Consider the following 57671-nt stretch of genomic DNA (forward strand, 5'->3'; position numbering starts at 1 on the left):
TTACCATTGCTTTAATGCTTTTTGCTATGTATTTTGGTGCTGGAAACTTCATTTTTCCGCCGATTGTGGGCAAAAACGCAGGCGATAACTTTTTCGTGGGAATTATGTTTTTTTGCTGTGCCGCGATTTTAATCCCAGTCCTTGGCGTCGCAGCTGTGGCTAAATCAAAGGGCTTGGCAAATTTAGTCGAGCGCGTAGATCCTGTGTTTGCGCTGATTTTTACAGTCGCATTGTATCTGACTATCGGACCGCTTTTTGCGATACCGCGTGCTGCAAATATGCCATTTGATATCGTCGTGCGCGAAAATGTCGCCGAAACATCGGTGCAAATGTGGCTTTTGATATATTCGGCTGCGTATTTTGCGCTAAATTTTGTTTTATGCTTAAATCCATCAAAACTCGTCGATTTGCTCGGACGCTACCTTACGCCTGTGCTTTTGATTTTGATTTTGGGACTTTTTGTATCGTCGTTTTTCACCCCTATGGGCGAATTTGTCGCTCCAAACGAAGCTTATAGAGATCACGCAGTCGCAAGTGGTTTCGTCGATGGATACCAGACTATGGACGCTTTGGCTTCACTAGCCTTTGGTATCATTATCGCAAATGCGATGAGAGCGCGCGGTGTTAGTGATGAGGGACATATCGTCGTATCTATGATAAAAGCGGGTATGTTTGCGGGTGCGCTTTTAGCCGTGATTTATCTGATGATTTCATATCTTGGTGCGAGTGCGGCTAGCCTTTTTCCTGATGTAACAAACGGCGCACAATACCTTAGCAAAATCAGCCACTATCTTTTTGGCAGTGTCGGCACAGCCTTGCTAGGGCTTGCATTTTTCCTAGCCTGCCTTACTACGACTTTGGGTTTGATTAGCTCATGTAGCCAGTATTTTGAAAACCTAGTAAAAGGTAAAATTCCATACAAAGCGTGGGTTGTGATACTTTGCTTTGTATCATTTGGTGTGGCAAATTTTGGACTTACAACGATTATTAGCGCGAGTATCCCCGTGCTAATCGCGATTTATCCAGCTGCGATTATGCTTATAATTTTATCGCTAATCGATCCGCTAATCGATACAAGCAAGTTAGTTTATAGGGCTTGCGTGTATGCGAGCTTCGCTGTGGGTATCGTAAATGGACTAGATGTCTTAAAAATCAAAATTCCAGGTATCACTAACTGGGTTAGTAGCTTTCCATTTTATGATGCTATGCTTGGCTGGATTGTGCCTAGCGTAGTGGCTTTTGTGATTAGTTTTTTGATACATATCCTTACGAAAAAATCATTTTAACCAAATTTAGGCTTGCGCGCGTTCGCAAGCCTTTTAAATTTTGCCTTAAATTTAACCAAATTCTTACAAAAATATAAAATTTAATCAAATTCTTTAAAAAATTCTTAGAATTTAATCTAAAAAATAATAAAATACCCAGTCATTTCATAATTAGGATTGAACATGGAGAAATTAAACGGTTCGCAGATGATTATCGAGGCGCTTCATCAAGAGGGCGTTGAGGTAGTATTTGGATATCCTGGTGGCGCTGCGCTAAACATATATGATGAAACATACAAACAGACATATTTTAAACATATTTTGGTGCGCCACGAGCAGGCTGCGACTATGGCGGCTGATGGATACGCGCGTGCTAGCGGAAAGGTCGGCGTAGCTATCGTAACAAGCGGTCCTGGTTTTACAAATGCAATCACAGGCCTTGCCACTGCGTATGCAGATTCTATCCCAATCGTGCTAATTAGCGGACAGGTTGCTGGTTCGCTTATCGGAACTGACGCATTTCAAGAGATTGATGCGGTTGGAATTTCAAGACCATGTGTCAAACACAATTTCCTAGTAAAAACCGTTGAAGAGCTTCCAATGGTGCTAAAACAAGCGTTTTATATCGCGCGCTCTGGCAGACCGGGTCCTGTGCATATCGATGTGCCAAAAGATGTTACGGCTAAACTTGGCGAGTTTATCTATCCAGATGAGATAAAAATGCAAACATATCGCCCGACTTACAAAGGCAACGCAAAACAGATAAAAAAAGTAGCTGAGCTAATAATGGCGGCCAAACGCCCGATAATTTATATCGGCGGTGGCGTGATTTTAAGCGAGGCTAGCGAGGAAGTAAGACAGCTAGCACATATCACGCAAATCCCAGTAGTAGAAACTCTAATGGCACTTGGTGCGATGAGAAGCGATGATGAGTTAAATTTGGGCTTAGTGGGAATGCATGGAAGCTACGCAGCCAATATGGCGCTTAGCGAAACTGACCTTATAATCTGCCTTGGAGCGAGATTTGATGATAGAGTAACTGGAAAACTCGAAGAATTCGCTAAAAACGCAAAAATAATCCATGTCGATATCGACCCAAGCTCGATTTCAAAAATCGTAAATGCGCATTTCCCAATCGTAGGCGATGTAAAATCGGTCTTAGCAGAGCTAAATCCTAGATTAAAGGACGAAGCAGAGCCTGCAAACTACGCCAAATGGCGCGAACAAATCAAAATTTATAAAGAAATTCACCCGCTAAAATACACAGATAGCGATGAGGTTTTAAAACCACAATGGGTAGTGCAAAAAACTGGCGAGATCGCAAGCGATGACGCTATCATCGTCACAGATGTCGGACAGCACCAAATGTGGGTAGCGCAGTTTTATCCATTTAACCGCCCTCGCACGCTTCTTACAAGTGGTGGGCTTGGCACTATGGGATATGGCTTGCCTGCTGCAATGGGAGCGAAAGCTTACGCTGGCGAGAAAAGACAGGTTATAAATTTCACAGGCGATGGCTCAATTTTAATGAATATCCAAGAGCTAATGACGCTTAGCGAAAATAATCTTGGTGTCGTAAATATCATACTTAATAACAACTTTTTGGGTATGGTTAGACAGTGGCAAAGTATGTTTTATGGTGCGAGATTTTCATCGACGGATCTTAGCAAACAGCCAGATTTCGTAAAACTCGTAGAGAGCTTTGGCGGGCTTGGATTTAGCGTTAGCACAAAAGCTGAGTTTGAAAGCGCGCTAAAAACTGCGCTTGAAAGCAATAAGGTTTGCTTTATCGAGGTTAAGGTCGATCGCTTCGAAAATGTTTTCCCAATGGTGCCAGCAGGTGGCGCGCTATATAATATGATATTTGAATAGGATTTGATTATGAATAGTATAAAAAGAATTATTTCAGTCATAGTTTTGGACGAACACGGCGTGCTTTCTCGTATTTCTGGGCTTTTTGCAGGGCGCGGATATAATATCAACTCCCTAACCGTCGCACCTATCCCAAATACAAATTTATCGCGTCTTACGATTGTAACCTTGGGTGATGAGCGCATTATCGAGCAGATAACCAAGCAACTTCACAAACTAATCCCGATTTATAAAGTAATCGAGGAGGCAAATTTTGTCGAAAAAGAGATGGTTTTAATAAAAATCGCATTAAACGAAAATTTAGCCGGACTTGACGCTTTGCTAAAAGCGTATAACGGCTCTATCGCAAACAGCGACGAAAACCATATCGTGCTTATGGCGTGCGATGACGCTGATAGAATCGAGAGTTTTTTAAAGACCGTGAAAAAATACAACCCAATCGATATCGTCAGAAGCGGTAGCGTCGCACTTGATATGTAGGAGAATATATGAAACTTTCTGAAATTGTTAAAATTTTAAGAATGGATTTTGCTAGTTTGGGAATCGAAGATGCCGAAATCGCAGCGATAAATTCATTGCAAAATGCAAGTGGGAGCGAGCTTAGCTACTGCGATAGCGAAAAAAATGAAAAATTTATCGCCGATAGTAAGGCGTGCGCGATTTTGGTAAAAAAGGGCGTAGAGGTTCCAAAAAACATAATCAAAGTCGAGTGTGTCAATCCGCACCTAGCCTTTGCTATACTGAGCAAATATTTCGCAAAACCGCTTATTAGGGAGCCTCGCCCAAGCGCGATTGCTAAAAGTGCGCAAATCGCAAAGGGCATTTATATCGGCTCAAATACCCAAATCGGCGAGAGAGTTGTAATCTGCGCTGGTGCGTATATCGGCGATGATGTCGTTATCGGCGATGATTGTGTGATACACCCAGGGGTCGTGATTTACAACGACACGATTATAGGGGCTCGTTGCCATATCCTAGCAAACGCAGTTATCGGCTCGGACGGCTTTGGCTACGCGCACAGAAGCGACGGCACGCATGTTAAAATTTATCACAATGGAAATGTCGTGCTCGAAGATGAGGTCGAAATCGGCGCAAATACCACGATAGATAGGGCGGTTTTTGGCTCTACGATAATTTCATCTTGCACCAAAATCGACAATCTAGTCCAAATCGGACACAACTGCGAGCTAGGTCAAAACTGCCTAATCGTCTCACAAGTGGGACTTGCAGGATCGACTATACTTGGTAGAAATGTCGTCCTTGGCGGTCAAGCAGGCAGTGGCGGACATGTCAGGGTAGGGGATTTCGTCCAAGTCGCAGCCAGAGGCGGAATTAGCAAAGACCTGCCAGCTGGTAAAAATTTCGCCGGCCACCCGATAATGGAGCTAAAAGAGTGGTTTAAACTCCAAGCCAAGATCGCGCGATTTTTCAAAGATAAATAAGGATTAAAAATGACGCTAGAAGAGTTAAATGATACAATCGCTAGAATTTTGCTAGAAAGCCCCGAGCTTAGGGGTTGTGAAGTGGAAGTCGTGGGCGAGAAAAAACACGAAATTTTTGCAATCTATGTCGATGAAAACGCCAGAAAAATAGTCGTAGAAATCTAAATTTAGCCCAAAAATGGGCTAAATTTCACTTCAAATTTTTTATTAATTCCTCAATTTCTCTGCTTTGTCCTAGTCTATACAGCGCAAAATCGTATTTTATCGGATCGTGCGGGTCGAACTCACGCAGTTTCGCGCTAAGAGCGCTAACAGCGCGAAAATCATAAATCTTCCTATCAATCAAACCCAAGGCTAGCGAGACCTTATGCGTGTGAGTATCGAGCGGTATGAGCAGTTTGGACGAACTTATGCGCGAAAACAACCCCAAATCTATATCGCTTTTGCGCACCATCCAGCGCAAAAACAGATTGTAGCGTTTGTATGGCGAGGTCGGTTTAGCGGTGAAATTTTTGCCGAAAAAAAACTCATATCCAGCCGAGCGATACTCTGAAAGCTCGTAAATTTGGGCTATGAGCGCATTTATGCCGTTTATGATTTCGCCATTTTTCATACCATTTAAAATGATTTTTTCTATATCGCACTCGTAAAGCCTGCGAAGCGCGAGAAAAATCTCCGCCACATCGCGCTCGCTTTGAAAGCGGTATTTTTTGCCTTGCAAAGCTGATTTTATCGTCTTTTCATCGCTTCCAAGCAAATCAAAATTTAGCGAATTTAAAAATTTCACTATCTGCCCTGCGTTTCCATAGGCAAAAAGTGCGCAAATTAGTGCGATTACGGGCGCGTGCGGGGTGCGGGCGAGAGGTTTTAGCACTTGCAAGGGATCTGGGGCGCTAAAAAGATTTTCATCAGTATTGCTACGCGCCGAATAATACTCCAAAAGTGCCTTCATTTCGACACCACTAAGGTTTTTTGAAATTTTATTTTGCATAGCAAGATAGCGTCGTGGCGCCAAATTTTTTGGATTTTAAAAGGCTAAATTTGGCGATATTTGCCTCAAATTTCACCTCACTTGCGTGCTCGATTATCACAAATTTCACCCTCTCACACTCGCAAATTTCGCAGATTAGGCCCACTACGCGCTCGTAAATTCCAGCAAAACCATCTCTGATATCAAATGGCGGGTCAAGGTAGATGAAAATTTTTTCGTTGTCTAAATTCGCCAAAATTTGTGGCAAAAGCGCGAAACAATCGCCATTTAGGGCATTTTTTTCCACGCCAAAAAGGGCGAAATTGCGCCTTGTGATTTCGTAAGCTTTGCGATCTTTTTCGATAGCAAAAACCTCTTTTGCGCCGTTGCTAAGGGCTTCGAGTGCCATGCCGCCGCTTCCGCCAAAGCCCTCGATGAAGCAGCTGCCCTCTAATTCATACCTAAATGAGTCGAAAAATGAGCCCTTTACGATCGATTTCGTGCTGCGCGTAGTCCCTAGGCTTGGGAGTTCCAAGCTTTTTCCTTTGTAAATTCCGCTTGAAATTTTGCCTCTAAATTTCGCCACTTTGTTTCCTTAAAATTTCTAAAATTCGCGCCTTAAATTCATCAAATACTGCGCCGATTTGCGCTTCTAAATCCAAATTTTGTGAAAACTCAAATTTATTATAGCTAGCTTGCACGATCTCGCTTGCGCTAAAATTTTTAAGCGCTAAAACAAGCTGTTCTTTGCTAAACGGCAGTTCTAAATCGCCGTTTTTGGCGATGATAAAGAGCGGTTTGGCACTTGCTCTGGCAGTGTCTGTCACGACAAAATCGGCCTCGCCTAAATTTTGCACGGCAAAATTTGCCAAAAACATTTCGAGGCTTTTTTGCATAATCTCGCATTCGCAATCGATAAAAACTCTCATTAAAATCCTTTTAAAAACTCGATAAATTTGAACTTTTCGCCAAATTCGTGGCGCAGGTGGTTAAACTGGGCTAGGGCGTTTTGATAGCCGTTTTGACCCAAATTTTGCGCAAATTGCTCCAAAATTTGTGTCGCGCCAAATTCGATTAAGGCCTTTTCAAAACTCATAAATCTGCCAATTTTCGCGCCAGTATTCTCAAAAGCTCGCGCTAAAATTTCAAAATCTACATTGTAAGTAATGTCGCTTACCCCGTAAAATTCGGCTAAATTTTGAATTTCAAAAAAATTATAGACTTGGTGATTTTTGTAAATTCTAAGCGAAATTTCCCCACTCGCGCCCATTTTGCCATAATCAAATGTCAAAAAGGCGAATTTTTGCGCATTAATGCTACTAGCAAATTCCTCGTATCCAAGCGGAATTTCTGCGCCCCCAGCGCTAAATTTTAAAATTTCATTATCGCAAATTTCGCGCCAAATTTGTTTAAAATCCTCGATATAAAGCATTTTGCCATCTTGGACGACCTCGCATTTGAAGGTGTCAAAAAGCTCGTTTGCGATAAAAATCGCCTCGCAAAATTTCGCCTCTTTTAGCGAAGCGAAGTGTTTTAGCGTGATTTCATCGCCAAATTTTTTAGCGAAATTTTCGCTTTGGATTTGGCGCAGCCTCTGGTGTGGCTCGATGATGACAAACTCAAATTTCGCCAAAGAATTTGGGTCGAAAGTAAAAAGCGCTTGCGCTATATCAGCGAGCAAAAATCCCTCATTTGCGCCGATTTCGACGAGTGAAATTTTGCCAGCAAAATTCGCACTAAGGCGCAAAATTTCGCGCCCCAAGCAAATCCCAAAAAAGCTTCCCACGCTAACAGCGGTGTAAAAATCGCCCTCTTTGCCGATTTTAACGCCACTTGCGTAGTAGCTATCATTTAGCCATGCTTCGAAAAAATCGCTAAATTTCAATCTTGAAGCTCTTCAAGAGTCTTGCGCAAAATTTCAAATCCTGCTTTTATCTCTTTTTTCTTTATGTTTAATGGCGGTAAAAATCTTAGCGTTTTGCTACCTGATTTTAGCACCAAAAGTCCGTTTCTTAGGCACTCGGCAAAGAGTATGCTTAGATATGTGCTGTCTTTTAAAACCAAGCCTTGCATTAGCCCAAGCCCTGTGCGAGATTCGAAGAAATTTGGGAAATCTTTTAGAATTTTGTCTAAATTTTCTTCAAATTCAGCGATAGTTTTTTTAAGCTCGCCACTTTCGTAGAGGTATTCTAGCTCGCGCAAAACGGCGTTTGCGGTCGATGTGGCTAGGTGGTTGCCGCCAAATGTGCTTCCATGCTCGCCAGGGGCAAAGATATTTTCCCTAGCCACGCACGCTCCGATTGGCACGCCACCTGCTAGCCCTTTGGCAAAGGTAATAATATCTGGTTTTATCTCATAAAATTTGCTCGTGACAAACTCGCCCGAGCGATAGACGCCACATTGGACTTCGTCGGTGATTAGAAGTAGGTTTTTTTCTTTCAAAACTTTGGCTAGTTTTTGGACTGATTTTTTATCCAGCGGGCAAATTCCACCCTCGCCCTGGATTAGTTCTATCATCACAGCGACCGTTTTATCGCTGATATTTGCGATGATTTCATCGATTCCGTCGTAAAATTTAAATCCCTCAATGTATGGAGCGAAAATTTCAGGGTGAAATTTATCCTGTCCTGTGGCACTCAAAGTAGCCATTGTGCGTCCGTGGAAGGAATTTTTCAAAGTCAAAATTTCATATTTTTTGCTCTCAAATTTGGTTGTGCCGTATTTGCGCGCCATTTTTATGGCTGCTTCGTTCGCCTCTGCCCCAGAGTTGCAAAACACAGCGTATGTTTGATAGCCCAAAAGATTGCTGATTTTTTTGGCTAGCACCTCTTGTGGCAGGACTCTATAAATGTTCGAGCTATGGATTATCATCGCGCTTTGCGTGTTTATGGCCTCTATCACCACAGGGCTTGCATGCCCTAAGCTACACACTCCGATACCTGCGGCGAAATCAATGTATTTCTCGCCGTTGCTATCCCATAGTTTCGCGCCTTTACCCCTCGTAAAAGCGACATCGACCCTAGAAAAATTACTCATTAAATACTTCATTTGTTATACTCCACTTTTGGCAAATGCCAACCCCTATAATACGCAAACATCCTAACCACAATCCCAGCGAAAAATAGTGCCAAAATCGTGTAAATATTCGCCAAGTCAAGCCAGTCTAAGATAAAATAAACCAGCCCGACACCCATACTTATCGTTCCATAAAGCCCCGTGCGCAAAAACCACGGCACCTCGTTTAATAGCACATCGCGCAAAATTCCGCCCCCAACGCCATTAAAAAAGGCGATAAGTATCGCCCCAAAAACATTTAATCCATACTCGATTGAAACCATAGCCCCGACAATCGAGAAGCAAATCACATCGATTGCGTCGGAGAAAATAAATATAAATCTGCCTTGCAGTTTTTTGGTCTGGGCTGCGAAAATATGCGAGGCGATAAGCACCGCAATGACGATGATTACTGGCATATAGTGCGTGAAGGAATACAGCGGTCTGCCCACCGTGATATCGCGCACAATCCCGCCACCAAGGGCGGTTAAAAACGCAGCCAAAAAAATCCCCAGCCAGTCGCAATCCCTTTTAACCGCGAATAAAAATCCGCTCAAAGAAGCCGAGGCAATGCCGATGTATTCGATATATAAAATGATATTATGCTGTGTCATCGGCGTGAATAAATTCTAAAATTTAGTGAAATTTGGGCTAAAATTTGCATTAAATTTCGCCCTTGTTTTGGAAAAACCACAAAAACGCCGCCACTAACCCAGAGGCTCGCACGATTTTTTCATCATACATAAATTTTTTAGCTTCATCTAGCGGCAAAAAATACAGCTCGATATTCTCGCCATCGACCCCGCCACCTGCGCCTTTTTTCATACTCTCATCAATCTCGCCGTAAAATAAAATTTGGCGATTTGCGCCAAAACCAAGCGCGCTGTAAAAGCTCGTGATAAACTCTAAATTTTTAAGCTCATATCCGGTTTCTTCGTAAATTTCCTCGATTGCGGTTTGTTCCTCGCTAATGCCTTTGTCTAAAATCCCAGCGCACAGCTCGTAGGTAAAGCCCTTTTCATCGCAGTTTATTAAATTTTCGTCTTGGTAAAACCACACACTTGGGCGAAACTGTTTAACGAGCAAAAACGCCTTTTTTTCGCTGTGATACAGCAGTATTGAGACGCTATCATGCACCTTGACGCAGTCCCATGCGCGCATCTCGCCGTTTAATTCAAAATTTAGCCTAAATGGCTTAATGAAATTCGAGTGTTCGAGTTTTGAAATTTTAAAATTTTTTATATCAATATCCATGTCGCAAGTCCTAAAAAGCTAAAAAATCCCACTATATCAGTAACCGTGGTCAGCAAAACCGAGCTTCCCACAGCTGGATCAATTCCAAAACGGCGCAATGCAATCGGAATAATCGCGCCAAAAAATCCAGCCAAGGTCAAATTTATCACCATTGACATCGCAATCACGACGCCAAGAAGCTTCATACCAAACCACACCCACGCCACAACTCCCATTGCTACGGCAAAAATCGAGCCATTTACCAGCGAAATGGTAACTTCGCGCGTGATTACCGAGCGGATATCGCGCGCCTCGATTTCGCCAAGGGCTAGGCGACGAACCGTAACGGTGAGAGCCTGTGTGCCTGTGTTGCCACCCATGGAGGCCACGATTGGCATAAGCACGGCAAGGGCGACGAGCTGCTCGATTGTAGCGTCAAAAAGTCCGATGATAATCGAGCTGATAATCGCCGTGCATAAATTCACGCCCAGCCACGATGCACGCGCCTTTCCAGCTGAAAATGCAGTATCTTCCTCCTCAGCCTCATCATTGACACCAGCAAGGTTATAAATTTGCTCTGTGGCGCGCTCTTGAATCAAATCATGCACATCATCGGCTGTGATTCGCCCAATCAGCACGCCGTTTGCGTCCAAAACAGGGATTACATTTAGGTCAAATTCCTCGAAGTCTTTGATGACATCTTCGATTTTATCGGTATCAGTGGCGAAATGCACCTTTGCGTCTGCGTTAAATTTTTGCGAAATTTCTTTTAGCGTGAGCGAAAAATCGTATAAAATCAAATCCGAGGTCGAAAACGCGCTTAGCATGTGGCCTTTATCATCTAAAACAAAGAGCTGAAAGACATTTTCGATATCGCCGTTTTGGCGCATTACCCTTAGCATATCGACAGCTTCGCCTAGGGTTTGGTTTTCGCGTGCGCTAAAAACCTCGGTTTGCATATACGCGCCAGCTTCGTCATCGTCGTATTTGTTAATCGTCAAAATATCGTGGCGATCGTCCTCATCAAGCCCGTAAAAAAGCTCCTTTGCCTTATCTTCGTCGATTTCTTCGATACTTTGGAGTAGTTCTGCTTGATCGTCACTTTCTAGCTCCTCGATAGCTTCGACGATTTTCTCGCTAGGAAGGGTTTCGATGATATCTTCGAGCATGTGATCTGGCATTTCAAGCGCAGCGTCAGCGAGGTCTTCGGGGTCGAGTTTTTCTAAGAATTCGACATATTTTTCCTCGTCGTGTTTTTTAAGCGCCTTTAAGTGATCTGCAAGGTCCGCTGGGCTTAGCTCTTCTTCTATCGTATCGCCGATATGCGCCTCTAAAAGAGCTTCGGCTTCTTCGTAATCTGTCAAAAATTCTTTATCTTTTGCTTCCATTTTTGCCTCTAATTTATGCTGACTAAATTTTCATAAGGTTCAAATTTCGCTGGGTTTTTCGAGCCGTCTTTAACCGCGTCAAATTTAGCGTTCATATCCTTTACCAACGCCTTAAATTTGCGCTCTTCCTCGCTTACGAAATTTGATTTTGTGATTTTTATGGTTTTTAGGGGATCGACTGGCTGGTTGTTGCGATACAGACCCAAATGCAAATGCGGCCCCGAGCTTAGGCCTGTGGAGCCTACATAGGCGATTAGTTGCCCTTGTTTTACGCTCATGCCGACTTTTAACCCTTTGGCAAATCCGCTTAAATGCGCATACAGCGTAACCAAACCTCCGCCGTGGTTGATTTCGACGGTGTTTCCATAGCCGTTTTTGCGCCCTACGAAGGTTACTTTTCCATTGCCTGCGGCATTTACTTTCGTGCCTTTTGGTGCAGCATAATCCACGCCTAGGTGCGCGCGGTATCGTTTAAGCACCGGGTGGAAGCGTTTAGGCGTGAAACGAGATGAAATTCTAGTATAAACAAGTGGCGTGGTAAGGACGAAATGCTCGACCTTTTTGCCGGTTTCGTTGTAGTATTTGTCCTCGAAATAATAAAGCGATTTTGGTTTTTTTGCTTCCTCGATTGTGCCAGCTAGTATTTTAACCCCGCCAAATGGGCGTCCAAGGCGAGTTTTTTGCTCGTATAAAATCGTAAGGCGATCGCCTTTTTGCAGTTTTTTGAAATTTACCTCGTTTTTAAAAACGCTCGAAAATTCGTTTGCTAGCGCGATACTTCCAGTAGCTTTTAAAATATCGTTTGATGGCGATGAAGTAATCTCAATGCTTAAAGCGTAAGAGTGCTGCTCATAAACGATTGGCGTGTAGATAAATTTGTAAATCCCCTTTTTATCGCGGTAAATTTGGATTTGAAGTTCGTCGTTTATGGGGATTAGGACTTGGACGATTTTGCCAAGCGGGTCTTTTAGCATCATACACTCGACATCTGCGCGCACTTCGGCGGCTAATTCTTGGTCCTCTTTGTCTAAATCATAATATGTCGAGAGCGGAATAGAGAAATTTTCCATAAATTGTAGCAAGCTCACGCCTGAGGGCCATTTAAATTTTTCCACACTCGAAGAACTGGCAAATGAAAGGCTAAAAAGTAAAAAAATCAGTGCAAAAATTCTCATCATAAACCGCTTTAAAATTGAAATTAAAACCTCAATTCTAGCCAAATTTGGTTTATATTTGGCAAATATCCCTTGCCGTTTGTTGTAAATTCTTATGTATAATTGGCGAAAATTTTATTTTAGGAGTTAAATTTGAAACGAATTTTACTTGCTTTGGGGCTATTTTTATCATCTGTTTTTGGGGCTGAGTTTTACATGCCACCTTATGAAACACTGATTTTTGATGTGCAAAATGGCGAAGCCGTAATCGCTGATAATCCCGCTATCATGGTAGGAAGCGCTGGGATTGTAATGCATGATTTCGGCAACGGCGAAAACGCTATCATCGCGCGCGCAGTAGTCAGCGAAAAATCCGGCGCAAAGGCAAAAATCAGATTTGAAGTCTTTGGTATGTTGGAGCAAAAAGCCCTGCCACTACCAAAAATTTTGCCAGCTAATGGTGATAAGGTGATTTTAAACTACCTTTATGACCGCGCCCTAATCGTGGCTCCAAATGCCGAAATTTACGCACAAATCGTGCAGGCTTTCCCAAATATCGAGTTTATTCACCCTGACCTTGGCGGAGCGTATTTGAGGCTAAATTCTAAACCAAATCCAAGTCGTGATGATTTCCGCAAAATTTGCGCGAAAAACAGCACTGGGCTGATTTTTGTCGCAATGAACGAAAAGAGCGTATTCGCAGACTGCGGCAGCTTCAAACCACTTCGCACTTATGAAAGTGGCAAGGTCGCTTACTACACGCTTCCGTTTTATTCGCGCGTAGGCGATATCAAAACCGTGTTTTGGGATTTCACAAATGGTCCGATTAGCGACTATGACAGACACTACTCATATCTTTTGGGCTTAGATGATGAATAATTCTGATATAGAATTTTTTACAAATTTACTAGGCGAGCAAAACGCCTATTTCGACGAAGCGCATAAAATCGCCTACTGCTACGACGCGACTAGAAGGCGCTTTAAGCCAGACGCTGTGCTTTTCCCGCGAGATGAGAGCGATGTAAGCGAGATTTTAAAATACTGCAATGCTCACAATCTGCCAATTATCCCGCGCGGGGCTGGAAGTGGCTTTACAGGCGGTTCTTTGGCGCATGAGGGCGGGATAATTCTAGGCTTTGAAAAGCACATGAATAAAATTTTAGAGATTGATTTGCAAAATTTAGTCGCCGTCGTCCAACCCGGCGTGATAAACAAAGATTTGCAAAATGCAGTCGCCAAAATGGGGCTGTTTTACCCACCAGATCCTGCGAGTGAGGCATACAGCACGCTTGGTGGCAATGTCGCTGAAAACTCAGGCGGTATGAGAGCGGCGAAATACGGCATAACCAAAGACTATGTTATGGCTCTACGCGCTGTGCTTCCTAGTGGCGAAATCATACGCGCTGGCAAACGCACGATAAAAGATGTCGCTGGGTATAATATCGCTGGAATTTTAATTGCTAGTGAGGGCTCTCTTGCCGTGATTACCGAAATCACGCTAAAACTCATCGCAATGCCTAAATTTAAAAAGACCGCAATGGGAATTTTCCCAAGTGTGAAAAACGCAATGGACGCTGTGTATAAGACAATGGCGAGTGGCGTAACGCCCGTGGCAATGGAGTTTTTGGACAATCTGTGTATAAAGGCTGTCGAGCAGAAATTTCACAAAGGTCTGCCAACTAGCGCTGGGGCGATACTAATCTGCGATGTAGATGGCAATATCGAAGATAGCCTAGAAGCCGATTTGCGCGTGATAAAAGATAGTTTTATGGCAAATGGAGCTAGCGAATTTCGTGTGGCAAAGGACGAGCGCGAGAGTGCGGATATTTGGTTTGCGCGCAGAAACTGCTCGCAATCAATCACCTGCTACGGCTCTTTGAAGTTAAATGAAGATATCACCGTGCCACGCTCGAATTTACCTGCGCTTTTGGATAAAATCGCTGAAATTTCGGCTAAATACGGGCTTGTTACGCCTTGTTTCGGACACACAGGCGATGGCAATGTCCATACAAATGTCATGGCTGATAAAAGCAATGTCGAAGAGGTCAAAAAGGCTCACCTAGCTATCGAGGAAATTTTCGCAGCGACCGTGGAGCTTGGTGGCACGCTAAGTGGGGAGCATGGGATTGGTATTTCGAAGGCTCCGTATATGAAAATGGCGTTTAACGAGGCTGAAATGGAGCTTTTCCGCGCGATTAAAAAGGCCTTTGATCCAAACAATATCCTAAATCCAAACAAAATGGGATTATGAAATTTAGCTCATTTTTATGGGCTAAATTGATTAATAAAATTTTTAAAATCAATAAATTTAATATTTAAATTCAAATTTTATAATTTCTTAAATTTTAAATTTCTGGATTTTTATGAAGGATGTATTATCTGTATTATTTTTTGTATTAATACTTGGGCTTATTATTTGGATTGAAGGGATTAAATTTGTGCTAGTGGTTGGTTTGCCTGGTGCTCTTTATGGTATTTTTGAATTTATTTTTGAAATATATGATATAAATTTTACAAAATTTTTTAAATTAACCACACCTAGATATACTAAAATTTACAGCGATTTTCAAAAATTAACAAGTATGCATGTTTCAGACATCAATAAAGACAATTGTCACAAAGCTATTTTTTATATGTTGAAAGACAAGGAAAAACCAGAAAATATTTTAAAAATCATTGCAAAATTAAGATTAGAGGTTATTTTGGAACAGAAAGGTTATGCTATCCCAATATTAAAAATTGCGAAACAATATGGTCTTATAAATGAAATTTATGACATAAAATTAAGTTATAGAGATACGCTTGCTGTATTATTTTTTTCAAAACATACAATTCCATTGATTATTATGTGTTTAAGTTCAACAATACTTACATATTTCGTTAAAGGTAGCGAAAAGGCATTATGGGTATTTTCTATTTTTGTGGGTTTGTTTGTTTTGGTTATTCCAAGTATTATTATAATAGTAGATAGAATTTTGGAATATAAAGCCAGAATTTAATTTCCTAGCACCGTAGGGTGGGTATCCTTGCCCACCGAATTTTATATTTTTATCAAATTTTATCATTTTTCATCCTTTAAAATTAATTTTTCTATTAATATTTTTGTAACTACATATAATAAAATTGCTATCGTTATATCAATAATTTCTGCTATACCCAAATCTTCTGGTATATTGAAATAATCAATTATTTTGTTTTTCGTTATTTTCATCGTAAAAAATACAAATATAGGGACAATAAGCATAAACACATAAATACTTTTTTTATGTGAAAAACAAGAAATAAACATAAGAACACACAAAAAAACTTATAATGGGTCCGAAGAATATTGCAAAAAAACCAAAAATCTTTTGCTTTATTTCTCCATAATAAATAATATTATCAACCAACCAAAGTAGAAAAACCATACTTACAGAATGTATGATAAATAATATAACGCAAATAAATAATCCTATAAATCCTCTAATAATGGTATTTGAATTTATATTTATCAAGTCAATTCCTTAAATACTGTTTCAAAAAACTCCGAAACTATACAAAATTTTCGAAAATTTCTCTATGCAAAATTTCCTCCAAAATCACCGTCGCATACGAGCCTTTTGGCAGATAAAAGCTAAATCCAAACTGCGCCTTTTCCTCGTCGTAGCTGTGCGAGATATCCTCTATATAGCTCCACGCATAGCGATATGAGCCGTTTGTTTGCGCCAAATACGCCTCAGCCTCGGCGAAAATCTCGCTCTCAAATCCCCTTGCCACGCCACTTGCGCGCAGTTTTTGCGCCCCAGCGATGAGCCCAGCACTCGTGATATCGCGGCGCACAAATCGCTCTACCTCCGCGCCTAAATCCTCGCAGGTAAAAAACGCCCCGTGCGGGAAATGCCCTAAAATCTCGCCCGGAAGTAGCTTGTAAAATTGCGCCTGAGTGGCGATAGATTTGGCAAGGTCTTTGTCAAATCCGTAAATTTTGGCAAACTCGCTCACGCTAAATTCGCTAGCAAATTTTGAAATTTCAACCCTTTTGGCTAGCCAAGCGTTAAATAGCTCGCTTTGATACGCGCTGATTAGGAAGTCGCGCATTTTAGGGTTTTTAATGCGCTTTTCGCCACGCAGTATCGCAAGACCCGCCTCGGCATTGTCGCCAAATTTGCCAAAGCGCTGGAAGCCAAAATAGTTCGCAAACCCCTGCGCGCTGAGTGTTTCAAGAGCTTCACGCAGTTTTAAAGCGTCAGTTGGCAAGACCTTTTTTAGGCGGATAAAAAAATTATTTCCCTTTAAATGTCCGATTTTTAGCTTGTTTTTGTGGCGATTAAGGCTTAAAATTTTGATTTTTTCGTGCGAAAAACTCTCTAAATTTTGCGCGAATTTGAAAGGAAATGTAACAAACTGGCTAGTTAAGCCCTCTTTGTCTTTTAGCCCTGCATAGCCAAAATCACGCATTTTCACGCCTAAATGTTCGCTTAAAATCTGCAAAGCTTCCCAGGTGGTTAGGTCCTTTTTTTGCAGATGTATCATCGCATGCTCGCCATCGCCGCTAGGCTCATACAATGGGACTTCGCGCACGACGAAATCGTTTGAGTTTTTGCTAAAATGCGCGTTTATGGGCGCGTGGTTTAAGGTATATAAAAATTTCATATTAATTTCACTTTTTGGCTAAAATAAAAGCGATTATTATATAAAATTGCGCCTAAAAATCTAATTATTAGCCAAATTTTAGTAGAATTTCGGGCGCAAAAAGGAGCAGTTATGTTGGAGATCAGGCTTTTCAGATTTGACCCTAAAATCGATGTTTTAAGCTATTTTAAGCCATATATTTTTGAGCGCGAAAATTTCGCTAGCGTGAGTGAGCTTTTGGGCGAGATAAAAGCGGGCGATCCGTATTTTAGCTATGAGGGCGTGAGTTTTGTCAAAATAAATGGCGTGGTCGCAAGCGTGGAGGAGCCATTTGGTGGGATTTTGGCGCGCTTTGGCAGGATTTTATACATCGCGCCACTTAGCCAGAAAGAGGCGCGCAAGGATTTGGAGTGTGGATTTGAGAGCTTTTACTCTAAATTTCAGAGTTTTTCTGCTATCGCTAATAGCGATACTTTCGAGTTTTACAAGGAATTAGCGCCATATTTTTACAGCTCAAATTTAAGGAAGTTTAGCGAGGTTTTTTTGGGAAACAGCGCTTTTGTTTTTGCGAATTTTCTGCTCGAAAATTTCCCACAAAAAAGGGGCGAAATTTTGGATTTTATCCGCCCACAGCTCGTCTATTTCACGCCGTGTAATGCCCTAAATTTGGACTATGATTGCGATTTGATTTATGATAGGCTTTGCGAGCTTTGTGGGATTGATCCAGCGCGCGTGGATAAAATTTATAGCGCACAAAGCCTAGCCGAGATAGACGCAAACACTGCCCCGCACCGCTACACGGGCTTTAAAATCGCTGTTTGGGGCGATGAGGGCGCGCGGGATTTGGTGCGCAGATTTGGCGGAGATATTGTGAGATTTGAGCGCGAAAACGAGGCGTTAAGGGCTGAAATTTACGGCGCCGAAAAGGAGTGCGCGCTAAGGGTGGCTGGGGAAATTCTCTTTGACGCGTTTGATAGCGGGGCTGATTTTTTGCTGGTAAATTCTAAAAGTGCGTTTGGTTTTATCGATGGCAAAAGTGGTGAAATCTGCGCGCTAATGGGGCGCGAGCTAATTGATTTTTACCTGCTTAGCACGGACGAGTTTATCGCTCTTAGCAAGGGTGAAAAGCCAAAAACTTTGGCGTCGCATAAACTAAAAGTCGTGTTGGTGTAGAGCGGTAAATTTGCTAAATTTGTCATTGTGAGCGAAGCTAAGCAATCTAGGGAAGTTGCGATAAATTTTAAATTCTCTCTAAATTTTACTGGATTGCCACGGCGACTTTGTCGCCTCGCAATGACAAATTAGGCAAAATTCTGCTTGCTATTGTCATTGCGAGGAGCGAAGCGACGAAGCAATCTACGAGTTAAAATTTCCTGCGATAAAATTGCAAAATTCACAAAATTTTATAAAACCTGTGCTAAAATCGGCGATTTTAAATTTGCTTTAAAGGAAAATCATGGCTTTTAGCTCTATTTTAGAGAGAGAGAGTAAAATACGCGCTCATCGTGCCTGCGCTTGTGCTAAGCAGTGTGTATTTGGTGCTAGGCACAGGTAGGTTTAGCCTTTTTGGTGGGTGGGCATTTTATGTAAATGTCCTTTATCTCACGCTTTCTTCGCTACTTTTTATACATTTTAAAAAATCTTTTTGGTTGTATTTTGTGTTTTTTGCGTTTTTGTGTCTTTACGCGCCGATTGGTCTTTTGTATGGGCGGATAAATGAGGCGTTTGTTTTCGCTATTTGGGGGACTTATGGAAGCGAAGCGGACGAGTTTAGCAAGACTTTGCCACCGCAGTATTTGGTGTATTCTGCGCTTAGCGCAGTTTTGCTTTTGTTTTTTTATTTTATCACCCCAAAATTTCAGTTAAAAGGTAAAAAAATAATCTCATTTTTTGCGATTTTCGCTATTGTTACGGCTTTGGGACAGCCACTTAAAATCGGCACCACAAGCACATTTGTAAAGGCAATTAAATTTTTTAAACAAAGCTTAGATGATGTGAGGCTTTACACTAAAACAAAAATAGAGCCAAAATGGCAAATCAAAAGCGTAAATCCAAATTATAAAAATTTTGTCGTTGTCATTGGTGAGAGTGCAAGGCGGGATTATTTCGAGGCGTATGGATATGGCGTGCCAAATACGCCATTTTTGCGCGAAATCAATGGCACCTTTGTCGATGGCTACACAGCCACTGGGCTAAATACGATTTTGGCACTTAAACATGTCCTAAATGAGGGCGGAGATTTTGATTTAAATATCGTTGATTTGGCAAATTTGGCTGGGTTTGAGACATTTTGGCTTAGCAATCAGGGTAAAATCGGCTACTACGATACGGCAAACACAATCGTCGCAAAAAGGGCGAAAATGCTCTATTTTTTGAGTGATGATGAGAGCGTAGCGGGGAAATTTGATGAAAATTTAGTAAAAAAAGTAGGCGAAATTTTATCGCAAAAAAGCGAGAAAAATCGAGTGATATTTTTGCATACTATCGGCTCTCATCCGCGCGCTTGCTCGCGCTTAAAATCGCAAGATTACAAAAATTACGCCGATGAGAGGACATTTTGGATAAATTGCTACGCCAAAAGCATAGCCCAAAGCGACGGCGATTTGCGCGCGTTATATGAAATTTTAGAGAGCAATCGCGCAAAAACTGGCGAGAGTTTTTCTGTGATTTATTTTAGCGACCACGGACTAACGCATAATTACAAGAAAAATCCGCCCGAGCTTTTGGTGCTAGAAAACGCTAGCAAGGAGCATTTTGCTATCCCACTAATAAAATTTTCTAGCGATAGTGTGGGGCGTAAATTTGTAAAAAATGAGAGTTTTGCGAATTATTTTCCGCAAAATTTTGCGCATTGGCTGGGTGTAGAGACGGCAAATTTTGGCGAATTTAGCGATATTTTTAGCGACGGGGTGCAAGCAGACACGCTAGGGGCTAGAAATTTAGTGAAAAACAAAAATCCAGACCCCGCTGTGGATATTTCGAAATTTTATAAATAATTTGAAATTTTGAAATTTAAAAAAAGCCTAAATTTGCAAAATTTAGGCTTGAAATTTTAAATAAATTCGCGCTGAAATTTAAGAAAATTTAGCGCGAATTTAGCTTATGAAACGACCTTGATTTCGATATCCTCGCCATTGGCGTCGATTAGGATTGTATTTCCTTCTTTTAGCTCATCGTTTAAAATCATATCAGCGATCTTATCCTCGACCAAATCATAAAGTGCGCGTCTTAGCGGTCTGGCGCCGTATTCTGCGTCAAATCCAGCCCCGGCAATGAGCTTTTTGGCATTTTCGCTTAGAGTTGCGCTGATACCGCGCTCTTCGAGCAAATGCGCTAGCTCTTTAAACATAATTCCCACGATATCGATGAGATTGTCCTCACTAAGGGCGTTGAAAATCACAATGTCATCTAGGCGGTTGATAAATTCAGGTCTGAAATAGTTTTTCAGCTCGTCTTTTACGGCGTTTTCGCGCTCATTTTCGCCCAGACTCATAATCTTATCCGAGCCGATATTGCTCGTAAGGATTATAATGGTGTTTTTAAAATCCACGACCACGCCCTTATTATCGGTCGCGCGCCCGTCATCTAAAATGCCAAGTAGGATATTAAAGACATCTTTGTGCGCCTTTTCGATTTCGTCGAAAAGTAGCACGCTATATGGGCGGCGGCGCACAGCCTCACTTAGCTGACCGCCCTCATCGTATCCCACATATCCAGGAGGCGCACCAAGCAAGCGTGAGACGCTGTGTTTTTCCATATATTCGCTCATATCAAATCTAATCATCGCTCGCTCATCGTCGAATAAAAATTTCGCTAGCGTTTTAGCGCTCTCTGTTTTGCCCACGCCAGTAGGTCCTAAAAACAAAAAGCTTCCAATCGGGCGATTTGCGCTAGCAAGGCCAGCCTTGTTTCGCTTCACAGCGCGCGCTATGGCGTGAAGCGCGGCGTCTTGACCCACGACGCTTTGTTTTAGGTGAGATTCGATATTTAGGTATTTTTCACGCTCTGATGAGAGCATTTTGCTTACGCTAATTCCTGTCCATTTGCTAAGGATTCCTGCGACCATTTCCTCATCGACGCGGTTTTTTAGCAAAACTCCACTTTCCTTCATATCCTCCCATTTGGCTTCTAACTCTTTGACTTTGGCGTTTGCGGCTGGGATTTTGCCGTATTCGATCTCGGCAGCTTTGCTTAAATCACCTTTGCTTCTAGCGTTTGCGGCTTCGATTTTTAGGCTATCTATTGATTTTTTGGCTTCGCTTATGCCGTTAAATACAGCCTTTTCGTTTTCAAATTTAGCCAAAAGCGAATTTTTGGTTTCGTTTAAATTCTCAATCTCTTTGTCGATTTGATTTAGCCTTTTGTCGTTTTTGGCGTCGTTTTCCATTTTTAGGGCTTCTTTTTCGACTTGGAGGGTTAGAATTTCCCTTTTTGCCTTGGCTAGCTCGTAAGGCTCGCTCTCGATTTGCATTTTTAGCTCAGCGGCGGCCTCGTCGATCAAATCAATCGCCTTATCAGGCAAAAATCTATCGCTGATATATCGGTGGCTAAGCTTGGTGGCAGCGACTAGCGCGCTATCTGTGATTGTAACATTGTGATGAACTTCTAAACGCTCTTTTATGCCACGAAGTATAGCCGTAGCCTCGCTCACGGTCGGTTCAGCCACGATGACAGGCTGGAAACGGCGTTGCAAGGCGGCGTCTTTTTCAAAATATTTGCGGTATTCTTTGAGCGTAGTCGCGCCGATTGTGTGTAGCTCGCCCCTAGCTAGGGCAGGTTTTAGGATATTTGCAGCGTCCATACTGCCTTCACTTGCCCCAGCGCCTACGATAGTGTGAATTTCATCGATGAAAAGTATCACATCGCCAGCTTTTTTAACCTCGTCGATGACGGCTTTTAGGCGGTCTTCGAACTCGCCTCTGTATTTCGCACCGGCAATGAGCGCGCTCATATCAAGCGCCATTACGCGCTTGTTTTGCAGGCTAAGTGGGACATCTTTTTGCGCGATTAACTGCGCCAAACCCTCGACAATGGCGGTTTTACCCACACCTGGTTCGCCAAGAAGTATTGGGTTGTTTTTTGTTTTGCGGATTAGTATTTGCATCATGCGAGTGATGACTTCATCGCGCCCGATAATGGGATCTAACTCGCCATTTATCGCTTTTTGGGTCAAATTTAGCGCAAATTTGCTAAGCGCTTCTAGGGTGTCATCGCCTGTTTTGGTGGTGATATTTTTGCCCGCTCTTAGCATTTCTAGCTCTTTTTTTATCTCGCTAAGATCGGCAAATTTAGCCAAAATTTCTTTTAGCGGAGATTTGTCTAAATTCGCCACTAACCAAGTATCAATAGCGATAAATTTGTCCCCAAGGCTCGTCATTAGGCCTTTTGCGCTCTCTAACGAATTTACCACTTCGCGCGAAATTTTGATATTATCGCGCGTGACATTTGAGCTAGTTGGCAGGGTTTGTAGCGCGCTTTTGATTTCTAATTCTACTGCACTTTTGCTGATGTCAAATTTGTTAAAAATTTGATTTAGCACAGAGGTTGAATCCACGCACAATGCCCACAAAATGTGCAAATTCGCAACCTCGCCATTTTTGGAGTGGATAGCTAGGGAGAGCGAACTTTCGAGTAGTGAGTGCATTTTGTCGGTTAAAATTTCAAGTGTTTCGTTCATAAAAAACTCCTTAAAGTTGATTTTGTCTGTATTATATATATTTAGTCTAATTATGTCAAGGTTTTTTAGTAAATAAATTTAATCTTTCAAATTTTTCACTCTGAATTTTAAAATTTTATCGCTAAAAATGGCTTAAATTTAACTAATATTTAGCGAAATTTTTATAGAATTCCGCCTATTTCAAATTAAGGACAAATTTTTGCAACAAAAACATCTCTTTTTTGGCTTTGGTTTTGTATTTTCACTACTTTTTGGTCTGTTTTTTGTAGGAAATTTGGAGGCGAAAGAGGCAAATTCGACCAAAAAACCTGATAGCGAAAAAACAAGGCTTGAAGCGCTGGCAAAGCTTACTAAAACCCTAGCAATCGTGGAAAATAACTATGTCGAGCAGATGAGCTTTTCGGAGCTTGTGGATAAGACGATTTCTGGTCTTATGGGAAATTTGGACGCCCATTCTAGCTTTATGGATCAAAAAGCTTACAATGATACTAAGGTGCAAACTCAGGGCGAATTCGGCGGTTTGGGCATTCAGGTCGGTATGAAAGATGGCGCACTAACGATAATTTCGCCGATTGAGGGCACACCAGCGGATAAAAAGGGGCTTAAAGCAAATGATGTGATTTTGCGAATAGACGGAAATACGACACTTGGGATTACAATCGATGAAGCTGTAAGCAAAATGCGTGGCAAACCTAAAACCAAAATCACGCTTACAATCGTTCGCAAAGGCGAGAGTAAGCCCTTTGATGTGGAGATTGTGCGCGATATAATCAAGGTCGAGTCTGCGTATTCGAAAATGATAGATGATGAGAAAATTTTGTATTTGCGCGTAACAAATTTTGACCAGCATGTTACGGCTGATACGGCTAAATTTATAAAAGAACACCCTGAGGCAAAGGGGATAATCCTTGATTTGCGAAATAACCCTGGCGGACTTTTGGAGCAGGCAATCGGGCTTGTGAATTTATTCGTGGATAAGGGCTTAATCGTATCGCAAAAAGGTCGCAACAAATCAGATACCGAGGAGCATAACGCAGATCCTAAGAAAAAGGTAACCGACCTGCCACTCGTCGTGCTAGTAAATGGCGGAAGTGCGAGTGCAAGCGAGATCGTAAGTGGGTCGTTGCAGGATCTAAAACGCGCTGTAATCGTGGGCGAGAATACTTTCGGCAAGGGTAGCGTGCAGGTGATTTTGCCTATCGAAAACAAAGAAGCCTTGCGACTAACAATCGCGCGGTATTACCTTTCTAGTGGTCGCACAATCCAAGCTGTGGGCGTTACACCTGATTTGATTGTAGCAGCTGGCAAGGTGCCTCAAAAGAGCGAAAATGAATTTTCAGTCAAAGAAGCAGACCTTAAAAAACACCTAGAAAGCGAGCTTGCAAAGGTCGAAGAGCCGAAAAAAGAAGAAGAAAAAAAAGAGAAAAAAGATGAGAAAAATTTCATCTCAAAAGAGCAGATTAACGACGATATTCAGCTAAAAACCGCAATTGATGCGATTAAAATTTTAAGACTAAGCAAAGGAGAGTAGCATGGCAAGCAAAAAAGAGCTTATTTACGAGGGCAAAGGCAAAAAAATGTGGTCAGTCGAGGGCAACGATGATTTGCTAATTAGCGAATTTAAAGATTCCCTAACTGCATTTAACGGCGTGAAAAAGGCAGAAGAGGCTGGAAAAGGCGCGCTTAATTGCAAAATTTCAACTCAAATTTTTCATTTATTAGAGAAAAACGGCATCAAAACTGCGCTAGTTGAGACGCTAAACGAAACCGAGCAATTAGTCAAAAAATGCAAAATTTTCCCACTTGAAATCATCGCGCGAAATGTCGCTACTGGCTCACTTACAAAACGCCTTGGTATCAAAGAGGGCACGATTTTGCCATTTACTTTGGTCGAGTTTTGCTACAAAGACGATGATTTGGGCGATCCGATCCTAAACGACGAACACGCCATAATCCTAGGTGCGGTAAAAGATCAAGCCGAGCTTGACGAGCTTAAAGTAATCGCAAAGAAAATAAATGAAATTTTGGTTAAATTTTTCGATGAGAGAAATTTGCGCCTAATCGACTTTAAAATCGAACTTGGCAAAGATAGCAAGGGCGAAATTTTACTAGCTGATGAGATTAGTCCTGATAGCTGCCGTTTTTGGGATAAGGACACGAACCAAAAACTAGACAAAGATGTATTCCGCCAAGGGCTCGGTGATGTAAAAGTCGCTTATGAGGAAGTTTTAAAAAGAATTTTAGGATAAAAAATGAAAGTAATCGTAAATGTAAAATTGAAAAATGGCGTTTTAGATCCGCAAGGCAAGGCCGTCAAACACGCCCTAACTTCGCTTGGTTTTAGCGGTGTAAATTCTGTAAGCGTGGCTAAACAAATCGAGCTTGACATGCAAGGCGAGAACAAAGAGGCGATTTATAAAAATGTAGAGCAAATGTGCGAGGACCTGCTAGCCAACACCGTTATCGAAGATTATGAGATTGTGCTATGAAGGTAGCGGTTATCAATTTCCCGGGCACGAACTGCGAACGCGACACAAAATATGCTTTTGAGCGTCTTGGTTGCGATGTGGATGTGATTTGGCATAAGGATACTACGCTAAATGCCGATTTGGTCGTGCTTCCTGGTGGTTTTAGCCATGGTGATTATCTAAGAACGGCTGCGATTGCGAAATTTAGCCCTATCATGGAGGCTGTGCGCGCTCACGCCAAAAAGGGCGGGTATTTGCTCGGTATTTGCAATGGATTTCAAATGCTTTTGGAGCTCAAACTCTTAGAGGGCGCGATGAACCGCAACATAAATTTGAGCTTTATCTCTAAATACCACTATCTAAAAGTCATTAGTAATGACAATAAATTTCTTGCTTGTTGCAAAAATGGCGAGATTTTAAATATCCCTATCGCGCACGGCGAGGGCAATTACTATGTCGATAGCGAAAATTTGAAAAAAATGTATGATAATGACCAAATTTTGCTTAAATACTGCGACGAAAATGGCAATGATTTAAACCCAAATGGCTCAGTTGATAGCATAGCTGGAATTTGCGATAAAAACAAAAAAATCTTTGGTCTTATGCCGCACCCTGAGCGCGCTATCGAGGAAATTCTCGGTGGAACGGACGGCGAAAAAATGCTAAAAGGGCTAGTTTGTTAAGAAGAGTTTTAGCCCTTTTTGGTATTTGCGCACTTAGCCTAGCTGCGCCAGAGGTTAGCATAGATTCGCTTGATGATTTGAGCAAATACGCTCCGAAAAAATCGGAGCAAACTAGCTCTACTGAGGGCGCACAGCGTGATAACTCTCGCGTAATGATGAAATTGAATAAAAACGAGGTTATGAATAAAAACCTTAGCCTTGATGATTTGAAGGCGCTCGCACCGACAAATGAGGTGGATTTGGATATTTCAGATGAGAAAATCTATGAGGATATCAAACCCAAAGAACTCACTCTCAAAGTCGATGGAGCGCCTAAAAAAGCCTATTATAATGAAATTTTTAGGATAAATTTCAGCGTGTATTTAGGTCAAAAAGTAACCGTTACGCCAAAGCTAGCGATCGATCGCACGGAGAATTTAATCTGGCTAAACGAGGATAATCTCTCGTGGATACAGGGTGATGAGATGTTTGAAACGACGCTGTATTTTAGCGCAAACGGCGAGGGTGCTAAGATAAATGACATTATTCTAACCTTAGAGCGAAATGGCGAATTTTTTGAAAAAAGCTCGATTAAACCGCGCAATCCTGAGTTTATCAAGCTAGAAAAAAGGGAAAATTTCGTCCATATTTCAGCCGATGATTTGAAACTGAAAAACTACAAAACCGCCAAATTTGATGATAATTCAAATTTACTCACCCTAGATTTAAGTGTGCGAAACGGCGCGCTTGCCTCATTTAGCGTGGATAACCCCTCTATCATAAAACAAGGCGTGGATTCTGTGCGTGGCGGATATGCTAGTCAGAGTGGATATTATTTCGCTGTAATCGACAAAAGTGTGAAAAATTTTGATTTTAGCTATTTTAATCTGCAAACGAAAAAATTCGAAAATTTCGGTATCGAGCTAAATCCGCAGGCCGAGGATCTTAGCACGCAAATCGGGCTCAATCCGAAAGAATCCAAATTCGAGGCTTACAAACAAATCGCCATTTACACCCTTGCAGCGGTGCTTTTGGTGATGTTTTTGCTCAGCAAAAATATCACTCCGCTGATTTTTGCGGTGATTGTTTTGGCGCTAAATTTGTATTATCAAAACCCTTATGGAAACGGCAAAATAGCCAAAAATACCGCCGTGCATATCCTGCCGATACCGACATCTACGGTGTTTTATGTCACCAAAGAGCCTCAAAAGGTCGAAATTTTGGGCGAAAACAAGGGATTTTATAAAATCATGCTAAGTGGTAGCAAAATCGGCTGGATCAAAAAGGACGAAATTGTCAAGGATTAAGGCGCTTTTTTACTCGTTTTGGTTCGTCGCTACGGTAATGGTCGTAATCGTGCTAATGTGGGCGAAAAACAGCTCGCACCGCACATTTCGCCGTATGTGGGGCAGGTGGCAAAGATACGCTGTGGGTTATGATATCGAAATCATCGGCTCGCCAGACCCGCAGGTGGGGCTTTTTATCGCAAATCATCAAAGCATTATGGATATCGTGGTTTTAGAAGAAACGCACCCTGCAAACATCTGCTGGATAGCCAAAAAAGAGATTGGCGAACTGCCGATAATCGGCAAAATTTTAACCCTGCCAAAGATGATTGCCGTCGATCGCAAAAACCCTCGCGAGCTCGTGCGAATCGTGCATGAAGTAGATGATCGTATAAAAAATGGCCGCGCTATCGTGATGTTTCCAGAAGGCACCAGACATCGTGGCACGAAAATGCTCAAATTTCAAAACGGCGCAAAAATGATAGCAAACAAACTAGGCCTTAAAGTCCAGCCTATCGTACTTATAGGCACTGGGGCGATTGCGGATTCGAAGGAATTTCGCGTGCGAAGCGGACATGTGAAAATCATCTACCTAGACCCAGTCGATACGAGTGATAGCGCATGGCTAGAAAATACCCGCACCAAAATGCAAGCTATCATCGACGAGCACGAAAATTCAGCGCAAAATTTGGCAGAAAATAGCGAAATTTCAGAGCAAAATTCTACGCAAAATTCAGCTAGTAATAGTAGCGGGCAGTGTTAAATTTGGCTAAATTTGGGGAAATTTTGAAAATTTTAATTCTGTTTTTCTCATTTTTACTTTTTGGCTGTGCTAGCGAAAACACCCTCTCTCTCATCGCTGTTGGGGACAATCTAATCCACTCCAAGCTAATTGAGGGCGCGCATGATAAAACCGCCAAAAGCCACGATTTTAAGCCATATTATCGCTTTATCAAAGATGAAATCAAAGACAAAGATATCAAAATCATAAACCAAGAAACAATCCTAATCGAAGATAAAAAAAAGCTCTCAGGCTACCCAAATTTTGGCTCTCCGCTCGAAGTAGGCGAGGCTGTGAGGGATGCTGGGTTCAATCTAATCGCCCATGCGACAAATCACGCGCTCGATAAGGGTGAAGAAGGCATACTAGATAGTGCGAAATTTTGGTCTGGCTTCGAGGATATCGCGTATATCGGCATTTCGCCAGATCAAAATAGCAGTAAAATCGTTAAAATTTTGAAAAAAAACAATGTTAGCGTCGCGTTTTTGAACTACACTTATGGGCTAAACGGCCACATAATGCCAAAAGGCAAAGGGTATTTGGTGAATTTGTTAAGCGACGAGGAAGAAATTTTAAGCGACTTAGAGCTTGCGAAAAAACACGCCGATTTTGTGGTGGTTTTGCCACATTGGGGCGTGGAATACACGCACAAACCAACAGCCACGCAGAAAAAGCAGGCGCAGTTTTTGGCAAACTCTGGCGCAGATCTCATCATCGGCACACACCCGCATGTAATCCAGCCATTAGAGCTCATCACCACAGATGATAACAGAAGCGTGCCGTGCTTTTATTCGCTAGGAAATTTTATCTCTAATCAAGACGAAAGCGCGCGCATGCTAGGCGCCATGGCTGATATCGTAATCGAAAAAGAGGGTAACGCGACAAAGATAAAAAGTCTGCGCGCAGTCCCGCTAATCACGCACATTAGCCCATACTCGCACGATTTTTCGGTGCATTTGCTCGCTCGCTACCCTGAAATGCTTGCGATGACGCACAGGCTTAGGCGTGTTGGGGACTTTAAAACCGAAAATCTTAAAACGCTTTGGAATAGCGTTTTTCCTGAGTTTGAGATAAAATAAATTTGATTAAAGAAGAGAATATGGAATTTGAAATTTGGCAAATTTTGATTTTAGTTGCTGCGGCGTTTGCTGGTGGATTTATCGACGCAATCGCAGGCGGAGGCGGGCTGATATGCCTGCCAGCACTACTTGCAGTGGGTATCCCGCCACACCTCGCCCTTGGCACAAACAAACTTCAAGGCACATTTGGCACATTTTCTGCGGCGCTAAATTTCACGCTCAAAGGGCTAGTCGATCCGCGCAAAATCGCCCTAGCGATAGTCTGCACTCTCATTGGCGCATTTATTGGCACGCGTGTGGTGCTTTTAATCGACGCGAAATTTCTAAACTACATTATCCCGGTTTTGCTTTTAGCACTTTTTATCTACACTGTGTTAAGCCCAAATTTAGGCGAGAGTGAGCGCGCAGCGAAGATGAGCAAAAATTTATTTTATGTTTTGTTCGGTCTGCTTTTGGGATTTTATGACGGATTTTTCGGACCTGGGGCTGGGTCGTTTTGGACTTTTGCGCTAGTTGGCGTGCTAGGACTTCACATGAAAACTGCCGTCGCGCAGACAAAAATTTTAAATTTCGTCTCAAATATCGTATCACTAGGCGTGTTTATCATCGGCGGACAGGTGCTGTGGATGATAGGTATCATCATGGGTTGCGCGCAGATAGTAGGCGGCTGGATGGGGTCAAATTTGGTCGTGAAAAAGGATGTGAAATTCGTGCGCACGATACTGCTTTTCGTCGTTGCATGCACGATTTTGAAGCTACTTTATGGATTGATTTTTGGCTAAAATTTGGTAGTTTTATAAAAAAACTTAATTTTATTGGCTCATAAGTTAAAAGTGGCTAAAATTTTTTAATTTTTTTTTGAAAGGAAGCTGTATGAAGGTAATTTCGACAAAAAAAGCCCCAGGTGCCATTGGACCGTATTCACAAGCAATCGTCGCAAATGGATTTGTTTTCACTTCTGGTCAGATTGCGCTCACGCCAGATGGCGAGTTCGCTGGTGGCGATGTGAGAGCGCAAACTACGCAGGTTATGGCTAATTTAAAAGCGATTTTGAAAAAGGCTGGAAGCGACTTTGACCACGCGATTAAAACCACGATTTTTTTGGCTGATATGGGCGATTTTGCGGCGGTAAATGAGGTGTATGGCGAGTATTTCAAAGACACCAAACCAGCCCGCTCAACCGTTCAGGTCGCAAAACTCCCAAAAGACGCTCTTGTAGAAATTGAAGTCATCGCAAGCGTGAAATAAATTTATAAATTTTTTTGCTTTGTTTTGCGACGCTAAATTTTTGTCGCGAACAAAGCAGTTTTTTGTTTCAAGTAATTTTAACTCGGCACGACGGAATTTCGCCTTGCTGTTTTTTGCAGCGAAAATAGGCAAAGACCGAGAATTATGGCGTATATAAAACTTATACATTTTATCGTTTTATCTCGTGAGCTATCGGCGTAAATGGCTTGTTTGAATTTTGCGTTTGTGGCGTTGCTATCTTTTAAAATTTCTTTATTTTCAACTATAAATTTTTTGTATTCATTTAGTTCGGAAATACTTAAATTCTCGCTCGAATTTGGATTTTTAGTTGCGTTAAATTCAGGGTTTATTATTGAAGCTAGTTCTATGATTTCGGTTTTGTTTGCCTGTGAAAGTTTGGTTTGCAGATATTGATTTTGCGAATTTGAATTAAAATTTGAAAAAGGTATTATCAAATTTGCAGAATAAAATAAAAAAACAAGAAATATACAATATGATACCAATCTTGTAGAAAATATAATCAAACTTTTTTTAGATGAAAAAATAAAACACAATAATATTAAAGAGAAAATATATAATGTTGCAAAAAATATTATGGCACTATAAAAACCCAAAATTGTTATATTTAAAGAAATTATCATACCGAGCCAACAAAATATTAATACAAAACCTACTCCGACAATTGCAGAAAAATTAAATTTTGTAAAATAAAATAATATAGATATAAGAAAGATTGTAAAGCCTAGATTTAGAGTAAAAAATTTAATAAAATCTAAACTTATATTTTTACCAATAAATATTGTAAATAAACCATATAAGGCTATTACAGAAATTGTAAAATTGAAAGTTTGGAGAAAATTTGTATGATGGTCGCTAGTAATTCTATAAATTTTAAGCTTTAAATAATCAATATATAATGAAAAATCAGTTATTTTTTTTGCATTTTCTTTTTCAAAAAATATTTTAATATCGTTAAGCTGTTCCTTGTATTTTATGCCGTTTTTAAGTATAGAATATATTTTTTCTATACATATAAAAACAAAACCAATAACTGCTAACACTATTATGATTAAAGAAATATATGTAATCAAAAATGCAAAACCAACAACAAGTGCTTCTAGGGATAATAATTTAGAAATTGCAAATATTAATGCAATAGAAATCGCTGTTAAACATGCAATTTCTTTAAAATTTATATTTTTTTGATTTGCTTCATCGATACGATTTGCAAAATTTATATATTCTTTTTCAGATTTGTATTCTAATTCAATCTCTTTTGCATAAAGTTCAAGTTTGTGGAATTTTTGAGCGTCTAATGAATTGTTTGTTTCAAGTAGAATATGTTTGATAATGCGAAATGAATTTCTAAAATTATTTATCCAGCGAATTTTAGAATCAAAAGATATTTGTTTTAATTTTAAATTATATTCTTTATCTGTAATTTGATTTTTTATTTCTTCTAAACAGTTTTTCTCTCTTTTATAGGTTGGATTTTTATGTTTCTTATCTACTATTCCTTCAATTTTTTCAATGCTTATTTTTTCAATATCGGTATTAACAAAATTAACTTTATCAAAATCTCTAAAAATCGAACTAGAAAAATTCATTAATTTTTCAAATTTCACATCATAAAAGCTAACTATATCACTAAAAATAGCTTCATGAAAATCTGCATAATCTAAAAAAATCGTTCTATTAAAATAAGATTTTCCCTTAAATTCAACATTTGAAAAATCTGCTTTTTTATTTATTTCGCTATGTGTTAAATAAAAATCATTTTCTATAATTGAATTTTTAAAAGAAATTCTATGCATTATATAACAATTAATTATTTTGATTTGTTTGAAAACGCATTTTTCAAAAACAATAGTAGAATTTATCTTATCTTGGAAGTATATTGAATTTATTTCACAATCTTTAAAATAGTATTTATTGTTTTGCGTTAGTCTATTATCAATATGATTAAATTTACATTTTTCAAATTCAAGCTTAATATCAATTAAATTTTCTACTGCAAAAGTGTGTGGAAAATTAAAATTTATAAATTTTAAAATTTTATTTTCTTGCAATTTTTTTTCTTGTATTTGCTGAATTTTTAGTTTAAAATCTGCATAAGTCCAAGAGTTATTGAAATTGCTATGAATTTCTATATAATTATCGGTATAAGAAGTTGCATTAAAAATTTCACCAAGTTCATCATATAAATCTATATTATCCATACAAAATCCTACCAAGTCGAACCATATTTGATCCGCATTTTATGGCTAGTTCGAAGTCATCGCTCATACCCATTGAGCAGATTTTTGCGCCGTGCGGTCGCAAATTTTCAAAAATTTTGTAAGTGATTTCAAAGCTTTTTTGTATTTCGCGCTCGTCTTCTGAGTGTGCGCCGATACTCATAACACCGCATAAATTTAGATTTTCGCAACTCTCTTTTATCTGCAAAAACTCATCAATTGCGCGTGAAATTTCTATCCCGCTTTTGCTACTTTCGTTAGCTGAGTTTATCTCCAAAAGCGTATCTAGCGTGAAATTTAGCCGTTTATTCACAGCGCACGCAAGCTCATAAGAGTTGCAACTTTGCCATAAACACGGGCGAAGCGAGAGTAAATGATTTATTTTATTGCTTTGCAGTGAGCCGATGAAATGCCATTTTAGGGGCAGGTCGCTTAAAATTTCGCATTTTCGCTTCATCTCTTGGACACGGTTTTCGCCAAATTCGATTTGCCCCTGCGAGTAGAGATTTTCCACCGCGTCAGTATCTACATTTTTGCTCACAGCGATTAGGCGCACGCTCTGCGCGCCTGATGAAATTTTTGCGCTGTCTATGCGCTCTAAAATTTGCGCTAGATTCATTGATAAAATCCTAGCATGCGCGCGAAGTCATTTACTATCGTAAAAATCATCAGCATTGCCAAAATTGCGATTCCAGCGTAGCTAGCGCCGATGAAAACCTTCTCTGGCACTGGGCGGCGAAACACAAGCTCGATTAGGTTAAACAAAATATGTCCGCCATCAAGTGCAGGGATTGGGAAGAGATTTATTATGCCCAAATTCACAGAAATCAGCGCGACAAGGAGCAAAACTACCGAAGCTCCGTAGCTTACGGCCTTAGTCGTGATATCGGTGATAGCGACGATTCCGCCCATTTCTTTGGGAGAAACGACGCCTGAGACGAGCTTTTCGAGCCCAACTAAGATGATTTTGCTCGATTGGATTGTCTCATTTAGCGCGAAGCCAAGCGAGCTAGCGCCCGTGTGATAAAGCGTGATATATTTGGGCTCTTTTCCGGGAGAAATTCCTATTAGCGGGGTTTGGATACGCTCTCGCCAAATGTTTAGTTTCTCGCCCATTTTTGGGGTTAAATTTAGATTTTTGATTTCGCCTGCGCGCTTGATTTGCAGGTTTAAATCCCCGGCCACGACATTTTTGGAGATATCGTCCCACTCTCTGATTTGTGCGCTATTTATTGATAAAATTTCATCGCCGACCATGATTCCAGCACTTTGTGCGGCTGAGTTTTCGCTCACTGCGCCTACGATTGGCGCGATACGCTCTACGCCGATATAGCCTAGGCTAATGTAGATTAAAAACGCTAAAATTATATTAAACGCAGGTCCTGCCACAAGTATGGCAATGCGCGCTAGCGGGCCTTTGGTGTTGTAGCTATCGGGGTCGAAATTTTTCGCACTTGGATCTAAATCCTCTTGACCTTTTAGGCTGACATATCCGCCAAGCGGGATTGCGCTTATGCAATACTGTGTCGCGCCGATTTGTTTGGTGTAAATTTTCTCGCCAAAGCCCACGCTAAATACATTTACGCCCACGCCAAGCAGGCGTGCAACGCTAAAATGGCCAAGCTCGTGGAAAAATATCAAAAAGCTAATGGCTAAAATCGTTACAAAAAAATGCAACCCATAAAAATACAATCCGCAAAGCAAAATTCCTATGGTTAAAAGTATGCTTTTCAAAAATCACTCCGTTGCTTTTGCATTTTTTTTGTGATTTTTTGCGTAGGCTAAAATGTATTCTAGTCCCGAATACAGCGTGAGTGCTACTGCGACCCATAGCAAGAAATTTCCGCCACTCCACTGCATTGTCAAAAATCCTATGGCAAACATTTGCGATACCGTTTTTACCTTGCCCGCCATTGAGGCTGAGACGCTGATATTTTCGCTCACCATAACCGTGCGAAACCCTGTGATAAAAAACTCGCGGATTAGGATTAGATACACAGCCCATGGGCTCGCTCTATCAATATACATAAGCCCTAAAAATCCAGCCAAGGTTAGCATTTTATCAGCAAGAGGATCGATGATACCGCCAAATTTGGTGATTTGATTCCAGCTTCTAGCGATAAATCCGTCGAAAAAGTCCGTCACGGAGGCGATTACGAAGGTTAGGGCGGCGAAGTAGTTTATCCAGCTGACATGCACCGCGCCAACCATACCGCTACTATCGGCATTGCCAGCAAGCAAAATGAGATAAAAAAACAAAGGCGCTAGTAAAACCCTAAAAATTGCTAATATATTTGGTAAATTCCACATATTTTTTCCAAATTTTATTTAAAAGTCGTTCCGCCATCGACGATAAATGTATGACCTGTAACCCAACTAGCCTTGCTCGAACACAAAAACAGGCACGCACCTGCTAAATCTGTCGGCTGTCCCATGCGATTAAGCGGGCTTAGTTCGGCTGTTTTGTCGCGCACTTCCTCATAATTCGTAAAAGCTCTTAGCGCGTCTGTTTCGATTGGTCCGCCACTTACGACATTTACGCGGATATTTTTCTCGCCAAGCTCGGTTGCAGCGTATCTTGCCATAGCCTCAACTGCTGCTTTTGCAGTGCCGTGTCCTGAGTAATGTTCGATATAGACTAAATTTCCAGTCGAACTTAGGCTGATTATACTGCCACCGCCTACCTTTTCCATGCGTTTGGCTGCTTCTTGCGAGCCCACGACAAAGGCATTTACGGTCGCGGTAAAGATATTATTAATCCCGCGTGGTTTTAGCTTCATAAATTTAGTGTATCCACCAGCCACCGCGCGACCTGAAATAATGGCATTTGAGATGAAAAAATCCACTCTATCAAAATCCGCGTCGATCTTTTCAAACAGCTCTTTGTAGGTCTCTGGCTCTAAAATATTTAGCGGATATGCTTTTGCTTTTATGCCAAATTCCTTCTCTAACTCGGCTGCTTGGGTTTTGGCTAACTCTTCGTTTGAGTTGTAGGTAAAGGCGACATTTGCGCCAACTTTGGCGAATTCCAAAACAATCGCGCGACCGATTCCGCGCGTTCCACCGCTGATTACTAGGGTTTTTCCTTTAAATTCGTTGATAGTTTCTATCATTAAAATCCTTTGATATTGTATTGTTTCATAACAGCTTCAATTTTAGCTAAATTTTCCTTGCTAGGCTCGCAAAGTGGCAGGCGATACTCCAAAGCCGGCATTAGCCCAGCGATATACATTGCCGCTTTTATCGGGATTGGGTTGCTTTCGCAAAAGAGAATTTTATTTATTGCATACAAATCATCATTAATCTCTTTTGCCTTGATATAATCGCTATTTAGTCCGAAATTTACGAGCTTTGAAATATAATCAGGCAATAAATTTGCAGTTACTGAGATGACGCCCTTTCCGCCGTTTGATAGGATAGGGTAGTTTATCGCGTCCTCGCCACTAATCACGCTTAGTTTCGGCTCATGCGCTAGCAAATCCACGCATTTATCGATACTGCCACTTGCCTCTTTTACGCCGTAAATGTTGTCGCAATCGTTAAAAAGCTTGATTATGGTTTCTGTGTCGATATTACACCCTGTTCTGCCTGGGACATTGTATAAAAGCACTGGAATTTCGATAGAGTTTGCAATCTCTTTGTAGTGCAGATACAAGCCTTTTTGGGTCGGTTTGTTGTAGTATGGCGCGACAGAGAGTATTCCATCGGCCCCATGCGCTTGTGCGAATTTGGCTAAATCCACAGCCTCGTGCGTGGCGTTTGAGCCGGCACCCGCTAGGACTTTGACGCCTGTGTTTTTGCAGGTATCGACTGCGATTTCTATGCAGACTTTGTGCTCATCGTGGGTCAATGTGGCGCTCTCGCCTGTGGTACCGACAGGGACTAGGACATTTATGCCGTTATCGATTTGGCGTTTTATGAGTTTGGCGTAGGTTTGCTCGTCAAGTTTGCCATCTTTAAACGGCGTGATTAATGCGGTCATTGAACCGATAATTACATTTTTATTCATCGTCTTCCTTTCGTAAAATCAATGTGGTTGAATTTTTAAATTTGAGATATTTTTTCATAGTTTCGTTTAAATTTTGCGCTGAGATGTTTTCGATATCGCTTTGGAGTCTAAACAGCGCGTCCAAATCGCCTCTGATGATATATGAGCCATAAATGCTAGCCACCTTGCTAGCGCTATCCATGGAGTAAATTAGGCTTGATTTGGCTGAATTTTTGAGTTTTGTGATTTCATCATCGCTGATTTGAGAATTTTTTGCATTTTCTAGGATAGCAAAAATTTCATCTCTTAGCCTCTCGCCAGCGACCCCAGCGTTGCAAACGCCGAAAATTATCATTAAATTTTCATATTTGCTGGCTAGATTATAGACATCGATTTGATTGGCTAGCTTTTTCTCATCGACTAAAATTCGTTGCAAAAGCGAGCTTTTCATACCGCCAAGATAGTCGCAAAGAGCGTTTATGCTGGCTGCGTCAGCGTGGTTAAATGGCGGGATTTTAAAGGCGGTTGCTACGATTTGGACATGAGAGTCTTTGTGTATGAGATTAAATCTCTCTCCGTCTTGCTCTGGTTCTGGCGCGCAAACATGCGATTTTTCGCAGCGATTTTTGATGTGCGAAAAGCTCTTTTTGGCTAGCTCAAACGCGCTTTTTTCGTCGATATCGCCACTGATTAGAAGTGCTGCGTTGTTTGGATTATAAAATTTAGCGTGAAATTCCCTGATATCCTCGATTTTCCAGCCCTCTATATCGCTTCTAAATCCAATCGGCGTCCAGTGATATGGGTGATAAACAAAGGCGCTGTTATACAGCCTAAAAAACAGATACCCAAACGGATCGTTATCCGTGCGCCAAAGCCTCTCTTCTAAAACCACATTTCGCTCTGGCAAAAACTCGCTCTCTTCGAGCTTTAAATTTTCCATGATATCTGCGTATAAATCGAGGCAGGTGGCTAGATTCGAGCGCTCGCATTTGATGAAATAGTGCGTGAAATCAAAGCCCGTGCTTGCGTTATTTACGCCACCAAAACCTTTTACAATGGCGTCAAATTCGCCAGCTTTGCGGTTTTTTGTGGATTTGAAATTTAGGTGTTCGAGCATGTGGGCTATGCCACTTTTGCCCATGACTTCGTCCTTTGAGCCCACATCGTAAAATAGATCGACGCTGATGACATCGCTACCTAAATTTACCGGTATGTGATAGACGGCTAAGCCGTTTTCTAGCGTGATTTTATTGAATTTTGCAAACATAAAAACCTCATTTTTTTAAATTTAAACCGATTGCTTCTGTGATATTTGAAAGGCCGTCTTGGCGCAAGAGTGAAGCTAACTCGGAGTTGATATTATAGGCTATTTTAGGGCCTTTGAAAATAAAACTTGTGAAAATTTGCACTAGGCTTGCGCCGTCTTTTATGCGGGTGTAGGCCTCTTTGCCGTCGCTGATACCACCACAGCTAATCAGCACTGCTTTGCCAAATAGTTCGCTAGATACTGCGCGGAAAAGTTCGCGCGATTTTTGCGTGATTAACCTGCCGCTAATTCCGCCAAAATCCCTTGCTTTGGGCGTTAGCGAGTAATCAATGCTAGTATTATTTACTAGCAGGGCATCTGCCCCAGCTTTCACGGCGCATGAGCATAGCGACACGGCCTTTTGCGCGCTCATATCGGGGGCGATTTTTAAAATTATTGGTTTTTTGGTAATGCCTCTCATCATAGATAAAATTTCTTTTATGAAACTTTCGTCTTGCAAAGCGCGCAAATTTGGCGTATTTGGCGAGCTAATGTTGATTTCGAAAATATCGCAAAGTCCCTCAAATTTGCGAGTTAAAATTTCATAATCGCTTAGAGCGTTTTCGTTTGGCGTGATTTTGTTTTTGCCAATGTTTGCGACAAGTGGAAATTTGGCTGGGTAAATTTTGCGCACGCGCTCTGCGATAGCCTCGGCGCCCTCGTTGTTAAAGCCCATTGCGTTTTGGATACTTTCCTCTTCGACTAGGCGGAAAAGGCGTGGTTTGGCGTTGCCAGGTTGGGGTTTTGGTGTAAATGTCCCAAACTCAGCATGCCCGAATCCAAGGGCATAAAGTGGGGCTAGCATGGTTGCATTTTTGTCAAATCCACCGGCGATTCCAAGCGGATTTTCAAAATTTAATCCCCAGATTTTTTGATTTAGAATTTCATCTTTGTAGGTTGTATTTTTGGCTAAAATTTCCAGTCCAAACGGAACTGCACTTAGTGTGCGAAGTCCCAATTCTGCGATATGGTGTGCAGTTTCTGGCTGAAATTTAAAAAATATTTTTTTTAGCGTGTTGTAATCCATAAAATTCCTTTTCAAAACTCATCATTTTAGCGAAATTTGAATTAATAATTCTTTATATTTTTAGCCAAATTTGTGTAGTTTTGATTGTTTTTGTTTTTTAAAATTTCGGGTTAGTAATTTTGCAAATTTAGCGGTGGGAATTTTAAATTCGTAGATTGCTTCGATTTACTTCGTAAATCTCGCAATGACAGATTAGCAAATTTTGCGCACAATTTGTCATTGCGAGCCGTGCTTGCACGGCGAAGCAATCCAGTAAAATTTAAATTCAAAATTCAATCCAAATTTAGCTGGTTTTATTTTACTGAAATACTTTGCATTTCTTTGCAATGATAAATTAAAATTTTACTCTTTATTACAAAACGCAAAAATGAGCGTCCCTAGTGGGATTACGCTTACGCCAAGCATTAGTGCAAGCGGGTTTAAAAGTCCAAATTTAGCCAAAAGCCAAATTCCAAAAATTAGCGCGAGATAGGATAAAATTTTAAATGGCGAAAAAAATGCGGTGGCAAAATTTGATTTAACCGCGCTTTTTTTGGGCTCGGCTAAATTTTCATCATCAAATTCATCGTTAGCGATTTTGTCGTATTTGCCAGAGCGAATTTCATCTTCGAGGCGCAGTGCGTAGGCTCTGTGCGAAAAAAACACAACCGCAAGCGAGCAGAAAAATCCAAGCTGCGAACTAGCGAAAAATGGGGCAAATTTCGCCCCAAAAGCGCAAAGCAAACCCCCAAGCGCAAGGAGTAGAAAATCAAAAATCAAGTAGATTTTTAAAATTTCTTTTTTCACTCTTTTTCGTCCCAATCATCATCGTCAAAATTCTCTTTTGCGGCCTTGTATTTGGGATCGTCTTCGAGCTCTTTGAGGCTTTCGTTTAGCCCCTTAAACGCCTTATAGACATTTAAAAACGCCGCAGCTATACCAAAGCACACGCAAACCCAAAAAACGATTAACGAGCCGGTTAGGGATTTGAGCCATAGCCCAAGTCCCACGCCAATGGCGATTGCGACGACTATCGAAATCCCAAGGCTCACATCGTATGCGATCGGGACGACCTTGTGCAGGTTTTTTGTGTATTTCATAACCTCGCCTTAAATTTAAAAATTTACAAATTTGCCATTGCTTCATCTGCCATTTTTATGGCAAAATCTATATCTTTTTTGCTCATTGCCTCGCAAATAAAGCCAGTTTCGAACTGACTTGGCGCCAAAAATACGCCCCGTTTTATCATTTCGCGGTGAAATTTCGCAAAACGCTTAGTGTCGGATTTGAGCGCGTCGTCGTAGTTATTTACTTCATCTTCGGCGAAAAAATACCCAAACATACTTCCCACGCAGGCTGTTTGAAGCGCGATACCATGCTTTTTGGCGGCTTTGCTAAGGCCGTTTATGAAGCATTTGGCGAGTGAATTTAAATCTTTGTATAAATTTTTCTTAGCATAAATTTTGCTCAAACTCGCAATTCCAGCCGCCATTGCCACCGGGTTTCCACTTAGCGTGCCTGCTTGATAAACGCCGCCAAGAGGGCTGATTAGATCCATGATTTCAGACTTTCCTGCAAAGGCTGCCACGCTCATACCGCCACCGATTACCTTGCCAAAGGTTACGATATCGCCTTTTATGCCATACACATCGTAGCTTCCGCGCGCACTAGCGCGAAATCCGCTCATTACCTCGTCCATGATTAGCACGATTTTTTTCTCGTCGCAAATTTTGCGAAGTTCGCTTAAAAATTCGGCTTTTGCAGGCACTAAGCCCATATTTCCAGCGATTGGTTCGATGATTATAGTGCCGATATCATTGGCTTTGACAATCGCTTTGACGCTTTGGATATCGTTATAAACAGCGACAAATGTGTTTTTGGCGATATCTTCTGGCACGCCAGCACTGCTTGAATACCCAAATGTAGTTGCCCCTGAACCCGCCTTGACCAAAAGCGAGTCGCTGTGTCCGTGGTAGCAACCGGCGAATTTTATTATGCCGTCTTTTCCGCTGTAAGCGCGCGCTAGGCGGATTGCGCTCATTGTGGCCTCTGTGCCGCTGCTAGTGAAGCGAATTTTATCCAAAAACGGAAATTTATCTAAAACAAGCTTAGCAAGTTTCGTTTCTAGCGGGCTTGGTGCGCCAAAACTTAGTCCAAATTTCGCTGCATCGCAAACTGCTTTTTGGATATCTTTATCAGCGTGTCCGAAAATCAGCGGACCCCAACTTTGCACGAAATCAAGGTATTTTCTGCCCTCGACATCGTAGATATATGCGCCTTTGCCCTTTTTTACCATAAATGGCTCGCCACCTACGCTTCCAAATGCGCGAACAGGCGAATCAACGCCACCTGGGATAAATTTCGTAGCCTTTGCAAATTCAGTTTTGTTTGTCATTTTCGTCCTTTTTTTGGGTTTGATTTTTGGCTTTTAAATATTTGTAAATAATGATAATTTCGTCTTTTGTAAGAAAATAGCTTGGCATAATGTCCTTGCTAGCGCCGATTCCGTCGGCTAATTCTTGCAGTGAGAGGGTGTTGATTTTGGGTGCAAAAAGGGATTTTTCGTAGTAGGTTTCATTTGAGCGGTTAAATTCCTCGTATTTTGCGATGAGCTGTCCCTCGCCACGCTCGCCGTGGCACTTATCACAGCCGATTCCACGGGGGTTTTGGTAGAGCATAGCTCCGTATTCTTCATCTGTGATGAAACTCTCTGCACACAAACAAACACCGAAAAATGCTAGTAAAAATATTAAATTTCGCATAAACTCACTTTTTAAAAAATTTTGCAATCATATATCAAATCGCCTTAAAATTTAGAGTAAAATTTCACTCATATTATCAAAATAAAAGATATTTGTCTCATTTTCTCTGCGGTATTTAAAGACTAAACCATGCGATTTGGCGATATTATCGACGATATATAGCCCAAGACCGAAGCTTTGTTTAGCGTTTGAGCCCTTAGAAAACGCCTCTTTGTAATGCTCGAAATCCTGCTCTAACTCTGGCGAATTGCTGATGAAATCAAAGGTTGCTCCGACATTTATGATGACATGGCGGTCAGTGGAGTATTTGATTGCGTTGTCGATTAGATTTTTCACAGCGATTGAAAACAGCTTCAAATCTACATTAAATTTCAAATCCTCTGGCGCATTTATGGTTACTAAATTTTCGCCTATCATTGCGATTTTTAGGGCTTCGTTTATGATTTCTTTGGCTGAGTAAATTCCGCGTTCTCCAAGCGGAATCCCAGAAGTTGCCCTCTCGACTGCGGCAAATTCGTTAATCAAATCTTCTAGCCTTTCAAATACCGATAACAAGCGCTCTTGGTATTTGTTTTTTTCGATCATTTCGACGGTTATGCGGCCTTTGGTAATGGGCGTTTTTAGCTCATGCATGATGTTTCGCAAAAACAGGTGGCGCGATTCGTTTAATTTGTTGATCTGCGTAACTGCGCCGTAAAACGCGCGCGAAACCTCGGAGATTTCGTCTGTGCCTGTGGCGACATTTGCGATATTTAGATCGCCTGTGGCAAATTTATCGATTTGGCGTTTTAGCTTGCGAAGTGGTTTGATTTTGCGTATAATAAAAATGTATGCGAGCAAAATAATCGCCAAAATTCCGCCATAAATCACTCTAAAAATATCGTAGCGATATGGTTGGTATTCTTTGTCGTTTAAAATTCTAACCTCGTTTGCGTGGGTGATTTTGAGGTAGTTTTTGCGGTTATACATTATAATATCAGCCGAGCCGATATCAGCCGAAATACTATCTAAAATTTCGCCATTTTCGTTTAGTTGTTTTATAAAATTTTCGTCGTTAATGCTAGCAAATTCGAAATTTGCGATTTGTCTTTGGAATTCGTTTTGCGAGATGAGCCTGCTCATCTGGTATAGGTGCGAGCGCGCGACTATGGAGTATTTTGTGTTTAGCTCTCTTGTGTAGTTTTGTTTATCATATCCGATAAGCCAAATGAGTGCGAGCGATACGCCAATCGTCGCAAGCGCGAAAATAAATGTAATGGTATAAAAAATCGAAGATCTAAATTTCATATTTAAATTTCAAAATTTATTGCACGAGCTTGTATCCCACGCCCCTGATTGCGTGGATATATTGCGGTGTCTTGGAGGTTTCGCCAAGCTTGACCCTGATACGACCGACGATGACATCTATGCTTTTTGGCGAGGATTCTTCGCTGATTGAGGAGCTGTTGTAAATGAGCTCTTCGCGTGTGATTGCTCCGCCTTCTTTTTTGACTAGATATGAGAGGACATCGTATTCAGCGACTGTCAGCGATAAAGGCTGACCTTTAAAGATGATAGTGTGCGAAAAATCATCTACCACGATGTCTTTGTTGGTTTTTTCACCGGCTTGTTTGATCGAACCTGTGTTGTAGCGCTCGACATGGCGTTTTATGCGGGCTAGGAGCTCTTGGGGGTTGTATGGTTTTGGTAGATAATCATCTGCGCCGAAATCAAAGGCGTTGATTTTATCGGTCAAATCGTGGCGCGCACTAGAAATGATAATCGGTAAATTCGAGGTTTTGCGGATTTCTTTGCAGACTTCAAGCCCGTCCATGCCAGGAAGCGTTAGGTCTAAAATCACGAGGTTGAAATTTTCTAATTTCAGCTTCGAAAGCCCGATAAATGGGTCATCTGCGACGGTAATGTCGATTTCGTATTGTTCTAAGTATTCGCTTAAAATTTCAGCCAGCTCCAAATCATCTTCTATCATTAAAATTTTTGTCATATTTTTACCTTAAAATTTAAAATTTTGGGTGCATTATATCAAATTTAAGATTATAAAAAATTTTAGCGCCTAAATTTGTGTAAATTTGGGAAAAAATGAAAAATTTATTTTTCAAATAGTGTGAAAATGGGCAAAATTTTGCCAAATTTCGCTAAATTTTGCCAAATTTAGCGAAAAATTCGCAAAATTCTATTGAAATTTTTATCAAAGTATTGTAAAATGGTCGCCGTTACACTTTATCACAAAGGATACTCTATGAAAAAAGCTGATTTTATCAGTATTGTTGCTGAAAAAGCAGGACAAAGCAAAAAAGATACTACAGCAGTAGTAGATAAAGCTCTTGAAACAATTAAAGAGCTATTAGTTAAAGGCGATGAGATTAGTTTCATTGGCTTTGGTTCTTTTAGCATTGCTGAGCGTGCTGCTCGTGAAGGCAAAGTTCCTGGCACAAACAAAACTTACAAATCACCTGCTACAAAAGTAGTTAAATTTAAAGTTGGCAAACAACTTAAAGAGGCCGTTGCTGCTTCAAAAGCTAAAAAGAAAAAATAATTTTTCTTACTCTTTTAAGCCCCAAAATTTTGGGGCTTAATTTTATTTTAATCAAATTTTTGTATAATCTCGATTTTTAATTCAAGCCCAGGTGGTGAAATTGGTAGACGCACCAGACTCAAAATCTGGCGGAGGCAACTCCGTGCCGGTTCGATTCCGGCTCTGGGCACCACTAAAATCCTTTAAAATTTTGACTTTTTCCCCTAAATTTCAACTTGATATAACATTTTTTATACTATCATACGCAATATTATTTTTACAAAAAGGTGTTTTAGTATGATACACAAAATTCTCATAGCAAATCGCGGTGAAATCGCGGTTAGGGTTATTAGAGCATGTAGAGATTTGCACATAAAAAGTATAGCGATTTACACCGAGCCTGACAAAGACTGCTTGCATGTTAAAATTGCTGATGAGGCCTATGAGGTCGGCACAGAGCCACTTACTGGGTATTTGGACGCCAAAAAAATCGTAGAAATAGCCAAAGCAAGCGGTGCGGACGCTATCCACCCTGGATATGGATTTTTGAGTGAGAATTATGATTTCGCAAAAGAGGTTGAGGACGCTGGGATTATCTTTATCGGTCCAAAACCAGAAGTTATCCGCAAAATGGGTAATAAAAACATCGCTCGCTATTTAATGCGCAAAAATGGTATTCCTATCGTTCCAGGCACCGAAAAATTAAACAACGAATCAATGGAGACTATCAAAGAATACGCCCGCAAAATCGGCTATCCGGTGATCTTAAAATCAAGTGGCGGTGGCGGAGGGCGTGGAATCCGCGAAGTTTGGAGCGAAGAGGATATGGAAGCAGCCTTTGAATCCTGCACCAGAGAGGCGAAGGCGTATTTTAACAACGATGAAGTTTTTATGGAAAAACTCGTCGTCAATCCGCGCCATATCGAGTTTCAAATCATCGGCGATAATTACGGCAACATTATCCACCTTTGCGAGCGCGACTGTTCAATCCAACGCCGTCACCAAAAAATCATCGAAATCGCCCCGTGCCCGTCGATTAGCGAGCATTTGCGCAAAACCATGGGTATCACCGCAGTAGCCGCGGCTAAGGCTGTGAATTACTCAAATGTCGGCACTGTGGAGTTTTTGCTCGATGATTACAACAACTTCTATTTTATGGAGATGAATACCAGAATCCAAGTCGAGCATGGAATCACCGAGGAAATCACTGGCGTGGATATCGTCGTGCGCCAGATCCGTATCGCAAACGGCGAAATTTTAGAGCTCGAACAAAGCGATATCAAACCGCGCGGTTACGCGATCGAGGCGAGAATTACAGCCGAAAATGTATGGAAAAATTTCACCCCAGCACCTGGCAAAGTCGAGGATTATTATCCGGCTTTGGGACCTAGCGTGCGCGTGGATAGCCATATTTACAAAGGCTATAAAATTCCACCATTTTACGACTCGCTTTTAGCTAAACTCATTATCAAAACGACAGATTATGACTTGGCGGTAAATAAGCTAGAAAGGGCATTGAAGGAGTTCCGCATAGAGGGTGTGCGCACGATAATTCCATTTTTGCTCTCGATCAGCAAATCGCGTGAGTTTAGACTGGGATTTTTCGATACGAGCTATGTCGAGAAAAATTTGGACAAAATTTTGGCAAATACCAAGGATGATTTCGATACGAAAAAAACCGAAGTCGTCGCTGCAATCGCTTCTGCTATGCGAGAAGCCGAAATTTAGGGAGCGCAAATGGATTTTTTAGAATCGCTAAATAGCATAAAAAAAGATATGATTAAAGAAGAAAAGGCGAAAAATCCACCCAAACCTAAGCCAAAACCAAACCCAAATCGCGATGAATTTAAAGATATTTTCAAAGATGAGGATTTGGCTGATGAGAGTGTGAGTGCGCGCGAAAATCGGCTAAAAGACGAGTTTTTGAAATATATCGAAAATGCAAATATTAGAAAAATTTAATGCTTGAAATTCCATTTTGTACGCTCGATTTTCCCTGCCCGTATTTGCAGGGAAAATCAGCTAGAAATGAATACATTTTTGTCAAAAACGCCTCATATTCTTATAATTCAAATTTAGTCACTCACGGATACAGACGCTTTGGGAATTACTTCCAAAAGCCCATTTGTGCGGGTTGTGATGAGTGTAAAAGCCTGAGAGTAGATGCGAGAAATTTTAAATTTTCCAAATCACACCGCAGAGTTTATAAAAAAAACGAAAAAACCACTCTTGGCTTTTCAGCACCGATTTTAGACGGCGAGCATTTGGAGCTTTTCGAAATTTATCACAACTATATGAGCGAAAAAAAGGGCTGGCCGCGCCAAAATATCACGCCTGAGAAATACTATGAAATTTATGTGGAGGGATATGGAAATTTCGGCAAGGAAATTTCGTATTACGATGAGTTTGATAGGCTGATTTGCGTCGATTTGATCGACATTGTCGAAGACGGGATAAGCTCGATTTATTGCTATTACGACCCATACAGAAGCGATCTTAGCCTTGGGAAATTTTCACTTTTAAAGCAGATTGAGATTGCAAAAAAATTTAATCTTCGCTGGATATATTTGGGGTATGCAGTGCGCGAGTGTGCGAGCCTAAAATACAAATTTGACTACCAGCCATATCAAATTTTATCCAGCTATACAGACCCGCAGGAGCCCAGTTTATGGGAGTAGGGCAGGGTAGGTTTTGCTATACTTTATCATTTTTAAAATTTTAAATTGATATGGCTTTTGATAATAATTGTTAAATATTTAGTTTAAATTTATTAAATTTTTGATAATATCTATCTTTTATTTTAATAATGGGTATTATCATCGTGTTAAAAACTAGTAATCTAAATTACCAAATACAAAATAAAAAAATTTTAAATAACATAAATTTAGAGTTTGCAAAGGGAGAATTTTACGCTCTCGTGGGACACAATGGCTCTGGCAAATCTACGCTTATCAAGCTTTTAGCCGCACAAATCAAAAATCAAAGTGGCGAAATTTCGTTAAATGGCAAAAAAATCGAAGATTACGCAAAAAAAGAATTTGCCAAAAGTGTTGCTTATTTGCCCCAAATTTTACCAGACGCTTCTCATTTGACGGGCTTGGAGCTAGTTATGGCGGGCAGATATGCGCACGGGGGCAGGTATTTTACGGACAAAGAAAACGACACCAAAATCGCTACCGAGTGCCTACAAATCACAGATACGCTCAAATTCAAAGACCAGATCGTCTCCACACTAAGCGGTGGCGAGAAATCGCGCATTTTCCTAGCGATGTTACTCGCGCAAGAAAGCGATTTTTTGCTACTTGACGAGCCATTAGCGCCCCTAGATATCGCGCACCAGCTAAGCGTCATGGCGCTAATCAAAAAAATGGCAAAAGAGCTTGGCAAATGCGTAATCATCGTGATTCATGACATAAATTTAGCCTGTTCGCACTGCGATAAAATCATCGCGCTAAAAGGCGGCGAGCTGATACTAAACTGCCCATCTAGCGAGGCTATGAGCGCAGAAAAAATCAAAGAAATTTACGGCGTAAATGCCCATATAATCGCGCACCCAAAGACAAATTTATTAACGGCGATGTTTTAATGAGAGCGATTATTTTTTTGCTGATTTTTTGTGGCGCAGTATTTGGCGATACTAAACCGCGTATAATCACGCTAGATTGGGGCGTAGCGGAGATTTTGGAGTTTTTAGAAGTTGATCCAATCGCAATGGCCGAAAAGCAGAGTTTTATGCTCTGGGGTGGTGGGCTAGGTAGTGGCGCAAATACCCTAGACTTGGGGCTTAGAAACCAGCCGAGTTTGGAGATGATAATAGCTTTGAAGCCTGATTTTGTGCTTTTGCCATCGTTTTTTGCGGGGCATGAAAAAACCATTTCAAAATACGCCAAAACCCGCATTATCGATGTTTATAAAGACGGAAATTTGGAAGACAACCTAAACGCGGCTGTTTTGGAAGTGGCGAAAATTTTGGATTGCGAAGAGAGGGCGAAAATTTTACTTGCCAAAAACAACGAATTTTTCAAAAAAAAGAAAAAAGAGCTAGAAAATTTCACCACGCCAGTTTTAGTCGTGCAGTTTATCGACGAGGCTCACATTAGGATTTATGGCGCAAACAGCTTATATGGCGTGGTTTTGGCTAAACTTGGGATTACAAATTTGGCTCCAAAAAATTTATCATATAATCTCTGGGGTATCGCGAGTGCCCATGTAAGCGCACTTTATGAGGTGGAGCAGGGCGCAAAGCTCGTCATAATCGAGCCAAACAGGGTTGATATAAACTCGCAAATCGCCTCAAATGGGATTTATAAAAATTTGCAAATTTTGCAAAACCGCGCGCAAATAGAGGCTGTGTGGAGCGCTGGTGCGTGGCCAAGTATGCAAAAATTTGCAAATTTGCTGAGTGAAATTTTGAAAAATGAGGCAAATTTAGCGAATTTCAAAATTTCGCCAAATTTGGAAATTTCGCCAAATTCGGCAAATTTATCAAATTCGCCAAATTCTAAAATTTCGCAAAAGAGCGCAAATGAATAAAACTCTGCCAATCTTAACGCTCGTTTTTGCGATACTCTGCGCCATTTCGCTTCTTGGCGCACACACGAATTTAGGCGAAATTCGCACCCTTGTGGTGCTAAATTCCACCCTGCCGCGCATTTTGACGGCTCTTCTTTGCGGTGCGTTGCTTTCGCTTTCATCGCTTTTGCTCTGCGCTATTACGCACAATCCATTAGCGAGTGATAGCACCAGTGGCGTAAGCGCGTCAAGCGCCTTTGGGGTGCTGTTTTTGGGGCTGTTCGCGCCCGCGCTTGGCACCACGCTAAGTGCGTTTGTGGGCGCGCTCATCGGACTTGGGCTTTTGTTTGCGCTCACAAATACGCGCGAGTTTAGCGCATTTAGCGCGACGCTGTGCGGTTTAATCATAGGGCTAGTCTTTGGCGCACTAAGCGCGCTACTTTTGATTTTTTTCAAAGATGAAAGCTATTTTATCACGGTTTGGTTAAGTGGCGATTTAGCCCAAAACGGCTACGCAAACCTGCGCACAATGGCGATTTTATCGCTTCCAGCCCTAGTTGTAACACTAGCTTTTGCGCGTTCGTTTTGGCTCTTTGGACTTGGCGATAGCACGGCAAAATCGCTTGGGCTAAATGTCGTTTTGGTGCGAATTATAGGCTTTGTGCTGGGTGCGTATTTTACCGCTGTGGCGGTGGCGCATTGCGGGATTATCGCATTTGTGGGGCTTGGGGCGAGTTATCTCACAAATCAGCTAAAATTTAGCTCGTTTGTCAAAAAAGCGATTTTTTGCGCCATTTTGGGGGCTTTGATACTTGGAATTTGCGACGCAGGGCTCATAATACTACAAAATTTAACCCAAATTTCGCTTCCTGCGGGTGCAATCTGCGCATTTTTGGGTGCGCCGATGTTTTTGTGGCTCATACACTGCGCCACAAAGGACGCAAACGCAGGAAACGGCGCCAAAAACGAAATTCACGAAAGAGCGAAATATTTAAATTTGCCATTTCTTGGCGGAATTTTGGCTGTTTTTGTGGTGTTTTGTCTATTTTATGGCGAATTCTCGCGCGAAATTTTCGCTCTGCGCATAAACCGCGTTTTCACAGCCTTGCTTTGTGGCGGAATTTTGGCTGTTTGTGGCTATATTTTACAGAGCCTAACCCGCAACGACATGGCTTCGCCCGAGCTTCTTGGCATTAGTTCTGGCGTTAGCCTTGGCGTGCTTGCTTCGATGTTTTTCGCACCTGCGCTTGGCTTTGTTTTTGGTGTATTTGGGGCGTTGGTGGTTTTGGGCTTTATTTTGGCGATAAATGCGAGAAGTGGCATGAGTCCAATGCGCGTGATTTTAAGCGCGATTGCGGTGAGTGCCTTTGTGAGCGCAGTGGAGAAAATTTTGCTTTTTAGCGGGGATAGCAGGATTTATGATTTTATCTCATACAGCGCTGGAAGCACCTACGGTGCGAGTTTTTCGCAAGTTTTGCTTTTGGCGATGCTTTGCGTGATTAGCTTTGGCGTGGTGATGAAATTTAATCGAGAGATTACGATTTTAAGCCTAGGCGATGTGTGCGCTAGTAGCGTGGGCGTGGATATTTTCAGATTTAAAACTATTTTGTTTGTATTTTGCGCCGTTTTGTCGGCTTTTAGCGCACTTTGCGTGGGGCCAGTGAGTTTTGTGGGGCTTATCGCGCCACATTTGGCGAAATTTTTGGGCTTTCGCAAAACGGGCGCTGGGCTCATGGCAAGTGCGCTAATCGGGGCTTTGATAATGAGCGTGGCGGATTTTTTGGGTAGGAATTTGATTTTTCCTTACGAAATACCTTGTGGCGTGGTTGCTACGATAATCGGAAGCCTTTATTTTCTATGGATTGCAAGAAAAATTTAATAAATTTTAATCAAAGGAGCATTTATGCGAAAAATTTTTGGTAGCGCGTTTGCGCTTAGTTTGTGTGCGGCGGCTGTTTTGGCGCAGGAAGTCTCTGAGACGGCAAACGAGGCGCAGGTTTTAGACGAAATCGCCGTGGTAGGCTCGGTAGGCAAGGGTAGTGGCAAGGTCGATTTCATGAGTGCTGGAAGCTCATCTGTAATCGAGAGCAAAAAAGCAATCGAAGAGCGTGGAGCGACTCAGCTAGACGAGGCTGTCAAATACGAAGCTGGTTTTATCGGACAGCCTTATGGCGCGGATTTGGATACTAGCGACTGGCTTAGACTTCGTGGGTTTGAAGCAAGTGTGAGCGTGGATGGCGCGAGTGCGTATAAGGGCGGATATTTTGGTATCAGCCCTGATTTATACGGATATGAGAGTATCGAGGTGGTAAAGGGCGCAAACTCGCTACTTTATGGCTCATCATACGCTGGTGGCGTGATAAATCTAGTTTCCAAACGCCCGACTCTCACCCCACAAGGCGAAGTCGGCGCGAAATTTGGCTCAAATCACCTGCGTGGGGTGTTTTTCGATGTCAGCGACGGATTTAGCGAAAATGTGAAATTTCGCATTGTAAGCGATTATGAGAAAAAGCGTGGCGACATAAATTACACATGGAACGAGCATTTTTTCATCGCGCCATCGATTTTATTTTTACTCGGCGATGATACGCAGCTCACACTTCTATCTAGCTTCACGCATGACGCAGGCACCGGAAGCAACGGGTTTTTCCCTTATGTAGGCACGATGATACCTGGTGCGCAGGGTAAAATTTTGCCAAGTGCGAATTTGGGCGCATTAAACGATAGCTTATCGCGCGATCAAATTTCGGTTGGATACGAGTTAGCGCATAGCTTTAACGATAAGCTAAAATTCGAATCAAGCTATAAATTTAACCGCGAAAACAAAGACCAAATCGGCGCAAGTGTCGAGTATAATATGATAAACGATACCGATATCGCGCAGGATTTGCTCTTTGTCGATGCGAGTGTGAATTCGCATATATTCGATAACCGCATAAGCTACGAAGACGAGTGGGGAAGTGTGAAAAACCGCCTAACTTTGGGCGTGGATTACAGAGATATCCGCGCTAGGGGGCAGTATTTTTACAGCTACTTCGTAGGCACTATAAATGTCTATAACCCAGTGCGCACCCGCCTAACGGCAAATCCGGCGCTGTCGTTTTCAAACCCGAATTATGACTTGGATCAAAGTCAGCTTGGGTTTTATTTAAACGATAAAATTGAGCTGTTTGAAAAGCTAAATTTGACCCTTGGGGTGCGCCATGACAAGGCAAAAGCCACGCTAAATGGCGATAAAAGCTACGACACGGACGAGACCACATATCAGGCTGGAATTTTATACGCGTTTGATAGCGGATTTATGCCGTATTTCAACTACTCCGAGTCTTTTATGCCACAATCTGGCCGCACAAGCAGTGGAGATTTTTATAAACCAGCCACGGCTAGACAATACGAAGCGGGTGTGAAATATCTGCCAAGCTTCATAGACGGCGAATTTAGCCTAGCGTATTTTGACATAGAGCAGAGAAATGTCCCATATACCGACGGTTCTAGCTTTTCGAGCCAAGCTGGTAAGCAAGTGGCTAAGGGCGTGGAGCTTGGTGCAAATGTGAATTTAAGCGAAAATTTAAACCTAATCGCCGCTTACACGCACTACAACGAAGCCAAAATCAATGTCGATGGCTTCGACTACATGACGCCAACGCCGCTAATCCCAAAAGATATGCTCTCTGGCTTTTTGGTATATTCTATGGATTTGGGTGGCGGACATGGGCTTAAAATGGGCGCTGGCGTGCGCTATGTGGGCAAAAGCAAGAGCGAGAGCAGTGCATGGACATCGCCTCGCCACGACGCTGTGAGCGTGCCATCACACACGCTAATTGACGCTATGGCGGAGTATTCGTATAAGGACTTTTCGCTTCGTCTAAATGCGACAAATATCGCTGACAAGGAGTATGTCGCAGGGTGCAACTACTGGTGCTATTACGGCGAGGGCGCGAAAGTAACACTAACCGCGAAATATAGTTGGTAAAATTTTGTGTGGAATTTTTAGTAAAATTTTGCGGAAATTTACTGGAATTTTAGTGGAATTTTGCGTGGCGTTTTTATGTGGAATTTGGTGTGGCGTGGCGTTTTGTGTGGCGTGGTTTCGCGGATACTGCGCCGCGTAAAATTTGGGCTAAATTTGATTTAAATTTAGCCCTTTTTGAAAACCCAAATTTTGCTTAGCAAATATCCCGTGATAGTGTAAATCGCACCTGCGATGATTTGCGAAATATAGGGATTTACGCCCAAATTTAGGCAAATTTTTAGCGTGATAAAATTTAGGCTCCACGCGATCAGCATGGAGCTAACGAATTTAGCAAATTCGGCTAAATTTGCCTTTTTGGAAGCTTGTTTGCTTTGGAAGGTAAAAATTTTATTCATCACAAATGAAAAACAAATCCCAACAGCGTAACCGATGATATTTGAAATCTCCGGGCTAAATCCTTGCCACATTAGCAAAAAGATTAGCCCAAAGCCGACAATCGTATTTAAAACTCCCACAAGCAGGTATTTTATCAGCGTCATTTTTGCTCTTTTAAATTTATGCTAAATTTGGCTGATGACTTTTTGATTTCGCTGTTGTAAAAAAGAATTAATATCTCGTTTATATCTGTCGTTTCTAACTCTGCTGTGTAAAAATAAGCATTATTGCTTTTTGTAAAATTATGGATATTTTTATCTATAATTTTTCTGCCATCTTTGCCGATAAAGTGAAGTCCTAAAATATTATCATCTTTGTTGGCAAAATTTAAAATATTTTCGCTAAATCTGAAAATATAAATATGTTTTCCAAGCCATTTTTCATTGCTTTTATATATTTTTAAATTTAAATTTTTATTGATATTTTTGTCTATTAGTAGAGTTTTTGGCAATAAACCATGGATTAAAGCATAATTTTCAGAAATATTTACATTTTTAAAATTTATATCTATACATTTATTTTCATATTGTTTTATAGTGTGAAATAAATTTTCACTAGTTTTTACTACTTTGTCTCCTTTGCATTTTCCATTTACTCTGCCGAGTGTTCTTGTAAGCGATTTATATCCGAGTTGATTGGTATTTATATTATTTAATGATTTGGTTATGACTTTGAATTTGTTTCTAGCATTTTGCGTCGAAGGAGAGATTATGTTTCCGTTAAAATTCACAAATTGCAGATGAATATCATTAAATTTTAATAAATCATTCATAGCTAAATTAGTTCTAAAATCAATATATTTTTCCTGTTCTTGCATAGCAGAACCGAGCGAATTTGATATAAACAAAAGTCCATAAGTGCAATATAATATCAAAAATATTGAAAATACTTTTAGGATATTGTAAGCTTTTAGGCTATTTGCATAACCACTTATAAATATAAGAATTATGGCAAAATAAACGCCCAAAGTCGCAGTATATCTAAGTTCAAATCTGATTTCTACAAACAACAAATAAAAACCCATAGAAAAGATAAACCCAAAAATTAAAAATAGGATAAAGCAAAGCAGTGATTTAAGGTTTTTAAATTTTAAAATCACAGCTATTATAGACAAAACTACTAAACTAGCTCCGATATATAAAAACCAAGTCTCGTTCCAATCGCTATATATTTTAGTGGCAAATTTCGCACAATTGCTTACCACACCATTGAATAACTCGCCAATGGCGAAAGTTTCGGTATTTACATGAATTTTTACAGGTTTATAAATAAATAATTTAAATATAATTATTGCTAAAAAATACGAAAACAGACTTAAAATGGCGAAGTTTAAAAATTTCTTTTTTTGAGAAATTCTTAAAATTAATAAAAACATAACTATTAACAAATATACGAAATTTACGCTTTGGTATGTAGTCAGCATAACTAATAAACTAATTACAGAAATTATGCAAAATAAAAATTTTCTTTTCACAAATAAAAACGGAAAAATTGACATAAATAACCCAAGACACATGTATATATGATCGAATTTAAACAGCAAAGCTTCCAAAAAGTATGGATTAATCCCAATAAATAAAGAAGCGATTAATGCTAAATATGAAATTTTATTATTTATGGTTTTTACTAAAATGATAGAAGCTAGGCTCAAAATGAGTATGCAGATGATAGTTGAAAGTGGCGAAAAATCAACTAGCGGTAGTCCAAAATTCAGAAATTCCGATAAATATACCGTCATATACCTAGATGAAATTGCCCAGAATTGATAATCTCCGCTTATCGCTCTTGTATTATCATCGATATAATAAATGTTCGCTCTAATAATCGCAAACATACCGATAAAATAGAGCGTGAATATAAATCCAAAATATTTCAAAAAATTTTTATCTTTAAAAAACGAGCGAGTTACGCTTAAAAATGCTAAATAATCAAATTTTAGTGTTCTTTTTAAATTCGCTAAATTCATAAATTTACCTTTTAAATGATTTCTTCGATTATAAAATGCGGTCTGTTTTTGACCTGTTCGTAGATTCGTGCGATGTATTCGCCGATGACGCCAAGCACGATAAGCTGGATACCGCCGATAAATAAAATAAGCACGATAGTAGTAGCCCAACCGCTAATACTAACGCCAAAAATAAGCGTTTTTAAAATAACATAGCTTCCGTATATAAACGCAAGAAAACTAGCCAAAAAGCCTAAAACAAAAGCCACTCTCAGCGGCGCGGTCGAAAAGCTCACAAAGCCCTCAACGGCGTAGTTAAAAAGTTTCCAAAAGCTCCAACTACTCTCCCCGGCAACTCGCGGTTCGTGGTCAAATTCCAAGCATTTTTTCTTAAATCCAACCCAAGCAAACATTGATTTTGAGAAGCGATGATATTCGTTCATTTTAAGTAGCTCGGCGACTACGGATTTATCCATCAAACGATAATCCGTTACACCACTTTCGATTTTTACGCCTGAAATTCGGTTGAAAATTTGATAAAAAGCTTCGCTAAATTTAGCTTTTATAAAGCTTGTTCCTGGGCGACTTTTTCGTTTGGCATAGATGATTTTATATCCGTCGATATAGCCCCTAACCATATCGACTATAAGCGCAGGTGAGTGTTCGAGGTCAGCATCCATTAGCACTATCATATCGCCATTAGCATGTTTAAATCCTGCTAAAATGGCAGCTTCTTTGCCAAAGTTGCGTGAAAATTTTACTAAATGCACGGCGCTGTCTTTTTCGTGAAGTTCTTTGATTTTTTCTGCCGTATTATCACGACTTCCGTCATCGACAAAAATAAATTCATACTCTAAATTTGGTAAAATTTCATTTTGAATTTGTTTCAAAACACCAAGCGTAACTTTGTAAAATTCGTCCAAAACAAGCTCTTCATTGTAGCACGGAACGACTATGGATAGAAGTTTTGTAGAATTTTGCGGATTATTCTGCGTAAAATTTTGCTCTAAATTTTGCGAAAATTCGTTTAAATTTTCGCTTTTACTCTCTCTTTCTCTCTCTGAAATTTCTTTCATTTTTTCACCTTTCTTAAATTTCACTATCAAATTTAAAATTATCGCCTAGATAGTATTTTCGCACATTTTCGTCGTTTGCGACCTGCTTAGCTGTGCCGCTAGTGAGCAACTCGCCGTCTTTTATGACATAAGCTCTATCGCAAATCGCCAAAGTTTCGCGGACATTGTGGTCGGTTATGAGAATCCCGATGTCAAGCTCTTTTAGACTTCGCACGATGTTTTGTATGTCGCTAACTGCGATAGGATCGACACCTGCAAACGGCTCATCAAGCAAGAGAAATTTCGGCGTTATCATTAGACTTCGTGCGATTTCACAGCGTCTGCGTTCGCCACCGCTTAGGCTTACGCCTTTTCGCTCCCTTATCGGCTCGATATTTAGCAGATTTAGCATTTCATCGACTTTCTCAGACGCGATTTTTTTGTCTTTGTAGGTGATTTCAGCGGCAAGCATTAAATTTTCTTCCACGCTTAAATCCTTAAAAACGCTACTTTCTTGGGGCAGGTATCCGATGCCAAGCTTGGCGCGTTTGTGAAGCGGGACATTGCTAATATCCTTAAAATCGAGCAAAATCTCGCCACTCGTGCTAGAAATCAGCCCGCAAATCATATAAAATGTCGTGGTTTTGCCTGCGCCATTTGGACCCAGCAAGCCCACGACTTCGCCGTTTTCGACCTCTAATGAAACGCCCTTGATTATCGGGGTACCTTTGATAGTCTTTTTCAAATCTTTTACTTCTAATCTATGCATAAACTACCTCGTATTCGCGTTTGTCGCCCATGACCTTGATATTTACCGCGCAACAATCCAGCTCATATTTTTCAATAAATTTTATCAAATTCTCGTCCGCCCACTCGATGATATGAAGCCCATCTTCGAATAAATTTTCGATTAAGCCATTACTCATCATCGCCTCGCTACCGCCATTATACAGGTCGTAGTGATAAATTTGCCCGTAATTTTGCATAACCGAAAATGTTGGCGAACTCACAGTGGCTGGATCTATGCCGTGCGATAGCGCGATAGCCTTTGTTAGCGTGGTTTTGCCACTTGCTAGCGTGCCATTTAGCAAAATCACTCCACTGCGTGGCAAAATTTCAGCGATTTGTGAAATTTCACTCTCACCAAGCGTGAGTTTAAAGCTCTTTGACATATTTTTCTTGCTCACTTTTTGGCGTGTTTTTGGTGGCGGGAAAGCCCAGAACTTGATAGCTTTTATCTTTTTCTAAAAATTTTATGGTGATTATATCGCCGATTTTTAGGATTTTGCTAGCTTTTGCCACTGCGCCGTTGATATAGACTACGCCGCTTTTGCACATATCCTCGCTTATGGCGCGCCTTTTTGTGATATTTACTGAATTTAAAAATTTATCGACTCTCATGGGCGGGATTGTAGCCAAATTCGCCTTAAAATTTGGAAATTTAGGCGAATTTAAAATTTTATAATTAATCAAAAATTTTACTACTATAAATTTGTTTTTATCAATTTTGTTAAAATGCATAAAATTCATAAATTTATAAATTTTAAACGAAAATAAAACAATAAATTCTCACAAAATTTTTTAATAAATTTTCCTTAAAATTTTATAAAAACTTCGATAAAAACGAAGTATAATCGCTATTACATTTTATTGATAAAAATTTTCAATATATTTTAAGTTGATAATGAATATAATTTTGCCACGATTTTTAAATGTAAATTTAACGAAAGGAAATTTCACATGAAAA

59 protein-coding genes and 1 tRNA gene (2 of these 60 running past the window's edge) are annotated in these 57671 nt (G+C 40.8%); 29 read left to right on the forward strand and 31 right to left on the reverse strand.

Annotation, left to right across the window (positions count from 1 at the left end):
* The 5 genes from brnQ to OFO10_RS03995 form a co-directional block, all read left to right on the forward strand.
* On the forward strand, positions 1-1286 hold the 3' portion of the coding sequence (gene brnQ / locus OFO10_RS03975) for a branched-chain amino acid transport system II carrier protein (RefSeq protein WP_270866170.1). The gene continues 31 nt to the left of window position 1, outside the view; the window shows 1286 of its 1317 coding nt (coding positions 32-1317); its start codon lies off the left edge, out of view; its stop codon occupies positions 1284-1286.
* Positions 1287-1448: 162 nt separating this feature from the next.
* Entirely contained in the window at positions 1449-3137 is a 1689-nt protein-coding gene (locus tag OFO10_RS03980; protein WP_270861843.1) for an acetolactate synthase large subunit, read from the forward strand.
* 9 nt (positions 3138-3146) lie between these two features.
* Positions 3147-3617: an acetolactate synthase small subunit gene (gene ilvN / locus OFO10_RS03985; protein ID WP_270859039.1), complete on the forward strand. Its 471-nt coding sequence runs from the start codon at positions 3147-3149 to the stop codon at positions 3615-3617.
* An 8-nt stretch (positions 3618-3625) separates the two neighbouring features.
* Complete coding sequence (lpxD, locus tag OFO10_RS03990; RefSeq protein ID WP_270866171.1) at positions 3626-4579, forward strand: UDP-3-O-(3-hydroxymyristoyl)glucosamine N-acyltransferase; 954 nt, start codon at positions 3626-3628, stop codon at positions 4577-4579.
* A gap of 9 nt (positions 4580-4588) precedes the next feature.
* Positions 4589-4744, forward strand: coding sequence for a hypothetical protein (locus tag OFO10_RS03995; protein WP_270859037.1), 156 nt, complete (start codon positions 4589-4591; stop codon positions 4742-4744).
* Between the two features lie 25 nt (positions 4745-4769).
* On the opposite strand, the gene OFO10_RS04000 is transcribed toward OFO10_RS03995, so the two are convergent.
* The 9 genes from OFO10_RS04000 to OFO10_RS04040 are packed head-to-tail and all read right to left on the reverse strand — an operon-like array spanning position 4770 to position 12402.
* Positions 4770-5531, reverse strand: a complete 762-nt coding sequence (locus tag OFO10_RS04000) for a TIGR02757 family protein (RefSeq protein ID WP_270866172.1) — start codon at positions 5529-5531, stop codon at positions 4770-4772.
* A 28-nt stretch (positions 5532-5559) separates the two neighbouring features.
* A complete protein-coding gene (rsmD, locus tag OFO10_RS04005; protein ID WP_270859035.1) occupies positions 5560-6135 on the reverse strand; it encodes a 16S rRNA (guanine(966)-N(2))-methyltransferase RsmD in 576 nt (191 codons plus the stop codon).
* On the reverse strand, positions 6122-6478 hold the full coding sequence (locus OFO10_RS04010) for a hypothetical protein (protein ID WP_270859034.1): 357 nt from the start codon (positions 6476-6478) through the stop codon (positions 6122-6124). Before OFO10_RS04010 ends, rsmD begins: the two co-directional genes overlap by 14 nt.
* The gene (locus OFO10_RS04015; protein WP_270866173.1) at positions 6478-7434 is read right to left on the reverse strand and encodes an SAM-dependent methyltransferase; all 957 of its coding nucleotides are present in this window, start codon (positions 7432-7434) and stop codon (positions 6478-6480) included. Before OFO10_RS04015 ends, OFO10_RS04010 begins: the two co-directional genes overlap by 1 nt.
* Positions 7431-8597, reverse strand: a complete 1167-nt coding sequence (locus OFO10_RS04020; protein ID WP_270866174.1) for an aspartate aminotransferase family protein — start codon at positions 8595-8597, stop codon at positions 7431-7433. Before OFO10_RS04020 ends, OFO10_RS04015 begins: the two co-directional genes overlap by 4 nt.
* Entirely contained in the window at positions 8594-9217 is a 624-nt protein-coding gene (locus OFO10_RS04025) for a trimeric intracellular cation channel family protein (RefSeq protein ID WP_270859031.1), read from the reverse strand. The genes OFO10_RS04020 and OFO10_RS04025 overlap by 4 nt, the downstream gene beginning before the upstream one ends.
* Before the next feature lie 49 nt (positions 9218-9266).
* Positions 9267-9857: an NUDIX domain-containing protein gene (locus OFO10_RS04030; RefSeq protein ID WP_270866175.1), complete on the reverse strand. Its 591-nt coding sequence runs from the start codon at positions 9855-9857 to the stop codon at positions 9267-9269.
* Entirely contained in the window at positions 9842-11224 is a 1383-nt protein-coding gene (gene mgtE, locus OFO10_RS04035) for a magnesium transporter (protein WP_270866176.1), read from the reverse strand. Before mgtE ends, OFO10_RS04030 begins: the two co-directional genes overlap by 16 nt.
* 8 nt (positions 11225-11232) lie before the next feature.
* A complete protein-coding gene (locus tag OFO10_RS04040; RefSeq protein WP_270861835.1) occupies positions 11233-12402 on the reverse strand; it encodes a peptidoglycan DD-metalloendopeptidase family protein in 1170 nt (389 codons plus the stop codon).
* Positions 12403-12531: 129 nt separating this feature from the next.
* On the opposite strand from OFO10_RS04040, the gene OFO10_RS04045 reads away from it, so the two are divergent.
* From OFO10_RS04045 to OFO10_RS04055, 3 genes are all read left to right on the forward strand, one after another.
* Positions 12532-13257, forward strand: coding sequence for a plasminogen-binding N-terminal domain-containing protein (locus tag OFO10_RS04045; RefSeq protein ID WP_270861834.1), 726 nt, complete (start codon positions 12532-12534; stop codon positions 13255-13257).
* Complete coding sequence (locus OFO10_RS04050; RefSeq protein ID WP_270866227.1) at positions 13250-14629, forward strand: FAD-linked oxidase C-terminal domain-containing protein; 1380 nt, start codon at positions 13250-13252, stop codon at positions 14627-14629. Before OFO10_RS04045 ends, OFO10_RS04050 begins: the two co-directional genes overlap by 8 nt.
* 112 nt (positions 14630-14741) lie before the next feature.
* Complete coding sequence (locus OFO10_RS04055; protein ID WP_270864495.1) at positions 14742-15377, forward strand: hypothetical protein; 636 nt, start codon at positions 14742-14744, stop codon at positions 15375-15377.
* Between the two features lie 532 nt (positions 15378-15909).
* Here the strand turns inward: OFO10_RS04055 and truD are convergent.
* Positions 15910-17010, reverse strand: a complete 1101-nt coding sequence (truD, locus tag OFO10_RS04060) for a tRNA pseudouridine(13) synthase TruD (protein ID WP_270866177.1) — start codon at positions 17008-17010, stop codon at positions 15910-15912.
* A 111-nt stretch (positions 17011-17121) separates the two neighbouring features.
* Here truD and OFO10_RS04065 point away from each other — a divergent pair, with 111 nt between their 5' ends.
* Together OFO10_RS04065 and OFO10_RS04070 are read left to right on the forward strand one after the other, a co-directional pair.
* Positions 17122-18162: an HdrB C-terminal domain-containing protein gene (locus OFO10_RS04065; RefSeq protein ID WP_270866178.1), complete on the forward strand. Its 1041-nt coding sequence runs from the start codon at positions 17122-17124 to the stop codon at positions 18160-18162.
* Between the two features lie 332 nt (positions 18163-18494).
* Entirely contained in the window at positions 18495-19985 is a 1491-nt protein-coding gene (locus OFO10_RS04070) for a phosphoethanolamine transferase (protein WP_270866179.1), read from the forward strand.
* A 104-nt stretch (positions 19986-20089) separates the two neighbouring features.
* On the opposite strand, the gene OFO10_RS04075 is transcribed toward OFO10_RS04070, so the two are convergent.
* Positions 20090-22666: an ATP-dependent Clp protease ATP-binding subunit gene (locus tag OFO10_RS04075; protein WP_270866180.1), complete on the reverse strand. Its 2577-nt coding sequence runs from the start codon at positions 22664-22666 to the stop codon at positions 20090-20092.
* Positions 22667-22850: 184 nt separating this feature from the next.
* Here OFO10_RS04075 and OFO10_RS04080 point away from each other — a divergent pair, with 184 nt between their 5' ends.
* From OFO10_RS04080 to OFO10_RS04120, 9 genes are all read left to right on the forward strand, one after another.
* Complete coding sequence (locus tag OFO10_RS04080) at positions 22851-24197, forward strand: S41 family peptidase (RefSeq protein WP_442867985.1); 1347 nt, start codon at positions 22851-22853, stop codon at positions 24195-24197.
* Position 24198: 1 nt separating this feature from the next.
* Positions 24199-24915 (forward strand): phosphoribosylaminoimidazolesuccinocarboxamide synthase, encoded by a 717-nt coding sequence (purC, locus tag OFO10_RS04085; RefSeq protein WP_270859019.1) that lies wholly within the window; start codon positions 24199-24201, stop codon positions 24913-24915.
* 3 nt (positions 24916-24918) lie between these two features.
* Positions 24919-25155, forward strand: coding sequence for a phosphoribosylformylglycinamidine synthase subunit PurS (purS, locus tag OFO10_RS04090; protein ID WP_270859018.1), 237 nt, complete (start codon positions 24919-24921; stop codon positions 25153-25155).
* A complete protein-coding gene (gene purQ / locus OFO10_RS04095; protein ID WP_270864490.1) occupies positions 25152-25817 on the forward strand; it encodes a phosphoribosylformylglycinamidine synthase I in 666 nt (221 codons plus the stop codon). The genes purS and purQ overlap by 4 nt, the downstream gene beginning before the upstream one ends.
* Positions 25811-27103: a hypothetical protein gene (locus OFO10_RS04100; RefSeq protein WP_270866181.1), complete on the forward strand. Its 1293-nt coding sequence runs from the start codon at positions 25811-25813 to the stop codon at positions 27101-27103. Before purQ ends, OFO10_RS04100 begins: the two co-directional genes overlap by 7 nt.
* Positions 27090-27845, forward strand: a complete 756-nt coding sequence (locus tag OFO10_RS04105) for a lysophospholipid acyltransferase family protein (RefSeq protein ID WP_270866182.1) — start codon at positions 27090-27092, stop codon at positions 27843-27845. The genes OFO10_RS04100 and OFO10_RS04105 overlap by 14 nt, the downstream gene beginning before the upstream one ends.
* Positions 27846-27868: 23 nt before the next feature.
* Positions 27869-28942 (forward strand): CapA family protein, encoded by a 1074-nt coding sequence (locus tag OFO10_RS04110; RefSeq protein WP_270866183.1) that lies wholly within the window; start codon positions 27869-27871, stop codon positions 28940-28942.
* Between the two features lie 20 nt (positions 28943-28962).
* On the forward strand, positions 28963-29724 hold the full coding sequence (locus tag OFO10_RS04115) for a TSUP family transporter (RefSeq protein WP_270861822.1): 762 nt from the start codon (positions 28963-28965) through the stop codon (positions 29722-29724).
* Positions 29725-29815: 91 nt separating this feature from the next.
* Positions 29816-30190: a RidA family protein gene (locus OFO10_RS04120; RefSeq protein ID WP_270859012.1), complete on the forward strand. Its 375-nt coding sequence runs from the start codon at positions 29816-29818 to the stop codon at positions 30188-30190.
* Between the two features lie 77 nt (positions 30191-30267).
* On the opposite strand, the gene OFO10_RS04125 is transcribed toward OFO10_RS04120, so the two are convergent.
* The 14 genes from OFO10_RS04125 to OFO10_RS04190 form a co-directional block, all read right to left on the reverse strand.
* Positions 30268-32409: a pentapeptide repeat-containing protein gene (locus OFO10_RS04125; RefSeq protein ID WP_270866184.1), complete on the reverse strand. Its 2142-nt coding sequence runs from the start codon at positions 32407-32409 to the stop codon at positions 30268-30270.
* Positions 32402-33046, reverse strand: coding sequence for a YggS family pyridoxal phosphate-dependent enzyme (locus OFO10_RS04130; protein WP_270866185.1), 645 nt, complete (start codon positions 33044-33046; stop codon positions 32402-32404). The genes OFO10_RS04125 and OFO10_RS04130 overlap by 8 nt, the downstream gene beginning before the upstream one ends.
* The gene (gene rseP, locus OFO10_RS04135) at positions 33043-34161 is read right to left on the reverse strand and encodes an RIP metalloprotease RseP (protein WP_270866186.1); all 1119 of its coding nucleotides are present in this window, start codon (positions 34159-34161) and stop codon (positions 33043-33045) included. The genes OFO10_RS04130 and rseP overlap by 4 nt, the downstream gene beginning before the upstream one ends.
* A gap of 3 nt (positions 34162-34164) precedes the next feature.
* Positions 34165-34737 (reverse strand): CDP-diacylglycerol--glycerol-3-phosphate 3-phosphatidyltransferase, encoded by a 573-nt coding sequence (pgsA, locus tag OFO10_RS04140; protein ID WP_270862416.1) that lies wholly within the window; start codon positions 34735-34737, stop codon positions 34165-34167.
* A gap of 14 nt (positions 34738-34751) precedes the next feature.
* A complete protein-coding gene (locus OFO10_RS04145) occupies positions 34752-35540 on the reverse strand; it encodes an enoyl-ACP reductase (protein WP_270866187.1) in 789 nt (262 codons plus the stop codon).
* On the reverse strand, positions 35540-36436 hold the full coding sequence (dapA, locus tag OFO10_RS04150; protein WP_270859452.1) for a 4-hydroxy-tetrahydrodipicolinate synthase: 897 nt from the start codon (positions 36434-36436) through the stop codon (positions 35540-35542). The genes OFO10_RS04145 and dapA overlap by 1 nt, the downstream gene beginning before the upstream one ends.
* Positions 36429-37682, reverse strand: a complete 1254-nt coding sequence (locus OFO10_RS04155; protein WP_270866188.1) for a M16 family metallopeptidase — start codon at positions 37680-37682, stop codon at positions 36429-36431. Before OFO10_RS04155 ends, dapA begins: the two co-directional genes overlap by 8 nt.
* A gap of 7 nt (positions 37683-37689) precedes the next feature.
* Positions 37690-38748: a quinone-dependent dihydroorotate dehydrogenase gene (locus OFO10_RS04160; RefSeq protein ID WP_270866189.1), complete on the reverse strand. Its 1059-nt coding sequence runs from the start codon at positions 38746-38748 to the stop codon at positions 37690-37692.
* 342 nt (positions 38749-39090) lie between these two features.
* A complete protein-coding gene (locus tag OFO10_RS04165; protein WP_270866190.1) occupies positions 39091-39534 on the reverse strand; it encodes a hypothetical protein in 444 nt (147 codons plus the stop codon).
* A complete protein-coding gene (locus tag OFO10_RS04170; protein ID WP_270866191.1) occupies positions 39531-39827 on the reverse strand; it encodes an AtpZ/AtpI family protein in 297 nt (98 codons plus the stop codon). The genes OFO10_RS04165 and OFO10_RS04170 overlap by 4 nt, the downstream gene beginning before the upstream one ends.
* A 23-nt stretch (positions 39828-39850) precedes the next feature.
* Positions 39851-41122 carry a glutamate-1-semialdehyde 2,1-aminomutase gene (hemL, locus tag OFO10_RS04175; protein WP_270866192.1) on the reverse strand — a complete coding sequence of 424 codons (1272 nt, stop codon included), beginning with the start codon at positions 41120-41122 and terminating at the stop codon, positions 39851-39853.
* Entirely contained in the window at positions 41106-41489 is a 384-nt protein-coding gene (locus tag OFO10_RS04180) for a c-type cytochrome (RefSeq protein WP_270864475.1), read from the reverse strand. The genes hemL and OFO10_RS04180 overlap by 17 nt, the downstream gene beginning before the upstream one ends.
* Before the next feature lie 51 nt (positions 41490-41540).
* Positions 41541-42776, reverse strand: a complete 1236-nt coding sequence (locus OFO10_RS04185) for an ArsS family sensor histidine kinase (RefSeq protein ID WP_270866193.1) — start codon at positions 42774-42776, stop codon at positions 41541-41543.
* Positions 42777-42792: 16 nt separating this feature from the next.
* Positions 42793-43473, reverse strand: a complete 681-nt coding sequence (locus OFO10_RS04190; RefSeq protein ID WP_270866194.1) for a response regulator transcription factor — start codon at positions 43471-43473, stop codon at positions 42793-42795.
* Positions 43474-43728: 255 nt separating this feature from the next.
* Here OFO10_RS04190 and OFO10_RS04195 point away from each other — a divergent pair, with 255 nt between their 5' ends.
* The 9 genes from OFO10_RS04195 to OFO10_RS04235 all read left to right on the forward strand — a co-directional run bounded on the left by OFO10_RS04195 (position 43729) and on the right by OFO10_RS04235 (position 52489).
* Complete coding sequence (locus tag OFO10_RS04195; protein ID WP_270859461.1) at positions 43729-44025, forward strand: HU family DNA-binding protein; 297 nt, start codon at positions 43729-43731, stop codon at positions 44023-44025.
* Positions 44026-44110: 85 nt separating this feature from the next.
* Positions 44111-44197, forward strand: a tRNA-Leu gene (locus OFO10_RS04200).
* A 104-nt stretch (positions 44198-44301) separates the two neighbouring features.
* A complete protein-coding gene (locus OFO10_RS04205; protein WP_270862426.1) occupies positions 44302-45732 on the forward strand; it encodes an acetyl-CoA carboxylase subunit A in 1431 nt (476 codons plus the stop codon).
* A gap of 9 nt (positions 45733-45741) precedes the next feature.
* Positions 45742-45966 (forward strand): hypothetical protein, encoded by a 225-nt coding sequence (locus OFO10_RS04210; RefSeq protein ID WP_270866195.1) that lies wholly within the window; start codon positions 45742-45744, stop codon positions 45964-45966.
* Positions 45966-46682, forward strand: coding sequence for an arginyltransferase (locus tag OFO10_RS04215; RefSeq protein WP_270866196.1), 717 nt, complete (start codon positions 45966-45968; stop codon positions 46680-46682). Before OFO10_RS04210 ends, OFO10_RS04215 begins: the two co-directional genes overlap by 1 nt.
* A 143-nt stretch (positions 46683-46825) precedes the next feature.
* A complete protein-coding gene (locus OFO10_RS04220; protein ID WP_270866197.1) occupies positions 46826-47590 on the forward strand; it encodes an ABC transporter ATP-binding protein in 765 nt (254 codons plus the stop codon).
* A complete protein-coding gene (locus OFO10_RS04225) occupies positions 47590-48537 on the forward strand; it encodes an ABC transporter substrate-binding protein (RefSeq protein WP_270866198.1) in 948 nt (315 codons plus the stop codon). Before OFO10_RS04220 ends, OFO10_RS04225 begins: the two co-directional genes overlap by 1 nt.
* Positions 48530-50395 (forward strand): iron ABC transporter permease, encoded by a 1866-nt coding sequence (locus OFO10_RS04230; protein ID WP_270866199.1) that lies wholly within the window; start codon positions 48530-48532, stop codon positions 50393-50395. Before OFO10_RS04225 ends, OFO10_RS04230 begins: the two co-directional genes overlap by 8 nt.
* 24 nt (positions 50396-50419) lie before the next feature.
* Entirely contained in the window at positions 50420-52489 is a 2070-nt protein-coding gene (locus OFO10_RS04235) for a TonB-dependent siderophore receptor (RefSeq protein ID WP_270866200.1), read from the forward strand.
* A gap of 164 nt (positions 52490-52653) precedes the next feature.
* Here OFO10_RS04235 and OFO10_RS04240 read toward each other — a convergent pair whose 3' ends face one another.
* The 6 genes from OFO10_RS04240 to OFO10_RS04265 are packed head-to-tail and all read right to left on the reverse strand — an operon-like array spanning position 52654 to position 57325.
* Positions 52654-53028: a GtrA family protein gene (locus OFO10_RS04240; RefSeq protein ID WP_270866201.1), complete on the reverse strand. Its 375-nt coding sequence runs from the start codon at positions 53026-53028 to the stop codon at positions 52654-52656.
* Positions 53025-54890: a glucosyltransferase domain-containing protein gene (locus OFO10_RS04245; protein WP_270866202.1), complete on the reverse strand. Its 1866-nt coding sequence runs from the start codon at positions 54888-54890 to the stop codon at positions 53025-53027. Before OFO10_RS04245 ends, OFO10_RS04240 begins: the two co-directional genes overlap by 4 nt.
* 11 nt (positions 54891-54901) lie before the next feature.
* Entirely contained in the window at positions 54902-55945 is a 1044-nt protein-coding gene (locus OFO10_RS04250) for a glycosyltransferase family 2 protein (protein ID WP_270866203.1), read from the reverse strand.
* 13 nt (positions 55946-55958) lie between these two features.
* Entirely contained in the window at positions 55959-56693 is a 735-nt protein-coding gene (gene lptB / locus OFO10_RS04255; RefSeq protein WP_270866204.1) for an LPS export ABC transporter ATP-binding protein, read from the reverse strand.
* Positions 56686-57096 (reverse strand): tRNA (adenosine(37)-N6)-threonylcarbamoyltransferase complex ATPase subunit type 1 TsaE, encoded by a 411-nt coding sequence (gene tsaE / locus OFO10_RS04260; protein WP_270866205.1) that lies wholly within the window; start codon positions 57094-57096, stop codon positions 56686-56688. The genes lptB and tsaE overlap by 8 nt, the downstream gene beginning before the upstream one ends.
* Positions 57080-57325, reverse strand: a complete 246-nt coding sequence (locus OFO10_RS04265; protein ID WP_270862526.1) for an RNA-binding S4 domain-containing protein — start codon at positions 57323-57325, stop codon at positions 57080-57082. The genes tsaE and OFO10_RS04265 overlap by 17 nt, the downstream gene beginning before the upstream one ends.
* A 339-nt stretch (positions 57326-57664) precedes the next feature.
* On the opposite strand from OFO10_RS04265, the gene OFO10_RS04270 reads away from it, so the two are divergent.
* Positions 57665-57671: the 5' portion of a TonB-dependent receptor domain-containing protein gene (locus OFO10_RS04270; protein ID WP_270866206.1), read on the forward strand. The gene runs 2141 nt beyond the window's last position; only the first 7 of its 2148 coding nucleotides appear in the window; the start codon lies at positions 57665-57667; its stop codon lies off the right edge, out of view.

Origin of the sequence: Campylobacter sp. VBCF_06 NA8, assembly GCF_027737825.1 — a bacterium.
In the GTDB taxonomy this organism is placed as follows: domain Bacteria; phylum Campylobacterota; class Campylobacteria; order Campylobacterales; family Campylobacteraceae; genus Campylobacter_B.

Excerpts from the sequence above, each read along its gene's own strand:
- OFO10_RS03980 (WP_270861843.1), top strand. The coding sequence starts at position 1,449 with ATGGAGAAATTAAACGGTTCGCAGATGATTATCGAGGCGCTTCATCAA.
- ilvN (WP_270859039.1), top strand. The coding sequence starts at position 3,147 with ATGAATAGTATAAAAAGAATTATTTCAGTCATAGTTTTGGACGAACAC.
- lpxD (WP_270866171.1), top strand. The coding sequence starts at position 3,626 with ATGAAACTTTCTGAAATTGTTAAAATTTTAAGAATGGATTTTGCTAGT.
- OFO10_RS03995 (WP_270859037.1), top strand. The coding sequence starts at position 4,589 with ATGACGCTAGAAGAGTTAAATGATACAATCGCTAGAATTTTGCTAGAA.
- OFO10_RS04000 (WP_270866172.1), bottom strand. The coding sequence starts at position 5,531 with ATGAAGGCACTTTTGGAGTATTATTCGGCGCGTAGCAATACTGATGAA.
- OFO10_RS04010 (WP_270859034.1), bottom strand. The coding sequence starts at position 6,478 with ATGAGAGTTTTTATCGATTGCGAATGCGAGATTATGCAAAAAAGCCTC.
- OFO10_RS04020 (WP_270866174.1), bottom strand. The coding sequence starts at position 8,597 with ATGAAGTATTTAATGAGTAATTTTTCTAGGGTCGATGTCGCTTTTACG.
- OFO10_RS04025 (WP_270859031.1), bottom strand. The coding sequence starts at position 9,217 with ATGACACAGCATAATATCATTTTATATATCGAATACATCGGCATTGCC.
- OFO10_RS04030 (WP_270866175.1), bottom strand. The coding sequence starts at position 9,857 with ATGGATATTGATATAAAAAATTTTAAAATTTCAAAACTCGAACACTCG.
- mgtE (WP_270866176.1), bottom strand. The coding sequence starts at position 11,224 with ATGGAAGCAAAAGATAAAGAATTTTTGACAGATTACGAAGAAGCCGAA.
- OFO10_RS04040 (WP_270861835.1), bottom strand. The coding sequence starts at position 12,402 with ATGATGAGAATTTTTGCACTGATTTTTTTACTTTTTAGCCTTTCATTT.
- OFO10_RS04050 (WP_270866227.1), top strand. The coding sequence starts at position 13,250 with ATGAATAATTCTGATATAGAATTTTTTACAAATTTACTAGGCGAGCAA.
- OFO10_RS04055 (WP_270864495.1), top strand. The coding sequence starts at position 14,742 with ATGAAGGATGTATTATCTGTATTATTTTTTGTATTAATACTTGGGCTT.
- truD (WP_270866177.1), bottom strand. The coding sequence starts at position 17,010 with ATGAAATTTTTATATACCTTAAACCACGCGCCCATAAACGCGCATTTT.
- OFO10_RS04065 (WP_270866178.1), top strand. The coding sequence starts at position 17,122 with ATGTTGGAGATCAGGCTTTTCAGATTTGACCCTAAAATCGATGTTTTA.
- OFO10_RS04075 (WP_270866180.1), bottom strand. The coding sequence starts at position 22,666 with ATGAACGAAACACTTGAAATTTTAACCGACAAAATGCACTCACTACTC.
- purC (WP_270859019.1), top strand. The coding sequence starts at position 24,199 with ATGGCAAGCAAAAAAGAGCTTATTTACGAGGGCAAAGGCAAAAAAATG.
- purS (WP_270859018.1), top strand. The coding sequence starts at position 24,919 with ATGAAAGTAATCGTAAATGTAAAATTGAAAAATGGCGTTTTAGATCCG.
- purQ (WP_270864490.1), top strand. The coding sequence starts at position 25,152 with ATGAAGGTAGCGGTTATCAATTTCCCGGGCACGAACTGCGAACGCGAC.
- OFO10_RS04115 (WP_270861822.1), top strand. The coding sequence starts at position 28,963 with ATGGAATTTGAAATTTGGCAAATTTTGATTTTAGTTGCTGCGGCGTTT.
- OFO10_RS04120 (WP_270859012.1), top strand. The coding sequence starts at position 29,816 with ATGAAGGTAATTTCGACAAAAAAAGCCCCAGGTGCCATTGGACCGTAT.
- OFO10_RS04125 (WP_270866184.1), bottom strand. The coding sequence starts at position 32,409 with ATGGATAATATAGATTTATATGATGAACTTGGTGAAATTTTTAATGCA.
- OFO10_RS04130 (WP_270866185.1), bottom strand. The coding sequence starts at position 33,046 with ATGAATCTAGCGCAAATTTTAGAGCGCATAGACAGCGCAAAAATTTCA.
- pgsA (WP_270862416.1), bottom strand. The coding sequence starts at position 34,737 with ATGTGGAATTTACCAAATATATTAGCAATTTTTAGGGTTTTACTAGCG.
- OFO10_RS04145 (WP_270866187.1), bottom strand. The coding sequence starts at position 35,540 with ATGATAGAAACTATCAACGAATTTAAAGGAAAAACCCTAGTAATCAGC.
- dapA (WP_270859452.1), bottom strand. The coding sequence starts at position 36,436 with ATGAATAAAAATGTAATTATCGGTTCAATGACCGCATTAATCACGCCG.
- OFO10_RS04155 (WP_270866188.1), bottom strand. The coding sequence starts at position 37,682 with ATGTTTGCAAAATTCAATAAAATCACGCTAGAAAACGGCTTAGCCGTC.
- OFO10_RS04160 (WP_270866189.1), bottom strand. The coding sequence starts at position 38,748 with ATGGATTACAACACGCTAAAAAAAATATTTTTTAAATTTCAGCCAGAA.
- OFO10_RS04170 (WP_270866191.1), bottom strand. The coding sequence starts at position 39,827 with ATGAAATACACAAAAAACCTGCACAAGGTCGTCCCGATCGCATACGAT.
- hemL (WP_270866192.1), bottom strand. The coding sequence starts at position 41,122 with ATGACAAACAAAACTGAATTTGCAAAGGCTACGAAATTTATCCCAGGT.
- OFO10_RS04180 (WP_270864475.1), bottom strand. The coding sequence starts at position 41,489 with ATGCGAAATTTAATATTTTTACTAGCATTTTTCGGTGTTTGTTTGTGT.
- OFO10_RS04185 (WP_270866193.1), bottom strand. The coding sequence starts at position 42,776 with ATGAAATTTAGATCTTCGATTTTTTATACCATTACATTTATTTTCGCG.
- OFO10_RS04190 (WP_270866194.1), bottom strand. The coding sequence starts at position 43,473 with ATGACAAAAATTTTAATGATAGAAGATGATTTGGAGCTGGCTGAAATT.
- OFO10_RS04195 (WP_270859461.1), top strand. The coding sequence starts at position 43,729 with ATGAAAAAAGCTGATTTTATCAGTATTGTTGCTGAAAAAGCAGGACAA.
- OFO10_RS04205 (WP_270862426.1), top strand. The coding sequence starts at position 44,302 with ATGATACACAAAATTCTCATAGCAAATCGCGGTGAAATCGCGGTTAGG.
- OFO10_RS04210 (WP_270866195.1), top strand. The coding sequence starts at position 45,742 with ATGGATTTTTTAGAATCGCTAAATAGCATAAAAAAAGATATGATTAAA.
- OFO10_RS04215 (WP_270866196.1), top strand. The coding sequence starts at position 45,966 with ATGCTTGAAATTCCATTTTGTACGCTCGATTTTCCCTGCCCGTATTTG.
- OFO10_RS04225 (WP_270866198.1), top strand. The coding sequence starts at position 47,590 with ATGAGAGCGATTATTTTTTTGCTGATTTTTTGTGGCGCAGTATTTGGC.
- OFO10_RS04230 (WP_270866199.1), top strand. The coding sequence starts at position 48,530 with ATGAATAAAACTCTGCCAATCTTAACGCTCGTTTTTGCGATACTCTGC.
- OFO10_RS04235 (WP_270866200.1), top strand. The coding sequence starts at position 50,420 with ATGCGAAAAATTTTTGGTAGCGCGTTTGCGCTTAGTTTGTGTGCGGCG.
- OFO10_RS04240 (WP_270866201.1), bottom strand. The coding sequence starts at position 53,028 with ATGACGCTGATAAAATACCTGCTTGTGGGAGTTTTAAATACGATTGTC.
- OFO10_RS04245 (WP_270866202.1), bottom strand. The coding sequence starts at position 54,890 with ATGAATTTAGCGAATTTAAAAAGAACACTAAAATTTGATTATTTAGCA.
- OFO10_RS04250 (WP_270866203.1), bottom strand. The coding sequence starts at position 55,945 with ATGAAAGAAATTTCAGAGAGAGAAAGAGAGAGTAAAAGCGAAAATTTA.
- lptB (WP_270866204.1), bottom strand. The coding sequence starts at position 56,693 with ATGCATAGATTAGAAGTAAAAGATTTGAAAAAGACTATCAAAGGTACC.
- tsaE (WP_270866205.1), bottom strand. The coding sequence starts at position 57,096 with ATGTCAAAGAGCTTTAAACTCACGCTTGGTGAGAGTGAAATTTCACAA.
- OFO10_RS04265 (WP_270862526.1), bottom strand. The coding sequence starts at position 57,325 with ATGAGAGTCGATAAATTTTTAAATTCAGTAAATATCACAAAAAGGCGC.